General features: G+C 61.0%; 53 protein-coding genes and 1 pseudogene (1 of these 54 cut by a window edge). 24 read left to right on the forward strand and 30 right to left on the reverse strand.

Translation table 11 applies throughout. The features are described from left to right. A partial coding sequence (locus BFP92_RS15535; protein WP_139114076.1) for an acyl-CoA dehydrogenase family protein occupies positions 1–740 on the forward strand: 740 nt, incomplete at its 5' end. A 13-nt stretch (positions 741–753) separates the two neighbouring features. After that, complete coding sequence (locus tag BFP92_RS15540; RefSeq protein ID WP_065930206.1) at positions 754–1,701, forward strand: D-isomer specific 2-hydroxyacid dehydrogenase family protein; 948 nt, start codon at positions 754–756, stop codon at positions 1,699–1,701. A 67-nt stretch (positions 1,702–1,768) separates the two neighbouring features. On the opposite strand, the gene BFP92_RS15545 is transcribed toward BFP92_RS15540, so the two are convergent. The 4 genes from BFP92_RS15545 to BFP92_RS15560 form a co-directional block, all read right to left on the reverse strand. Beyond that, on the reverse strand, positions 1,769–2,650 hold the full coding sequence (locus tag BFP92_RS15545) for a LysR family transcriptional regulator (protein WP_065930207.1): 882 nt from the start codon (positions 2,648–2,650) through the stop codon (positions 1,769–1,771). A gap of 116 nt (positions 2,651–2,766) precedes the next feature. Beyond that, the gene (ycaC, locus tag BFP92_RS15550; protein ID WP_005787666.1) at positions 2,767–3,384 is read right to left on the reverse strand and encodes an isochorismate family cysteine hydrolase YcaC; all 618 of its coding nucleotides are present in this window, start codon (positions 3,382–3,384) and stop codon (positions 2,767–2,769) included. Between the two features lie 28 nt (positions 3,385–3,412). After that, positions 3,413–5,251: an amidohydrolase gene (locus BFP92_RS15555; RefSeq protein ID WP_065930208.1), complete on the reverse strand. Its 1,839-nt coding sequence runs from the start codon at positions 5,249–5,251 to the stop codon at positions 3,413–3,415. Further along, positions 5,248–5,838 carry an antibiotic biosynthesis monooxygenase gene (locus BFP92_RS15560; protein ID WP_065930209.1) on the reverse strand — a complete coding sequence of 197 codons (591 nt, stop codon included), beginning with the start codon at positions 5,836–5,838 and terminating at the stop codon, positions 5,248–5,250. The genes BFP92_RS15555 and BFP92_RS15560 overlap by 4 nt, the downstream gene beginning before the upstream one ends. Positions 5,839–6,128: 290 nt before the next feature. Here BFP92_RS15560 and tssI point away from each other — a divergent pair, with 290 nt between their 5' ends. The 7 genes and pseudogenes from tssI to BFP92_RS15595 all read left to right on the forward strand — a co-directional run. After that, the gene (gene tssI, locus BFP92_RS15565; RefSeq protein WP_065930210.1) at positions 6,129–8,141 is read left to right on the forward strand and encodes a type VI secretion system Vgr family protein; all 2,013 of its coding nucleotides are present in this window, start codon (positions 6,129–6,131) and stop codon (positions 8,139–8,141) included. Positions 8,142–8,150: 9 nt separating this feature from the next. After that, complete coding sequence (locus BFP92_RS15570) at positions 8,151–9,500, forward strand: DUF2169 family type VI secretion system accessory protein (protein ID WP_065930211.1); 1,350 nt, start codon at positions 8,151–8,153, stop codon at positions 9,498–9,500. A 1-nt stretch (position 9,501) separates the two neighbouring features. Continuing rightward, entirely contained in the window at positions 9,502–9,843 is a 342-nt protein-coding gene (locus BFP92_RS15575; protein WP_065930212.1) for a DUF4150 domain-containing protein, read from the forward strand. 18 nt (positions 9,844–9,861) lie between these two features. Next, positions 9,862–10,896, forward strand: a complete 1,035-nt coding sequence (locus tag BFP92_RS15580; RefSeq protein ID WP_065930213.1) for a hypothetical protein — start codon at positions 9,862–9,864, stop codon at positions 10,894–10,896. Beyond that, positions 10,896–11,351 (forward strand): hypothetical protein, encoded by a 456-nt coding sequence (locus BFP92_RS15585; RefSeq protein WP_065930214.1) that lies wholly within the window; start codon positions 10,896–10,898, stop codon positions 11,349–11,351. The genes BFP92_RS15580 and BFP92_RS15585 overlap by 1 nt, the downstream gene beginning before the upstream one ends. Before the next feature lie 9 nt (positions 11,352–11,360). Beyond that, on the forward strand, positions 11,361–11,810 hold the full coding sequence (locus BFP92_RS15590; protein WP_065930215.1) for a DUF7832 domain-containing protein: 450 nt from the start codon (positions 11,361–11,363) through the stop codon (positions 11,808–11,810). 262 nt (positions 11,811–12,072) lie between these two features. Next, a pseudogene (locus BFP92_RS15595) lies at positions 12,073–14,592 on the forward strand (DUF6531 domain-containing protein); the annotation flags it as partial. Positions 14,593–14,946: 354 nt separating this feature from the next. Here the strand turns inward: BFP92_RS15595 and BFP92_RS30460 are convergent. Beyond that, entirely contained in the window at positions 14,947–15,855 is a 909-nt protein-coding gene (locus tag BFP92_RS30460) for a LysR substrate-binding domain-containing protein (protein WP_056857896.1), read from the reverse strand. A 204-nt stretch (positions 15,856–16,059) separates the two neighbouring features. On the opposite strand from BFP92_RS30460, the gene BFP92_RS15600 reads away from it, so the two are divergent. Both BFP92_RS15600 and BFP92_RS15605 read left to right on the forward strand, forming a co-directional pair. Continuing rightward, a complete protein-coding gene (locus BFP92_RS15600) occupies positions 16,060–16,458 on the forward strand; it encodes a helix-turn-helix domain-containing protein (protein WP_065930217.1) in 399 nt (132 codons plus the stop codon). A gap of 58 nt (positions 16,459–16,516) precedes the next feature. Next, positions 16,517–19,279 (forward strand): ATP-binding protein, encoded by a 2,763-nt coding sequence (locus tag BFP92_RS15605; protein WP_065930218.1) that lies wholly within the window; start codon positions 16,517–16,519, stop codon positions 19,277–19,279. Here BFP92_RS15605 and BFP92_RS15610 read toward each other — a convergent pair. Next, positions 19,226–20,665 carry an ATP-binding protein gene (locus BFP92_RS15610; RefSeq protein WP_065930246.1) on the reverse strand — a complete coding sequence of 480 codons (1,440 nt, stop codon included), beginning with the start codon at positions 20,663–20,665 and terminating at the stop codon, positions 19,226–19,228. The genes BFP92_RS15605 and BFP92_RS15610 overlap by 54 nt on opposite strands. Positions 20,666–20,812: 147 nt before the next feature. Then, a complete protein-coding gene (locus BFP92_RS15615; protein WP_065930247.1) occupies positions 20,813–21,763 on the reverse strand; it encodes a GlxA family transcriptional regulator in 951 nt (316 codons plus the stop codon). Positions 21,764–21,944: 181 nt separating this feature from the next. Here BFP92_RS15615 and BFP92_RS15620 point away from each other — a divergent pair, with 181 nt between their 5' ends. Continuing rightward, positions 21,945–22,667 carry a pirin family protein gene (locus tag BFP92_RS15620; RefSeq protein ID WP_065930219.1) on the forward strand — a complete coding sequence of 241 codons (723 nt, stop codon included), beginning with the start codon at positions 21,945–21,947 and terminating at the stop codon, positions 22,665–22,667. A 145-nt stretch (positions 22,668–22,812) separates the two neighbouring features. Beyond that, the gene (locus BFP92_RS32340; RefSeq protein ID WP_083221751.1) at positions 22,813–23,199 is read left to right on the forward strand and encodes a hypothetical protein; all 387 of its coding nucleotides are present in this window, start codon (positions 22,813–22,815) and stop codon (positions 23,197–23,199) included. A 295-nt stretch (positions 23,200–23,494) separates the two neighbouring features. On the opposite strand, the gene BFP92_RS15630 is transcribed toward BFP92_RS32340, so the two are convergent. Next, a complete protein-coding gene (locus BFP92_RS15630; protein WP_065930220.1) occupies positions 23,495–24,493 on the reverse strand; it encodes a quinone oxidoreductase family protein in 999 nt (332 codons plus the stop codon). 102 nt (positions 24,494–24,595) lie between these two features. Here BFP92_RS15630 and BFP92_RS15635 point away from each other — a divergent pair, with 102 nt between their 5' ends. After that, complete coding sequence (locus BFP92_RS15635; RefSeq protein WP_065930221.1) at positions 24,596–25,459, forward strand: LysR family transcriptional regulator; 864 nt, start codon at positions 24,596–24,598, stop codon at positions 25,457–25,459. A 1-nt stretch (position 25,460) separates the two neighbouring features. On the opposite strand, the gene BFP92_RS15640 is transcribed toward BFP92_RS15635, so the two are convergent. After that, complete coding sequence (locus tag BFP92_RS15640) at positions 25,461–26,417, reverse strand: GlxA family transcriptional regulator (RefSeq protein WP_065930222.1); 957 nt, start codon at positions 26,415–26,417, stop codon at positions 25,461–25,463. A 106-nt stretch (positions 26,418–26,523) separates the two neighbouring features. Between BFP92_RS15640 and BFP92_RS15645 the strand changes: the two genes are divergently transcribed. Then, positions 26,524–27,066 carry an acyl-CoA thioesterase gene (locus tag BFP92_RS15645; RefSeq protein WP_065930223.1) on the forward strand — a complete coding sequence of 181 codons (543 nt, stop codon included), beginning with the start codon at positions 26,524–26,526 and terminating at the stop codon, positions 27,064–27,066. 6 nt (positions 27,067–27,072) lie between these two features. Here the strand turns inward: BFP92_RS15645 and BFP92_RS15650 are convergent, their stop codons facing one another. The 5 genes from BFP92_RS15650 to BFP92_RS15670 form a co-directional block, all read right to left on the reverse strand. Further along, entirely contained in the window at positions 27,073–28,425 is a 1,353-nt protein-coding gene (locus BFP92_RS15650; protein WP_065930224.1) for a Fic family protein, read from the reverse strand. A 150-nt stretch (positions 28,426–28,575) separates the two neighbouring features. Then, a complete protein-coding gene (locus BFP92_RS15655; protein WP_065930225.1) occupies positions 28,576–29,364 on the reverse strand; it encodes an ABC transporter ATP-binding protein in 789 nt (262 codons plus the stop codon). Continuing rightward, positions 29,358–30,347 carry an ABC transporter permease gene (locus BFP92_RS15660; RefSeq protein WP_065930226.1) on the reverse strand — a complete coding sequence of 330 codons (990 nt, stop codon included), beginning with the start codon at positions 30,345–30,347 and terminating at the stop codon, positions 29,358–29,360. The genes BFP92_RS15655 and BFP92_RS15660 overlap by 7 nt, the downstream gene beginning before the upstream one ends. Next, positions 30,334–31,392, reverse strand: coding sequence for an ABC transporter substrate-binding protein (locus BFP92_RS15665; RefSeq protein ID WP_065930227.1), 1,059 nt, complete (start codon positions 31,390–31,392; stop codon positions 30,334–30,336). The genes BFP92_RS15660 and BFP92_RS15665 overlap by 14 nt, the downstream gene beginning before the upstream one ends. A gap of 142 nt (positions 31,393–31,534) precedes the next feature. Beyond that, positions 31,535–32,854 (reverse strand): LLM class flavin-dependent oxidoreductase, encoded by a 1,320-nt coding sequence (locus BFP92_RS15670; protein ID WP_065930228.1) that lies wholly within the window; start codon positions 32,852–32,854, stop codon positions 31,535–31,537. Between the two features lie 347 nt (positions 32,855–33,201). Between BFP92_RS15670 and tal the strand changes: the two genes are divergently transcribed. Further along, a complete protein-coding gene (gene tal / locus BFP92_RS15675) occupies positions 33,202–34,125 on the forward strand; it encodes a transaldolase (protein WP_065930248.1) in 924 nt (307 codons plus the stop codon). A gap of 414 nt (positions 34,126–34,539) precedes the next feature. Beyond that, positions 34,540–34,788 carry a hypothetical protein gene (locus BFP92_RS15680; protein ID WP_056858072.1) on the forward strand — a complete coding sequence of 83 codons (249 nt, stop codon included), beginning with the start codon at positions 34,540–34,542 and terminating at the stop codon, positions 34,786–34,788. 60 nt (positions 34,789–34,848) lie between these two features. Here the strand turns inward: BFP92_RS15680 and BFP92_RS15685 are convergent, their stop codons facing one another. From BFP92_RS15685 to BFP92_RS15700, 4 genes are all read right to left on the reverse strand, one after another. Beyond that, entirely contained in the window at positions 34,849–35,205 is a 357-nt protein-coding gene (locus BFP92_RS15685; RefSeq protein ID WP_065930229.1) for a lysozyme inhibitor LprI family protein, read from the reverse strand. 13 nt (positions 35,206–35,218) lie between these two features. Beyond that, positions 35,219–36,403 carry a sugar transporter gene (locus tag BFP92_RS15690; protein ID WP_065930249.1) on the reverse strand — a complete coding sequence of 395 codons (1,185 nt, stop codon included), beginning with the start codon at positions 36,401–36,403 and terminating at the stop codon, positions 35,219–35,221. A 111-nt stretch (positions 36,404–36,514) separates the two neighbouring features. Then, a complete protein-coding gene (locus BFP92_RS15695) occupies positions 36,515–36,877 on the reverse strand; it encodes a hypothetical protein (protein WP_065930230.1) in 363 nt (120 codons plus the stop codon). Positions 36,878–36,963: 86 nt separating this feature from the next. Then, positions 36,964–37,962, reverse strand: a complete 999-nt coding sequence (locus BFP92_RS15700; RefSeq protein ID WP_065930231.1) for a bile acid:sodium symporter family protein — start codon at positions 37,960–37,962, stop codon at positions 36,964–36,966. Positions 37,963–38,047: 85 nt separating this feature from the next. On the opposite strand from BFP92_RS15700, the gene BFP92_RS15705 reads away from it, so the two are divergent. Continuing rightward, on the forward strand, positions 38,048–38,836 hold the full coding sequence (locus BFP92_RS15705; RefSeq protein WP_065930232.1) for an AraC family transcriptional regulator: 789 nt from the start codon (positions 38,048–38,050) through the stop codon (positions 38,834–38,836). 145 nt (positions 38,837–38,981) lie between these two features. On the opposite strand, the gene BFP92_RS15710 is transcribed toward BFP92_RS15705, so the two are convergent. Next, the gene (locus tag BFP92_RS15710) at positions 38,982–39,995 is read right to left on the reverse strand and encodes an ABC transporter substrate-binding protein (RefSeq protein ID WP_065930233.1); all 1,014 of its coding nucleotides are present in this window, start codon (positions 39,993–39,995) and stop codon (positions 38,982–38,984) included. A gap of 165 nt (positions 39,996–40,160) precedes the next feature. On the opposite strand from BFP92_RS15710, the gene BFP92_RS15715 reads away from it, so the two are divergent. Beyond that, positions 40,161–40,589, forward strand: coding sequence for a hypothetical protein (locus BFP92_RS15715; protein ID WP_065930234.1), 429 nt, complete (start codon positions 40,161–40,163; stop codon positions 40,587–40,589). Between the two features lie 95 nt (positions 40,590–40,684). On the opposite strand, the gene BFP92_RS15720 is transcribed toward BFP92_RS15715, so the two are convergent. From BFP92_RS15720 to BFP92_RS15745, 6 genes are read right to left on the reverse strand one after another with little or no spacing between them, the layout of a single operon-like run. Next, positions 40,685–42,427: an ABC transporter substrate-binding protein gene (locus tag BFP92_RS15720; protein WP_065930235.1), complete on the reverse strand. Its 1,743-nt coding sequence runs from the start codon at positions 42,425–42,427 to the stop codon at positions 40,685–40,687. A 32-nt stretch (positions 42,428–42,459) separates the two neighbouring features. Continuing rightward, on the reverse strand, positions 42,460–42,732 hold the full coding sequence (locus BFP92_RS15725; RefSeq protein WP_065930250.1) for a DUF2160 domain-containing protein: 273 nt from the start codon (positions 42,730–42,732) through the stop codon (positions 42,460–42,462). An 11-nt stretch (positions 42,733–42,743) separates the two neighbouring features. Beyond that, complete coding sequence (locus tag BFP92_RS15730; protein ID WP_003174634.1) at positions 42,744–43,544, reverse strand: carbohydrate ABC transporter permease; 801 nt, start codon at positions 43,542–43,544, stop codon at positions 42,744–42,746. Between the two features lie 10 nt (positions 43,545–43,554). Beyond that, the gene (locus BFP92_RS15735) at positions 43,555–44,421 is read right to left on the reverse strand and encodes a carbohydrate ABC transporter permease (protein ID WP_005789024.1); all 867 of its coding nucleotides are present in this window, start codon (positions 44,419–44,421) and stop codon (positions 43,555–43,557) included. Continuing rightward, a complete protein-coding gene (locus tag BFP92_RS15740) occupies positions 44,418–45,515 on the reverse strand; it encodes an ABC transporter ATP-binding protein (RefSeq protein WP_065930236.1) in 1,098 nt (365 codons plus the stop codon). The genes BFP92_RS15735 and BFP92_RS15740 overlap by 4 nt, the downstream gene beginning before the upstream one ends. Further along, positions 45,515–46,609 carry an ABC transporter ATP-binding protein gene (locus BFP92_RS15745; protein ID WP_058421312.1) on the reverse strand — a complete coding sequence of 365 codons (1,095 nt, stop codon included), beginning with the start codon at positions 46,607–46,609 and terminating at the stop codon, positions 45,515–45,517. The genes BFP92_RS15740 and BFP92_RS15745 overlap by 1 nt, the downstream gene beginning before the upstream one ends. 289 nt (positions 46,610–46,898) lie before the next feature. Here BFP92_RS15745 and BFP92_RS15750 point away from each other — a divergent pair, with 289 nt between their 5' ends. Next, positions 46,899–48,716 carry a sigma-54-dependent Fis family transcriptional regulator gene (locus BFP92_RS15750; RefSeq protein WP_065930237.1) on the forward strand — a complete coding sequence of 606 codons (1,818 nt, stop codon included), beginning with the start codon at positions 46,899–46,901 and terminating at the stop codon, positions 48,714–48,716. Between the two features lies 1 nt (position 48,717). On the opposite strand, the gene BFP92_RS15755 is transcribed toward BFP92_RS15750, so the two are convergent. From BFP92_RS15755 to BFP92_RS15765, 3 genes are all read right to left on the reverse strand, one after another. Next, on the reverse strand, positions 48,718–49,650 hold the full coding sequence (locus BFP92_RS15755) for a FecR family protein (RefSeq protein ID WP_065930238.1): 933 nt from the start codon (positions 49,648–49,650) through the stop codon (positions 48,718–48,720). After that, positions 49,647–50,189, reverse strand: a complete 543-nt coding sequence (locus BFP92_RS15760; protein WP_065930239.1) for a sigma-70 family RNA polymerase sigma factor — start codon at positions 50,187–50,189, stop codon at positions 49,647–49,649. Before BFP92_RS15760 ends, BFP92_RS15755 begins: the two co-directional genes overlap by 4 nt. A 188-nt stretch (positions 50,190–50,377) precedes the next feature. Beyond that, positions 50,378–52,492: a TonB-dependent receptor family protein gene (locus tag BFP92_RS15765; RefSeq protein ID WP_065930240.1), complete on the reverse strand. Its 2,115-nt coding sequence runs from the start codon at positions 52,490–52,492 to the stop codon at positions 50,378–50,380. 242 nt (positions 52,493–52,734) lie between these two features. On the opposite strand from BFP92_RS15765, the gene BFP92_RS31735 reads away from it, so the two are divergent. The 3 genes from BFP92_RS31735 to BFP92_RS31740 all read left to right on the forward strand — a co-directional run bounded on the left by BFP92_RS31735 (position 52,735) and on the right by BFP92_RS31740 (position 54,100). Further along, a complete protein-coding gene (locus BFP92_RS31735) occupies positions 52,735–52,893 on the forward strand; it encodes a hypothetical protein (protein WP_017137721.1) in 159 nt (52 codons plus the stop codon). Positions 52,894–52,898: 5 nt separating this feature from the next. Next, positions 52,899–53,525: a helix-turn-helix domain-containing protein gene (locus BFP92_RS15770; RefSeq protein WP_065930241.1), complete on the forward strand. Its 627-nt coding sequence runs from the start codon at positions 52,899–52,901 to the stop codon at positions 53,523–53,525. 65 nt (positions 53,526–53,590) lie between these two features. Beyond that, positions 53,591–54,100, forward strand: a complete 510-nt coding sequence (locus BFP92_RS31740) for a hypothetical protein (RefSeq protein ID WP_065930242.1) — start codon at positions 53,591–53,593, stop codon at positions 54,098–54,100. 240 nt (positions 54,101–54,340) lie between these two features. Here the strand turns inward: BFP92_RS31740 and BFP92_RS15780 are convergent, their stop codons facing one another. Together BFP92_RS15780 and BFP92_RS15785 are read right to left on the reverse strand one after the other, a co-directional pair. Beyond that, on the reverse strand, positions 54,341–54,640 hold the full coding sequence (locus BFP92_RS15780; RefSeq protein WP_065930243.1) for a hypothetical protein: 300 nt from the start codon (positions 54,638–54,640) through the stop codon (positions 54,341–54,343). A 117-nt stretch (positions 54,641–54,757) separates the two neighbouring features. Further along, positions 54,758–55,498, reverse strand: coding sequence for a hypothetical protein (locus BFP92_RS15785; RefSeq protein ID WP_065930244.1), 741 nt, complete (start codon positions 55,496–55,498; stop codon positions 54,758–54,760). Positions 55,499–55,923: 425 nt separating this feature from the next. Here BFP92_RS15785 and BFP92_RS15790 point away from each other — a divergent pair, with 425 nt between their 5' ends. Continuing rightward, on the forward strand, positions 55,924–56,293 hold the 5' portion of the coding sequence (locus BFP92_RS15790; RefSeq protein ID WP_065930245.1) for a (2Fe-2S)-binding protein. It continues 89 nt past the right edge of the window; only the first 370 of its 459 coding nucleotides appear in the window; its start codon is at positions 55,924–55,926; its stop codon lies beyond the right edge, outside the window.

A 56,293-nucleotide genomic window follows, 5' to 3' on the forward strand; every position in this document is an offset into this window, starting at 1 on the left:
CGACCACGGCGGTGCGCACCGCCGACGGCTGGCGCATCAGCGGCCGCAAGATTTACTCCACCGGCAGCCATGGCCTGAGCTGGTTCAGCGTGTGGGCACGCAGTGATGATGCCGACCCGCTGGTGGGCGCCTGGCTGGTGCCGAAAAACAGCCCCGGCGTGAGCATCATCGACACCTGGGACCACCTGGGCATGCGCGCCACCTGCAGCCACGAAGTGGTGCTCGATAACATCCTGGTGCCGCTGGACCATGCCGTCAGCGTCAGCCCCTGGAGCGCACCGCAGCCTGAGCTGGATGGCGACGGGTTCCTGTGGATGTCGGTGCTGCTGTCGTCGGTGTATGACGCCGTGGCCCAGGCTGCGCGGGACTGGCTGGTGAATTGGCTGGAGCAGCGCACGCCGTCCAACCTCGGCGCCGCGCTGGCGAGCCTGCCGCGCTTTCAGGAAACCGTCGGCCATATCGACACCCTGCTGTTCGCCAACCGCAGCCTGCTCGATGCCGCCGCCCAGGGCCACACGCCAGCCGCCAATGCGGCGCAGCTTAAATACCTGGTGACCGGCAACGCGATCCGCGCCGTGGAGCTTGCCATCGAAGCCTCGGGCAACCCTGGGCTGTCGCGCCATAGCCCGCTGCAACGGCATTACCGCGACGTGCTGTGCAGTCGCGTGCATACGCCGCAGAACGACGCGGTGCTGCAAGGTGTGGGTAAAGCGGTGTTCGCGCAACGTGCGCAACAATAAATAAGGAACGCTCATGAGTCAGGTGATTATCGCCAGCCAGCTGGACGAAGATTACAACCAGGTATTGCGCGAACGCCTTGCCTCGATCCACCCCCAGGCCCAGGTCATCGGCATACCTGTCGGCGTGCCCAGCGACCTGCCGCCCCAAGCCACTGTCCTGCTGCTGCGCCCGATCAACGTGCGCGGCTACACCGCGCCCAACACCCCGCCGCCGGGCTGGCCGTATGGCGCGCAATGGGTGCACCTGGTGTCGTCGGGCATCGACTTCTACCCGCAATGGCTGTTCAACGGCCCGCCGGTGACCACCTCACGGGGCAGCGCGGCCGATAACCTTGCCGAGTTCGCCCTGGCGGCGATCTTTGCGGCGGCCAAGCATTTGCCGGCTATTTGGGTGAAGGATGCCCAGTGGACATTCACCGCGTTGCGCCCGCTCAAGGGCAGCACATTGGGCATTCTCGGCTTTGGTGCGATCGGCAAAAGCCTGGCGCAAAAAGCCCTGGCCTTGGGGATCAACGTGATCGCGCTGCGCCAGAGCCAGGCGCCCTTTGAAGTGGACCATGTTGAGGCCGCCAAGGACATCCACGACCTGTTCGCCCGCGCCGACCACCTGGTGCTGGCGGCGCCGCTCACCGAGGCCACGCGGCATATTGTCGACCGTGATGTGCTCGGCAGCGCCAAGCCGGGATTGCATCTGATCAACATTGCACGCGGTGGTTTGCTGGATCAGGAGGCCCTGCTGGAAGCCCTGGATAACGGTCAGATCGGCCTGGCCTCGCTGGATGTGACCGAACCTGAGCCACTGCCGCCGGGGCACCCGTTGTACAGCCATGCGCGGGTGCGGTTGTCGCCGCATACCTCAGCGATTTCGACCAACAGCAAGGAGGAGATTGCCGATACGTTCCTGGCGAATCTGCAGCGGTATGTGCAGGGTTCGACGTTGGCCAATCTTGTCGCCCCTTGAATGTGAGCGCGCGTTTGTGTGGGAGCCAGCTCCCACATAAGCCAGTCTTCACAGGGATGAGTGTGAATCAGCAGCCGCTAGCCAGGCGTTCGCGCAAAAACTCCACCAGCGCCTGCACTGGCCGCGAACTTTGCCGGTGCTGTGGATAGACCGCCGAGAGCGTCAAGGCTTCGGGAGCAAAGTCGTCCAGCAGGGTCACCAAGCGCCCGTCTTTCAACGCCTCGGCAACAATAAAAGTCGGCAGGTAGGTCACGCCCAACCCGGCGATTGCGGTGTCGCGCAGCAACTCGCCATTGTTCACGCGCATGCGACCACTGACATTGAGCGCCTGCAACTTGCCTTTGAAGCGCCATTGCACTTGGCGGCCATGGCCATAGGGCAGGCAGTCATGATCAACCAGGTCTTCGGGCTTGAGCGGCGTACCCCGGGCGGCAAGGTAATCAGGGCTGGCGCAATACACCCGCTGTACGCTGGCGATGCGCCGGGCAATCAGGGTTGAGTCTTCCAGCGTACCGATGCGCAACACCAGGTCGTAGCCCTCGCCGATCAGGTCCACCGGGCGATCACTCAAGTCGACTTCCACCGACACCTGCGGGTGGCGTTGCAGGAACTGCGGCAGCAAGCAGCCCAAATGGGCCATGGCAAACGACAACGGCGCGCTGAGCCGAATCGTGCCACGCGGTTCGCTGTTCTGGCCGGCGATGCCCTGCTCTACTTGCTCGACTTCGCTGAGCAGGCGCAAGGCCGATTCGTAGTAGCTCTGGCCGAGCGGTGTGACGTCCAATCGACGTGTGGAGCGATTGAGCAGGCGCACGCCCAGGCGGTCTTCCAGTTGGATCAGGCGGCGGCTGACGAATTGTTTGGACACGCCCAATTGCTCGGCCGCGGCGGTGAAGCTGCCGGATTCCATGACCTGGCAGAACAGGCGCATGTCTTCGAAGGGGTTCATTGTCGCTTCTCGGTGGACAGTTGACAGGTTTATAGCCTGTCAGCCGCTACGACACAATCAAATGCAGGAGGGGCTTGCCCCCTCCTACAGGGTTAATCTACCCCTTCAAGCGCCGCTTACTTGGCCGTAAACGCCGAGTAGCTGTTCATCAGGTTACGGTAGTTGGGAATGCGCGGCGACAGCAGGTTAGCCAGGCCTTCCATATCGTTGCGCCAGTCAACTTGCAGTTCACAGGCGACAGAGAACCAGTTCACCAGTTGCGCGCCGGCGGCCGTCATGCGTGCCCAAGCGGCTTGTTGCACGGTTTCGTTGAAGGTGCCCGAGGCGTCGGTCACCACGAACACCTCGAAGCCTTCAGCGAGGGCGCACAGGGTCGGGAACGCGACGCACACATCCGTTACCACCCCGGCAATGATGATCTGCTTGCGGCCGGTGGCCTTCACAGCCTTGACGAACTCTTCGTTGTCCCAGGCATTGATCTGACCAGGGCGGGCGATGTAAGGCGCATCGGGGAACAGTGCCTTGAGTTCCGGAACCAACGGACCGTTAGGGCCGCTTTCAAAACTGGTGGTGAGGATGGTCGGCAGGTTGAAGAACTTGGCCACGTCGGCCAGGGCCAACACGTTGTTCTTGAACTCGTTGGGAGAGAAGTCTTGCACCAGCGAAATCAGGCCGGTCTGGTGATCGACCAGCAATACAACGGCGTCATCTTTGTTCAAGCGCTTGTAAGTCATGGGTAAACTCCTTTGGGTGTTTTTAAAATCAGAAGGCAAAGCACGAGCAACCAAACGCGCCCCAGAAACCCTGGAAATCGCTGACCGGCACGCTGGAAAGCCGCGCTTTTTCATGGCCGTGGGCATGCACGCCGCACGGCCCGCTGCAATGGTGCACTTGGGCTTGCAACGGTGAACCTGGACGCCAGTGCCCCGGCACCTTGACCACCGGCGACCAGTCCGGCAGCACCGGCACTTGGGGCGGTGCGAAATCTTCGAAGTCACCGGCGCCGTACACCACTTTGCCGCCGACCACGGTCAGGACCGATTCGATCCATTTGATGGCTTCTTCATCGACGCTGAAGAAGTCCGCCGAGAGTGCCGCCACATCCGCCAACTGGCCGACCTTGATCTGGCCCTTCTTGCCTTGCTCCGAGGAGAACCAGGCACTGCCGTGAGTGAATAATTCCAGCGCGGTGAGGCGCGGCAAGCCTTCGGCGTGCAGTTCCAGGCCGCCGACGGTGCGGCCGCTGACCATCCAGTACAACGAAGTCCAGGGGTTGTAGCTCGAGACCCGCGTGGCGTCGGTGCCCGCCCCTACCGGCACGCCTTCGGCCAGCATGCGCTTGATCGGCGGCGTGGCTTCGGCGGCCTTGGCGCCGTAGCGCTCAACAAAATATTCGCCCTGGAACGCCATGCGGTCCTGGATCGCGATACCCCCGCCCAGGGCCCGGACGCGCTCGATGTTTTTCGGCGTAATGGTTTCGGCGTGGTCGAAAAACCACGGCAGACCATTGAACGGAATGTCGCGGTTGACCTTCTCGAACACGTCGAGCATGCGCGAGATGGATTCGTCGTATGTGGCGTGCAGCCGGAACGGCCAGCGCTGCTCAACCAGATGGCGCACCACCGGTTCCAGTTCCTGTTCCATGGTCAACGGCAGGTCGGGGCGTGGCTCAAGGAAATCTTCGAAATCCGCCGCCGAAAACACCAGCATCTCGCCTGCGCCGTTGTGGCGCAGGTAATCGTCGCCCTGGTGCAGGGTCACACTGCCGGTCCAGTGCTTGAAGTCGCTGAGCTCTTCCTTGGGCTTTTGGGTGAACAGGTTGTAGGCGATGCGCACCGTCAACTGTTGGTCCTTGGCCAGTTGCTCGATCACCGCGTAGTCATCGGGGTAGTTCTGGAAACCACCGCCGGCGTCGATGGCGCTGGTGAGGCCCAGGCGATTGAGTTCACGCATGAACTGGCGGGTCGAATTGACCTGGTATTCGAGCGGCAGTTTCGGGCCCTTGGCCAGGGTTGCATACAAAATCATCGCGTTGGGACGCGCCACCAGCATGCCGGTAGGGTTGCCGTTGCTGTCGCGCACGATCTCGCCGCCCGGCGGGTTCGGCGTGTCCTTGGTGTAACCGGCCACGCGCAGGGCGGCGCGGTTGAGCAAGGCACGGTCATACAGGTGCAGCACGAACACCGGCGTATCCGGCGCGGCCTGGTTCAACTCTTCCAGGGTCGGCATACGTTTTTCGGCGAACTGGAATTCGTTCCAGCCCCCCACCACACGCACCCACTGCGGCGTCGGTGTGCGGTCGGCCTGGTCCTTGAGCATGCGCAACGCATCGGCCAAAGACGGCACGCCTTCCCAGCGCAGCTCGAGGTTGTAGTTCAGCCCGCCACGGATCAGGTGCAAGTGCGAGTCGTTGAGGCCGGGGATCACGGTGCGACCCTTGAGGTCGATGACCTGGGTGCCGCTGCCGCGCAGGGCCATGGCCTCACCGTCGGTGCCGACCGCGACAAAGCGGCCCTGGTGGATTGCGACCGCAGTGGCCCGTGGGTTTTCACGGTCCACGGTGTGGAACTGGCCATTGAACAGAATCAGATCGGCGTTCATAGGGTTTCCTTTACAGAGGCTTCAAGCCAGGGAGCGAACAGGCGGGTGGCGGCCGGCATCAGCAGGTACACCACCAGCAACACAATGGTCAGCGTCACCAGAAAAGTGGACACCACATAGTTGGACAGGAACGGGTGCAGGCGCAGGATCGGGCCCCAGATAAACGGCAACAACAGGGTTTGCGGCAGGATCACGCACAGGCTGACCACGGCCTGCTTCCAGCGCGGCGGTTTGGCGGCGCTGTCGGCCAGGGGCGCGAACCAGAACTCGTTGGCGGCACCGATTTCGGTTTTGTCGCCGTCAGCCAGCATCGGCGCCGCTTCAGCGACCAGCGCCTGGCGTTCAGGGGAGTCGAGCCAGCGTTGCAGCGCGTCGGTGGAGCGATAACGCAAGACGCAGGTAAACAGCGCCTGCCCACCCTGCTTGCCGCGCACCACATCCACACCGAGGTGGCCGGGGCGCTCACCGGCGATGCGCACAATGCGCCGCAGCCACGCCTCGTAATCGCCTTCACGGCCGGCCTTGATCAGGTGTTTGACGACCAGGGTGACGACTTCGTCGGGGCTGGTTTCAGGTGTCGGGTCCATATGGTGTGTTTCCCCCCTGGAGAGTTGAGCGATGGGGGGAGTCTGGCGGGGAACGGAGGGTGGGAATTGGATGTTTGTGCTGTTTAGACGGCCCCCTCAAGGCTACCGCTTTGGCGCAACCAGTAGCTGATGGGAAGCGTCCTTCTCCAAGCGGCGACTTTTCCTATTTAAATACGCCATCACACAAAGACATGATTCAGATAGTGCCTACATCAATTTATCGATGTAGATGCCCGCGCCGCCCCGTGATCAATGATCGACGGACTCGCAGTAGTTGCAGGAAGCATGTCATGGCCGCTCAATCAGACCTACGTTTTACCTTCGAACCGCTGCGGGGCGATCCCTTCGAAGTGGTCTCATTCACCCTCAAAGAAGGCCTGTCCCAGCCGTTCAAACTCGAGCTGGAGTTGGTCAGCCATCACCCGGCCATCGACTTCTACCGCATGCTCGACCTCGCCGCCGTGTTCACCATCTGGCGCGACGACATTCCGGTGCGTTACGTCCACGGCCTGGTCAGCCTGTTCCAACAGGGCGACACCGGCTTTCGCCGCACCCGCTACACCGCCGTGGTCGAACCCACCCTGAAGCGTTTCGACCTGCGCTCCAACTGGCGCATCTTCCAGGCCCAAACCGTGCCCGACATCATCACCAGCCTGCTGGCCGAGCAGAAGCTGACCGATATCCGCACTGAAATCTGCTTCGAACACCAACCCCGCGAATACTGCGTGCAGGCCGGTGAAACCGACCTCGATTTCATCGCCCGCCTCGCCGCCGAAGAAGGCCTGCTCTACACCTTCGAACACCGCGCCGACGGCCACACCCTGGTCCTCACTGACCACGTCGGAGGGCTGGGCACCATCGGCACGCACACCGATTGCCCGGTGATCTACCAGCCCATGGGCGGCGGCGACGCCACGGAGCCGGCATTGACCCGCTTCCACTACACCGAGCAAGTGCGCACGGCACGCCAGGTGCAGCGCGACTACACCTTCACCCATCCGCGCTACAACCAGCAACACACCGCCACCGGCGACCAGGACCTCAACAACCAACATAAGGACTACGAACGCTACGACTACCCTGGCCGCTACAAGCGCGATATCGCCGGCAAACCTTTCACCAAAACGCGCCTGGCCGCGCTGCGCAACGACGCCAAACTGGCCCATGTGGAAGGCGACGACGAACGCCTGCAACCGGGGTTGGCCTTCGACCTCAACGATCATCCCCGTGAAGACTTCAATGACCGCTGGCGCACCATCGCCATCGAGCACGAAGGCAAACAGCACACCAGCTTGCAGGAAGAATCGTTTGGCAGCGGCCTCGGTACCTCTTATACGTTGAAAGCCAGCGCCATCCGCTGGACCTCGGACTGGAAGGCGCCGCTGCGTCCCAAACCCTGCATCGACGGCCCGCAGATCGCCACGGTGGTTGGGCCTCCGGGGGAAGAGATTTATTGCGATGAGTGGGGCCGGGTGAAAGTGCAGTTTCCGTGGGATCGTTCGGACAAAAACAACGACCAGAGTTCGTGCTGGATTCGCGTGGCTCAGGGCTGGGCTGGCGCGACCTGGGGCGCCATGGCCGTGCCTCGGATAAATCAGGAACTGATCATCAGCTTTTTGGATGGCGATCCTGACCAGCCGATCGCCACGGGCCGTACCTACCGGCAAACCAATCTGCCGCCCTACGAACTGCCCAAACACAAAACACGAATGACCATCAAGAGCCGCACCCACAAGGGCTCTGGCTTCAATGAGCTGCGTTTTGAGGATGAGTTGGGTCACCAGGAAGTGTTCATCCATGCCGAAAAAGACAAGAACGTTCATATCAAAAACAACAACGGCATCTTCGTCGGCAACGACCGTAAGGAACGGGTTGAGCACAACGAAACCGTGTCCATCGGCGACCACCGCACCGAGGATGTCGGCCAGAACGAAACCATCAAGATTGGCGCCAACCGCAGCGTGACCATCGGCGGTAACAAAGCCGAGACCATTGCCCTCGCCAAAGCGGAAACCATCGGTTTGGCCAAGGCGTTGACCATTGGCGCGGCGTATCAGACCAGCGTTGGCGCGGCCATGAACACTACGGTTGGCCTGAGCCAGAGCGAGCAGGTCGGCATCCACAAATCGGTAGCGGTGGGCAAGAAATTCACCATCAACGCCGGGGACGAATTCAAGGTCACGGTAGGCAAATCCACCTTGGTGATGAAGTCCGACGGCACCGTGCTGATCAATGGCCGCACCTTCGATTTCAGTGCCAGCGGCGCGGTGCAGATCAACGGCAAAGACGTCGATATCAACTGAGGGGCGGACATGGAATTTCGCAATCTGACGCCCTTCGATGCGTTGCGCTTCAGCGCGCTGGGCATGGACGATCAAGAGTACCCGGTGCTGGTCATGAAAGTGGGCTATCGGTTGCTGCCCATTGACGGGCAGCCGGGTCAGTTTCGCGCCGAAGTGATGGATGAGGATCCGCTGGCGCTGTGCACCGCTGATCGCTACTACGGCGAGGAAGGGGCAAGCAGCGTCTGCGAGGAAAGTGACCTGGCGCCGTTCAAACCGCGCTGTGATGTGATCGTGGTGGGCAATGCTTATGCGCCACAAGGCCAACCAACAACACAGTGGACGGCCGGACTGCGCATCAGTGCGCCGGTGGCGCCACCGCCCAGAATCGACGTGCCGCTGCCGACGCCGTTGAGTCCCGGCGAACGGCTGACGGAGTATCAACTGGTAGCGTGGCAGGCCGCCCGCCAAGAAGCTTTTAAGCGTCGGGCCGAAGCGCCGACGCGCCATTATTTGTTGGACAAGCATCTGAAATTCACTGGCCCTCGCCAGTTTCGCCACAGCTTGTTCGGCGGCTGGCAATTGTCCGAACCGCAGCCCGCAACGTGTGTTCCGCTGCGCTGGGAATATGCCTTCGGTGGCAGCAGCGTAGTAATCAATCCTGAACATGCAGTTGATGAAAACACTGCGCCCTACCTGCTCAACGAAGTCTGCTACAGCAACCCACTGGGCCGAGGCTGGATCGAAAAGCGCCAGGAAGACATCGGTTTTCAACTGGACAAGCCTCTGCGCGAACTCCCGGCACCGCAGATCGAGCCCATCGACAAACCGGTGTGGCGTCTGGATCGGGTCAAACATCCAGAGGGTGAGCTCGATGCCAACGGCATGGCGCAGGTCGCGGCCAGCTACAAAAACCAACCTGTTGGATTTGGCGTGGTGGGCCGTGCCTGGGCACCGCGCCTGCCATTGGCCGGGCGCTATGACGAAACCTGGCAGCGTGAACGCTGGCCGGGCTTGCCAAGGGATTTCGACTTTGCCTACTGGAACGGCGCGCCCGTGGATCAGCAGATCGATTTTCCGCCGCCTGCGTTTCGTCTTGAACTGTTCAATCTGACCGATCCCAACCTCACACCGGAAGGCACGTTGTGCGTGGAACTGCCCGGCCATCGCCCCTTTGTGCTGATGCGCCTGCACAGCGGCGCCATGCTGCCACTGCCCATGCTCACCGACACCCTGCGTATCGACACCGAGGCCATGACCCTGGCGCTGACCCACCGCATCAGCCTGCCCAATCACCTGGGCATTCGCGTCTTGGAAGCGCGCTTTGAGATGGATCCAAATGCCCCGCTGATAAAGCGCGCAGCAAAGGAGGTGCTCTGACATGGCCGATAACGTCATCGCCCGTAAGCAAGGCAAATGGAAGGTCGTCAGCATCGTCCCCGATGTGTGTAAGACGCCGATGGGCAGCGCCATACCGCCGGTGCCCTACCCCGTCACGGCTGAACTGAAAACTGCCACCGGCGTGGCCAAATCGGTACGTGCCAACGGCAAGCCGGTGGTGGTGTTCGACAAGAGCCTGGTGCCGACCACCAAGGGTGATGGGGCTGGCGTCGCCAAAGGCATCAAGAGCAACACAGTGGGCGGCAAATGCTATCCGCTGGAGAAGAGCAGCAGCGTACGTGCTGAAGGCAAGTTGGTAGTGCGCCATGACGACAAGTTCTGAATGAATGGGGCTTAACGCATGGCTGAACCGATCAATCTAGCCCCGGTCCGGGTACACGCGATCAGCGTACCGATGCGTCCTGATCCGAAGCAGCTACACAAGCTCGACGAAATGATGTTGCAGGCCAACGGCGACGGTACCGTACAGGCTGACCTCTTCGGAACGGATCCTCAGGGCAAGCCTTACCATGAATCCCGCACCTTCAACGAGCAGGAATACGAGCAACTGCGCAAGCATTTCATGACCCGTGAATTGGCGACTCTGCCGCCGTTCAGTTCGTTCAAGAGTGGCAATACCATTGGGCGGGTTGTGGGTGAGACGGTGCCGGCTCAGGTGTCGGCCAGCGAGGCCAATCCACCGATTGAGGCTGAAACGGAAGAAGAAGGCATCACCGGCGAACAGATCCTGGATGGCATCCAACTGGGGCTGGATATCGTTGGACTGGTGCCGGTCTTCGGGGAGATCGCCGACATTGGCAATGCGGGACTCAGCGCCGTTCGAGGCGACTATGTAGGGGCTGGGCTATCACTGCTCTCAGCGATTCCGTTTGTCGGCTATGTGGGGACTGCTGGAAAGGCATCGCGATACGGTGCCAAGATTGTCACAAGCTCTGGTAAGAAGACTGGAGGTAAGACAAAAGGTAAAAAGAAGATAGATCCTTGTGCTGCACTCCAGGATGGCGTTCCTGGCGATAACTATCGAGGAGGCAAGCATGGAAAGATAAAACAAGGCGGAAGCTCTTACTCACCGCGCAGAGAGTCTCACCATATGCCCGCAGATTCTGCATACTCAAAAATCAATGGAAGGGCAGTAAGTTCGGACGCAAAACCCGCCATACAACTCGATATAAATGATCATTACGCCACAGCCAGCTGGGGTAGTAAAGGAAAGCAGTACAGCAAAATACAGGAAAAACTTATACAAGGAGGAAAGGCAGGATACCGAGCAGCAATGATGATGGATATCGAAGACATACGATCAAAATTCGGAGACAAATATGACCCAGCAATTGCTCAAATGCTCGCATGGGCCAAGTGCAAGGAGTACATATAATGATAGACAAAGCTCAATGGATCATTGAAATGTCAGAAGTCTTAAACGGACCTCGAAATAGAACAACCGAAAAAACATTTCATAAACTCATATATGAAACACAGCAAAATGTCGATAGCGAAATAGTGGATATTATAATGACGAGCTTCCTAAATCCCTTTGAGTCATCAGTAATGCAGGCTTGCATAACTACTCTAAGCGGGGTTGATTTCGAAAGATACTACAAATCCTATTTCAAAATATTCCCTCAGCTTCTACGCAAAGACCCCAACAACGCCCTATGCCTGTTAAACTATCCAGGCTTTGAATTGAAGCACCGTCACATCAAGAAAATAGGAAAAATGATAAAAGACATCGACCCTTCAGGCTCCCTTAAATCAGAGGTAGACTATCAAATAAGCTATTGGAACTTAAAAAACGATGAACCCTGGTCAAGCCTTTATCATTTCGCATAGGTAAATATAATGGACGACATACTAAAGCAATTCCTCATCGAAGCAAAAAAAGAACTTGAAGTACAGCCATTTGACTTTTTTCCATTGACAAATGCAACGACTGAGAGCAGCGGAATCTTGCCATTTTTTTATTTAAAATGGGCATCCACTCAACACCTACTCTTAAAAAATGATGAGATCTCAAAAGTCACAGCTAGTAAAAATGCGCTTACTTCAAAATTGATTAGCATCCGAGAAATCCTCGGCGAACAGCTACTTCCAGCACACTTCAATTCCAAAGGCAGCACATTTACGCAAAAATACTATCGTCCCGGCTGGACATATTTTTACCTAACCGATTTTAGCAACACATTCCCCGAGCATGATGATTTAGACTGGGTTACCGATACAGAAATCAACTATAAAAAAATAAGTATCATATTAGAGGACCGCTTTTTTAAATGGCAATCAAAAAGTTAGCCCCTCAGCTTTTGTTCTGAACAATAATACCCTAACCAGCTCACGACGACTCTGATCCAATATGTTTGCTGCGAGCACATCTCAAAGCGGCTCGCAAAATACCAACATCAACGGAAAGCCTGCGGCTCGGGCCGCAGGGCGCACCTCCGGAGGTGGCGGCGCGGACGCTGCCGAAGAGGAGTCAGAACCGTCATTCCTGGACAATGTAGGCGCAATGGCGATGTCCGCCGCGCCCATGCTCTTGCCTGTGCTTGGGCTGGGCATGGCGATCTACGACATCTTCAATCCTCCTGTCACAACTCCAGCAGCCCCAGGAACGGAGCCAACAGACCAGGATAAGGTCACTTGCGAACGCCATCCCCCCATGCCCGATACCTACATCGCGCAAGGGTCCAGCAAGGTATTCATCAACGGGCAGCCTGCCGCCCGAGCCGGCGATAAGACCACGTGCGATGCAACCATCGACAGCGATACCAATGTGTCTCCCAACGTGCGCATTGGGGGTGAACCACTGACCGTGCGGGATATCCGCAATGGCAAAAGCAAGATTGCGCAATTCACCGGCATGGTGGCCGGGATGTTGATCTCGCGCAAAATCAAGCTTCGGCCACGACCGAAGGGCAGTCCCAAACCGCAGCCGCGCATCCGTCCGTGCAAAGGCAGCCCGGTGATTGTTTCAACCGGAAGCAAGGTGCTGGGCGGCCCCGAAGATCTCGACTTTACCTTACCGGGCCTGCTCCCCATCGAATGGGCCAGAGGTTACGACAGCAATGACTTGCGCAGCGACGGCCTGTTCGGCATGGGCTGGAGCGTGCCCTACGAAGTGGAAATTCTGCGCGTGCCTCATCCCGAGGGCGGCGAGTTATGGATCTATGTCGACAAGGAAGGCACCCGCCTGGAACTGGGTCGGCTAAAGGCAGGCAATGCCTTTGTCAGCGTGTTCGATGGGTTGGCGTTCTTCCAATTGGAAGATGGGCAGACCGTGGTCGAGGATATCTACACCGGCCTCTACCAAGTCTTCCAGAACGACCCGCACAACCCGAAACGCTCACGCCTGATCAAGCTGGGTGATCGCAACCTGAATACGCTGGGGCTTCTCTACGATAAAACCGGCCGACTGCACTACGTGTGCGACGGGTTGAGCCAAACCACCCTCCGACTGAGCTATGGCACGCAACACCCGAAGCGAGTCAACCAAGTGGAGCGGCTCTATATCAAGCTTGGCGAGGCCCCGCAGATCGAACACACCGAAGTGCTGGCCAGCTATCGCTACACCCAAACCGGTCAGTTGCAGGAAGTGCTCGATGCCACCGGCCAAGTCCTGCGTCGCTTCACTTACACGGCGCATGGCTACCTCGATAGCCACACCCTACCCAGCGGCGCGACTCGACAGTATCAATGGCAACGTTTCGAAGTTCCCGCGCAACGTCCTCAATCAGTGCGCGCAGACGGCAGCCTCTACAAATTTCCGCCCCTGCTTGAACCTCAGCCCAGCCATGAGTGGCGCGTCATTCGCCATTGGGGCAGCGATGGCGAAGACTACCGCTTCGAATATGACCTGAAAAAAGGCGAAACCCGCGTCACCGACAGCCTCGGTCGCCAGGACCATTACCACTGGGGGCCATTCTATGAAATCTATAAACACATCGACCCCATGGGCCACTGTTGGCAGGAAGACGTCCTCAGCGGCCAACTGCTCAAGAGCATCGACCCGCAAGGCGGCGAATGGCAATACGGCTACGACGAACTCGGCCGCCTGATCGAAACCCGCGACCCACTGGGCCGCTGCGAACGGATCCGTTACACCCGCCACTGGGCGTTGCCACTGAGCATCACCGATGGCGCCGGGCGCACCCAACGCTTCGGTTATGACAGCCAGGGCAATCTGCTGTGGGAGCAAGATCCTCTCGGTCGAAGGACCCAGTATCGGTACGACAGCCAAGGCCAAGTCCAATGCATCACCGACCCGCTGGACAAGCACAAATACCTGCGCTGGAACGCCCACGGCCAGTTGCTCAACTACCGCGATTGCTCCAACAACGAGACCCACTACCGCTATGATCGGCGCGGCCAACTCAGCGACGCTATCAATGCCCGTGGCGAACACACCCACTATCGATATGACACCCGCGGCTACCTGATCGAAAGCCAGCGCCCCGATGGGCGCATCGACCGCTACGACATCGACGTCGCCGGCCAACTGACCGCTTATACCGACCCGGCTAAGCGCATCACCCGCCTGCGCTATGACCGCAGCGGGCGGCTGATTCAGCGGCTTGACGCCCGCGGTCACACGGTTGAGTTTGGCTACGACGCCTATGGCCGCCTGCTGCACCTGAGCAATGAAAACCGCGAACGCTACCGCTTTGAGTGGGACGTGCTGGACCGCCTGCTGGCCCAACAAGATCTGGATGGCAGCGGGCGCATCTACCAGTACGACCCGTTGGGTGATGTCACTGGTATCCGTCATATCCCCGCGCCGCTGGCCGAACCGGAGCTGGACGGCAAAGATAGCGCCGAACCCAACACGCTCATGGAACACCGCTTCGAGCGCGACGCCCTCGGCCGCTTGATCCGCAAGCACACCGACGATGGGGTCACCGAGTACAGCTACGATAATGCAGACAACCTGCTGGCGATCAGGTTTACCGATAACCAAGGCGACCAGCAGCGGCTCGACTACACCTACGATGCCCTCGGCCAACTGATCAGCGAGACCAACAGCGCCGGTCTGCTGCAATACCAATATGACGAGCTGGGCAATCTGCAAACCCTGACCCTGCCCGATCAGCGCCAGCTCAACCACCTGTATTACGGCAGCGGCCACCTGCATCAAATCAACCTGGGCGGACGGGTGATCAGCGATTTTGAGCGCGACGCGCTATACGACGAAGTGCTGCGCACCCAAGGCGCCCTGCATACCCGCACGCGCTACGACCGCAATGGCCGCCTCAGCCAAAAAGCCTTGCACTACCAGCAGGTGGCCCGCGAGGTACTGCCGCTGTTGCAGAAGGACTACCAGTACGACCCGGCCGGCAACCTGTTCGACGGCAACCAGGCCAACGGCCTGATCAAGCTCAATCGGCGCATGTGCATCAGGACAAGCCAACGCTTCGAGGATGAGGCTAAGCAGCGCTCACGCCATCCGCGCCATATGCTCACCGATGCGCGAGCGCAACCAGCGCTCCGCCGGGTCGTTGTCATGTACGCCGCTCCAGACCATCGACAATTCCGAGGCTTCAATCGCGAACGGCGGGTCCTCGGCGCGCAGCACGGTGCCTTCGGTCAAGGCACAGGCGGCGTAGTCGGGCACTGTCGCGATGATTTGCGTGCCCGCCAAGAGTGCGCGCAAGCCGCTGAATTGCGGCACTGCCAGCACCACCCTGCGCGCCCGGCCGATGCGGGCCAGGTCAAGGTCGATATTGCCGCTCAAGTCCCCCGAAAACGACACCATCGCGTGGGGCCGCGTGCAGTAGTCATCCAGTGTCAACGGCGCCGCGCCGTCGTCGCCGCGCAGTACCTTGCAGGGAATGTCCCGCAGCTTCTTGCGCTTGGCATTGGCCGGCAGTTCGGTGGTGTAGCTGACGCCCACGGAAATCTCGCCACTGGCCAGCAACGACGACATCAACAGGTAATTGGCGCGGCGCACCACCACGATGATCCCCGGTGCCTCTTCGCGCAGTTGGCTGAGCAACGGCGGGAACAGGCCGAACTCGGCATCGTCGGACAGGCCGATGCGAAACACTGCGCAACTGGTGGAAGGGTCGAAATCCTTGGCGCGGCTGACTGCGCCTGAAATGGTGTCCATCGCCGGTTGCAGCTCCTTGAGTATGGCCACCGCCCGTGGCGTGGGCTCCATGCCGCGCCCGTTGCGCAACAGCAATGGGTCGTCGAACAAGTCGCGCAGGCGCCCGAGCGCGGCACTCACGGCCGGCTGGCCCATGAAGAGCTTTTCGGCGACCCGGGTCAGGTTCTTCTCGAACATCAGCGCCTCGAAAATCACCAACAGGTTCATGTCGACGCGGCGCAGGTCGTTGCGATTCATGGCGGTATCCAAACGGTTATCAGGCCGTCAGGTAAGCATGTCGCACGGATCGACGATTGCATGCCTGTGCTGTCTTTTCCGGGCGCGCACCTGGCGAAATTAACAACGATTAACTCGCCAGCCAAACGGCCCGGCGCCAAAAATACAGCGGTCTACACTGCATCCATTCACCGGGAACGCTCCCATCGACTACGGATAATTGTCATGGCCCGACTTGATGACTGTGCCCCCCGCTTTGGCGTCATCGGTGGTTTATGCCCCCGGCGCGAGCGAATTGCCAAGCAGTTGATCCTCGCCAACCTCGGCGAAAGCCTGGCGATTGCCGAGCTGGCGCAAGCCTGTGCGCTGTCGCGCAGCCACTTTTCCCGTGCATTCAAGTGCACCACGGGGCTGTCGCCCCAGGAATGGATTCGCCAACAGCGCATTCAGCGGGCCAAGGAACTGATCACCGAGTCGTCCCTGAGCCTGACCCAGATCAGCCTGGAATGCGGCTTTTGCGACCAGGCGCACTTCTGCCATATGTTCACGCGCAGCGAGGGCGTGAACCCGATGACCTGGCGAAATCACCACATTCGTCAAAAATCACCGGGGGTTGCAGCCTAGTGGTCTGCACCTGCCTGGAATATGCTGGCCGGACTTTTTTTCAGAACAGAGGGCCAGCATGAGTGACCTCAGCGACCAGGCCGTGCATTTCGGTCCCTACCGGGTCCACCCGCGCCAGCGCCTGGTGCTGGAGGCTGGACGCCCTTTGCGGCTGGGCCGGCCCGCGATGGAAATCTTGCTGATCTTGCTGGAACACGCCGGCAATGTGGTGAGCAAGCAGGAACTGATCACGCGGGTATGGCCCAAAACGGTAGTCGAAGACGGCAACCTGCGTGTGCATGTGGCCGCATTGCGCAAGGCGCTGGGCGATGGTCAGGCCGGGCAGCGCTATATCGTCACCGTCGCCCAGCGCGGTTACAGTTTTGTCGCCCCCCTGAGCATCGAACCGATGACCACCGCCATCGACGGTATTGCCCACAACCAGGGCCATAACCTGCCGCTGCGCCGTACGCGGATGATCGGCCGCCAGGTATTGATCGACACGCTGGTGCAGCAACTGCCGCAGCAACGCTTCATCACCCTGACCGGGGCGGGCGGCATCGGCAAAACCACCGTGGCGCTGCGCGTGGCGGAATTATTGATCGGCCATTACCGCGACGGCATTCGCCTGCTGGATCTGGCGTCGCTCAGCACGCCGTCGATGATCCTGCCCAACCTGGCCGCCCTGCTCGACCTCGCCCCCAGCGAACCTGAGCCGTTGCTGAGCCTGGCCCGCAACCTGCACGCACGACAGTTGCTGCTGGTGATCGACAATTGCGAACACCTGCTGGACGACATCGCCCTGATCAGCGAAACCCTGCTGCGCCATGTGCCACAGCTGCACATTCTGGCCACCAGCCGCGAAGCCCTGCGCGCCGAGGGAGAGTACGTGCAGCGCCTGGAGCCGCTGGCCTGCCCACCCGCCACCGGCAACCGCGCCCAGGCCCTCGGCTACCCGGCGTTGCAACTGCTGATCGAACGCGCCATGTCGCACCAGGACAGTTTTGAACTCAGCGAGGCGGAACTGCCCCTGGCGATCGATATCTGCAAGCGCCTGGACGGCATTCCCCTGGCAATCGAATTGGTCGCCACGCAGATCGAGCGTTTCGGCTTGCCGGGCTTGCTGGTGCAAATGGAGGACAACCTGCGCCTGCTTAACCGCGGCCGGTGCAGCGACCTGCCCCGTCAGCAAACCTTGCGCGCCACGCTGGATTGGAGTTTTGACCTGCTCACCGCCTGCGAACAGATTTGCCTGCGCCGCCTCGCGGTGTTTCGCGGCGGGTTCAGCCTGGCGAGCGCGGCGGCGGTCATCGCCGGGGAGCAGATCGTACCGGCCGAAGTGCTGGGCGCGATCAGCCAACTGGTGGCCAAGTCACTGCTCAACGTCGAGGCCGGCGATGATGAAATGGTCTATCGTCTGCTGGATATCACCCGTAGCTATGCCCTGGAAAAGCTCGCCCTCGCGGCTGAGCTCGACAGCACACGCGAGCGCCATGGGGCGCGCTGTCTGGCGCTGATGGAGCAGGCGCGGGAGGACTGGGAACTCACCCCCACCGAGCTGTGGATCAACCGTTATGCACCGTTGCGTGAGGATATCCGCGCCGCCCTCGACTGGGGCTTGGGCGAACACGGCGCGCACCTGCTGGGCATTCGCCTGACGGTCAGCGCCATGCCCCTGTGGCAAGAGTTGTCGCTGCTGCGCGAACATGGGCTGTACGTAGACCAGGCCCTGGCGCTGATGCTGCAATCGGACGCGCCCTGCACGCAGCTGACCATGCAACTGCAACTGGCCCTGGGCAGCCTGTCCTATCACGCCCTGGGGGCCGCGCCGCAGACCATCGCTGCCTTCGTGGCGGCCCGGCGCCTGGCTGAGGCGCTCCAGGACAATGGCGGCCAGTTGCGCGCCATCTCCGGGCACATGGCCGTCAACCTGTGTGCCGGCCACTACCGTGAGGCGCTGCAGCAGAGCATACAGTTCGACCGCCTCGACCCGCGCACCGATCCGCTGCTGGACTTGAGTGCCCAACGCTTACGGGTACTGGCCCAGCATTTCGCGGGCGACCAGGTCCTGGCCCTGCACAATGCCGAACAAGTGCTGCAGCGCATGGCCCACAGCGGCCATCTCAACCGTTTCACCCATGGCTTTGGCGTGCAATACGACCAGAGTGTGGCGTCGCTGACGGTACTGGCGCGCATCCTGTGGCTGCGCGGGTTCCCAGAGCGGGCCGCGCGAACGGCCAACCAGGCGCTGGCGTTGGCGTTGCAGATCAACCACGGCACCTCGATCTGCTACACCCTGGCCCTGGCCGGCGTACCGATTGCCCACTACAACGGTGACAGCGACACGGCGCACTCGCTGCTGGCGCTGTTGCTGGAACACGCACAGAAACATTCGGCGCAGTTGTTCCATACCTGGGCGCGGCACTACGAGGGCACCGCGCCCCCTGAGGCATTGCAAGGCCTGGGGCTGGTTCAGGACATACGGGTGACCTTCAATGCCACGCAGGTAGATGACACAGTATTTGAGCGCGCCAGAAACGGCGCAGCCGGTTGGTGCACGGCCGAGATTCTCAGGGTGCGCGCCGAGGCCCTGCCCGATCTGCGCACGCGCGAATCGCTGCTGCTGGAAGCCTTGGGCATGGCGCACGAACAAGGCGCGCTGGCCTGGGCGCTGCGCTGCGCGACCTCACTGGCCCGTCTGTGGCAAAGCCAGGGCCGTGTGCGGGAGGCGCGTGAGCTGTTGAGCGCGGTCCATGGGCAATTTACCGAAGGCTTTGCCACCCAGGATCTAGTCCGCGTGCGCAGCCTGCTCGACCAGTTGCAGGACAAACGGCCGGCCTGAAAATGGCCCCAGGTAATGCCCATAGCCCTGCTGCAAACGCGCCACCTGCAACGGGTCACGCAGTTGCGCCAGGGCGTAGCTGCGCACACTGTTGAGCAGGCGATAGCGCCGCGGGCCGGGGCCGGGCTCGACCGCCAGGGCGGACGTCGCGGTCAGACGTGCCAGCAGGTAAGCCAGGTCGGCGTGCGCAAGTTCAGTACCGGCCACCAGTTCGGTCAAGGCCGGCAACGTCACCGCGCTTTTGAACAGCGCCAATTGCAGGAACAGCCAACGCTGCGGCAGGCTCAGGCGTTGATACGTCCAATCCAGCGCTGCCGTCAGCGATTGATGGCGCTCGACCGCCGTGCGTCGGCCACGCCTCAACACGTGCACGCCCTTGTGTAACTGCTTTTGCAACCCGCGTACTCCCAGGGCTTCAACCTGGGCCGCCGCCAGTTCAAGAGCCAGCGGGATGCCGTCCAGGCGCCGGCAGATATCGCGCAACGGCGCCAGGTCCTGAGACCGCACCACAAATCCCTGCTGACCGGCACGCGCCCGTGCCACGAACAATTGCAGGGCGGGATACCTCATGGCCTGCTCGACACTGCCCCACTCAGTCGGCGTCGGCAACGCCAGCCGGGGCACGTGTTGCACCCATTCGCCGGGCACCTGCAAGGCTTCGCGGCTGGTCAGCAGCACGCTCACCTGCGGCGCTCTGGCTTGCAGCGTATGCACCAGGTGGCGGCAGGCACCCAGCAACAGATCGGCACCGTCGAGCACCAGCAACAGTTGCCGGGCGGCCAGTTGCTCGCACAGCGCATGGGCGCTGTCACAGGGTTGCAGGTGCAGGGTTTCGGTCAGAGAGTCGAGCAACCGGGTCGGCGCCTGTACAGTTGCCAGGTCCAGCCACCACACGCCATCGCGGTAACGCGGCAACACCCGTTCGGCCAGGGCCAGCGCCACGCTGCTCTTGCCGATTCCGGCGCAGCCGGTGAGCATCATCAGCCGTTGGCCGCCCAGGCGTCGCACCAGGCTGCCCAGCAGTTCGTCGCGGCCGATCACCGGGCTGAGCCGTGCGGCCAGATTGTGCCGAGGCCGCGGTGCCGGTGACGGCGCCACGCAACAGTAGCCGCGTTGCGGTTCATTGAGGATATAGCGTTGTCCGTCCAGCGCACGACGCAGGGCGGCGATGTGCACGCGCAAATTGTTGTCTTCCACCACGCTGTTCGGCCAGACCCGGCCAATCAAGGTGTCCTTGCTGACAAATTGCCCCGGCGCCTCCAGCAGTACCGCGAGGATATCCAGCGCACGCCCACCCAATGGCACCGGCAAGCCGGTCTTGCTGACCAGGCGTTGATCGCGATGAAAGGTATAGGGGCCGAAGCTCACCGTGTGTGCATGGTTCATCTGCTGACAGCGCTGGAACACCCGGCCTTGGGCGTCTGCGCCTCCTTTCTAGGGGCCTGGAGCTATCTTGCCAGCTATGCGTGACAGGACAATGCTGGCACAGGGAGCGACACGGACAATCAGGGCAGCCAGACGGACATTCCGGCGTCAACTGAACTGTTGTCGGTACTGCGTGGGGTTAAGGCCGAGTTTTTCACTGAACAGAAAGCGCATATGCCGCACGCTGCCGAAGCCTGCGCGGAAAGCCACGGTCTTGAGAGGCAGGTCAGTGCTTTCCAGCAGGTGCCGGGCACGGTCGATGCGCGCGCCTTGCACAAAGGCCATGGGCGTCATCCCCACTTCTTTAGCGAACAGCCGCGCAAAATGGCGCGCGCTCATGCCCGCCAGCGCAGCCATGGACACGATGCTCAATGGCTGGTCCAACTGCGCCAGCACCTGGTTCTGCACGCGGGTGATCGGGGTTTCCAGCGGCGCGACGGCGGCAGTCATCGGGCTGAACTGCGCCTGACCGCCCTGGCGTTTCATCACCACCAGCAACACCTTGGCGACGTCGACCGCCACCTGTCGGCCGTGGTCCTGGGCGATGATCGACAGCGCCAGGTCGATGCCGGCAGTGACCCCGCCGGAGGTAATCAAGCGGCCATCCTGCAAGTAAATGCGGTCGGTCTCGACGATGGCCTTGGGAAAGCCTTTGATCAGGCGATCGGTGTAATGCCAGTGCGTGGTAACGCGGTGGCCGTCGAGCAGCCCGGCATGCCCCAGCACAAAGGCGCCAGTGCAGATCGAACCGAAGCGCCGTGCCCGTGGCGCTGCGGCCCCAAGCCAGGGCAGCAACGCCGGATGGCATTCGTTATAAGCGCCAGGCCCGCCGGGCACCAATAGCAGGTCGTAGGCCTCGTCGGCATGGTCCAGTGGCAGGTCGGCATGCACGTGCACGCCATTGGAGGCGCGCAGCGGGCCGGGCTCAGTGCCGATCGTCAGGATCCGATAATGCTCCGCCGCCGGCAGGTAGCGGTTGGCGATGGAAAATACCTCCAGCGGCCCGGCCATATCGAGCAGCAGGAAGTCTGGAAACAGCACCATGGCCACGGTTTTCATCAAGAGCAAGTCCATCATAACGGGGAGTCGGGGCGGCATTATGGCACGCCTGAAACTGTCAACTAAAATGAGACATTAATTCAATTTTCAGCTTATTAATGAATCCGCTGAAAACCATTAACCTTCTTCTCAACGCAAGCGCTCTGCATTTCGCAGCCTGCGCTCACTAGAGGACAAGACCATGCTGACCCTTCGCAAAGCCTCGGAACGCGGCGCCGCCAACCACGGTTGGTTGAAGTCGTTCCACACCTTCTCGTTCGCCAACTACTGGGATCCCAAGGAGCAGGGTTTTTCCGACCTGCTGGTGATCAACGATGACCGCGTCGCCGCCGGCAAAGGCTTCGGCCAGCACCCGCACCGCGACATGGAGATTTTCTCCTATGTGCTCGAAGGCGCCCTGGAACACAAGGACACCCTGGGCACCGGCTCGGTGATCCGCCCTGGCGACGTGCAATTGATGAGCGCCGGCAGCGGCGTGGCCCACAGCGAGTTCAACCACAGCCAGAGCCATGGCGTGCACTTTTTGCAGATCTGGATTGTGCCGAATGTGGTCGGCGCCGAACCGCGCTATCAGCAGGAGCACTTCAGCGCGGCGCAGAAACGTGGGCGCTTGCAGTTGATCATCTCGCCGGAAGGCACGGATGGCTCGCTGAACGTTCGCCAGGATGCACGGGTGTATGCCGGGCTGTTCAACGGCGACGAAGCCGCCACCCTGGACGTGCCGGCGGACCGCCATGTGTACGTGCATGTGGCCCGCGGCAGCGTCGAACTCAATGGCCAACGCTTGCAGGAAGGCGACGGCGCACGGCTGCGCAATGAACGGCAGATCCGCCTGAGCCAGGGCGAAGACGCCGAGGTGCTGGTGTTTGACCTGCGCCCTCAGGACCTGCCGCAGATGCCTTGAGCGCCGGCACGATGGCCCGCCAAAACGGGCCATCGCTGGCGTCGATAGTCACCATCAGCGCAATGAAGTTCTCTTAAAAAATCCAACGCGTACCATCAAACCCATACCCGGCAACACCCAACTACAACTCTCGGAGCACACCACCATGAAACGCCAACTCTTGCTTAGCCTCGCTTTCTCGGTACTGGCTGCCAACGCTTTTGCCCACCCGGTTGTCGCTGAAGGCGGCGCGGATCGCCTGCAAGGCAGCCACGTAGCCGAAAATGGTTCTGACCGCCTGCAGGAACGCCGTATAGCCGAAGGCGGTGCTGATCGCTTGCAGGAACGCGGTCTGGCTGAAGGTGGTGCTGACCGCCTGCAGGAACGTGGCCTGGCTGAAGGTGGTGCGGATCGCCTGCAGGAACGCGGCCTGGCTGAAGGTGGTGCGGATCGCCTGCAGGAACGCGGCCTGGCTGAAGGTGGTTCGGATCGCCTGCAGGAACGCGGCCTGGCTGAAGGTGGTTCGGATCGTCTGCAGAGCAACCACGTATAACCCTCGCTGTTGGCGAGGCACCCCAAACCGGCCTGATCAGCCGGTTTTTTTTCGCCTGCGATCTGGCCATGTACCCACCCAACGTCTGGTTAACGGGCTGTTGTGGCGAGCAGGCTTGCCCTGCGTTGGGGCGCGCAGCGGCCCTGAAACCTGAACACGCGGTTTAACTGAAAAATCGCATTAGCCGCACTGGGGCCGTTTCGCAGCCCAACGCAGGGCAAGCCTGCTCGCCACAACAAGCCCACTCCCCCCCCAACAAACCTACTCACACAATCAAGCCCACTCACCCCACCAATCAGCGCAGGTCGCGGTCCACCCACAACACCGCCTTGCCAATCTGCTGGCGCGCTTCGATGCGCGCGTGTACCTGTTGCACCGTCTCCAGGCGGTAATGGCCCTCGATCTCGACGCTCAACGCCCCTTCCAGCATCGCCGCGAACACCGCATTGGCACGCCGCTGCACGGTCGCCCCGTCGGCCATATGGTCGGCCAGCCGTGGTCGGGTCAACAACAGCGAGCCCGCCTCGCCCAATTCAATCGGGTCAAGGTCGCTCAGCGAGCCCGACACGTTGCCATAATTAACGATCAAACCCCGCGTGCGGCAAGCACGGAAACTCTCGCGCAAGGTGGTTTTGCCGACTGAGTCAAACACCACATCCACCCCGCGCCCATCGGTGGCTTGCAGCACCTGATCGGCAAAGCCGTCATAGGTCCAGGCCTGGTGGGCGCCGCGTTGCCGGGCAATCGCGCATTTTTCCGCACTGCTGCCGGTGGTGAACACGGTCGCACCCAACCGCCGCGCCATCTGCACCAGCAACTGGCCGATGCTGCCGGACGCCGCGTGAATCAGGCAGTTGCTGCCGGCCTGCAAGCGCGCCACGTCCTCAACCAGGTAGTGCGCGGTGCAGCCCTGAAACATCGCCGCTGCGGCCTGATCGAAGCGAATCGCCGTGGGGATCTGCGCAACCTTATCGGCGGGCACATTGGCATATTCGGCATAGGCGCCCCAGGCAATGCACCAGGCCACCCGGTCGCCCACGGCCAAATGCCTCACGCCGGGGCCGACCTCAACCACCACGCCGGCGCCTTCCATGCCCAAGGTGCAGGGCAAGCGCACCGGGTACGTCATCGACGCCGCGTATTTGCCCTGGCGCGTATGAATATCCATGAAATTGATCCCGGCGCAGGCCACCTTGACCAGCACATGCCCCGCGGTGACCTGGGGTTTGGCCACATCATGGCGCAGTTGGGCGACGTCGGGGCCGCCGTAGGCTTGCAGGGTGATGGCTTTCATCAGGGAACAACTCCGTTTGCACTGGGAAGCGGCCATGGTAAAAGGGTTTATTCGGTTGGAATATTCCCCAATCCCTCCCAGCCTCTGTGCGGAAATAACCCGATGTTCGATTGGCAGGACCTCTACTACTTCACCGTGTTGGCCCGCACCCAGTCGCTGTCGGCGGCCGCCCGCGAGCTGCAGGTGGAGCACGCCACCGTCGGGCGCCGGGTCGATGCACTGGAAAAGGCCCTGGGCGTAAAACTGGTGGACCGCCTGCCCCGCAGCCGCCCGCTCACGGCGCAAGGCCTGGCCTTGGCGCACGTGGCGGCGGGCATGGGCGACATGGCCACGCAGGTGATGCGCCTGTCGCGTGTTGCCTCCATCGAACTGGCCGGCACTGTGCGCGTCAGTTGCCCGCCGTCCATCGCCAACCATTGCATTGCGCCCCAGCTTGCGCGGTTGCGCAGCCAGTATCCGCAGTTAAACCTGGTGCTGATGCCGTCCACCCAATTGGCCGCGCTGGACAAAGGCGAAGCCGACATCGCCTTGCGCACCCTGCGCCCCGACGAAGACGCCCTGGTGCGGCGCAAGGTCGGCGTGGTGCGCTTCGGCTTATACGCCGCACCTGCGCTCGAGCACTTGCCGGCGGCGCAATGGACCTTCATCGCCTACGACCCCAGCCGCGATCACCTGCCCCAGCAAGCCTGGCTGCATCAACTGCGCGGCCCGCGCCCCGTGGTGTTTGCCGCCAGCGAGTTGATCACCCAGCAAATGGCCGCCCGTGCGCAGGTCGGCGCAGTGGTGCTGCCCACCCTGGTGGGCGATGCCGACCCGCTGTTGATGCGGTTGCCCACGCCCAGCGACGGCCCGGTGCGTGATATCTGGCTGACGGTCTACCCGGACATGCGCCGCTCACCGTCGGTGAAAGTGGTGATGGAATTTCTGGTGGAATGCATTGAAGCGCAGGCGCAGCTACGTCGCTGATTCAGGCCGTGGCGAGGAATTTCTTGCGATACGCCGCCGGCAGCATCCCCACGCGCTGCTGGAACAGGCGGCGAAACGAATTACTGTCTTCATACCCCACCGCGTAGGTGATGCTTTCGAGGGTCATGCGCGTGGACTCCAGCATCTGCTTGGCCCGTTCCAGGCGCAGGGTTTGCACATAGCCCACGGGCGTATAGCCAGTCGCCTCCTTGAAACGCCGCTTGAAATTGCGCACACCAAAGCCAAAGCGCCGCGCCACGTCGTCAATCACCAACGCCTGAGCAAAGTGCTGCTCCAGCCAATGCTGCACGCGCAGGATCTCGCCGTCGCCGTGGTTCTTGGGCAACGACCACAGGGCGTACACCGACTGCTCGGTACGCACGCCGTCGATCAGCAGGTATTTGCCACAGGTCTGCGCAAGCTCTGGTGAACCGAAGCGGCGGATCAGGTGCAGCATCAGGTCCATCGCCGCGCTGGCGCCACCGCTGGTGATCACGCGGTTTTCTTCACACAGGATCTGCGCGTCCTCCAGGGTCACGTCGGGGTAACGGCGCCGGAACAGCTCGGCAAACGCCCAGTGGGTGGTAGCGCGCAAGCCTTGCAACAGGCCGTTTTCGGCCAGCAAAAAAGCTGCGGTGCACATCGATGCCAACACCGCGCCCTGGGCATAGTGCTCGCGCAACCACGGGCCGTAGGCAGGAAAGGTGGGCAACGCCTGCTTGAGGGTAAACAGGAAACCGGGGATCAGGACCAGGTCGGTGCGGCGCACCTGCGCCGCCGCGCACGCCACCTGCATGCACTGCCCGCTCCAAGTGGTGACGGGCTGGCCGTCCAGGGAGACCACCACCACCTCAAAGGGTGGGCTGTCGGCAAACAGATTGGCGGCGCTGAGCATTTCCAGGACGAGGGTGGCGTTGGCGGCAGAACAATCATCGGCCAGGAGCAAGGTAATGTGCATAAAAAGCCTGCTTGCGTTTTTCGCATGTAATAAGTCATTTGCGCACCTACCTTAGCCGATTCCGGCTCCGTACAGTGCGGCTTCTGATCAACTGCCTGGCACGTGTATGAATCTCTGGTTTCGATTGCTGTTTATGTTGTTCCGTCGCCCCTGGCGCAAGCCCGTGCAGGCGTTGGACACCACGGTGGTGCGCATGCGCGTGTGGCCGCTGGACCTTGACCTCAACCGGCACGTCACCAATGGCCGGTATTTCACCCTGGCAGACGTTGCGCGGATGGATTTCGTGCTGCGTACCGGCGCTTTTCGCGTGGCCCTGCGCAACAAGGCAATGCCCATCGTGGGCGACACCTGGGGCAAGTTCCGCCGCGAGCTGAAGCTGTTTGAAGTGTTCGAGGTACACACCCGCATGCTCGGCTGGGACGACAAATGGAGCCTGATGGAGCACCGTTTTGTCAGCCGGGGCCGAGTGGTGGGCGTGGTGGTGATGCGCGGCCTGTTCCGCTGCGCCAAGGGCACCCTGCCCCCGGCCGACTTTGTGCGCGAACTCGGGCTGGCCGAAGCGTCACCGCCCATGCCGCAGTGGCTGAGCGACTGGGCAAACAGTTGTGATGAGATGAGCGTGCAGTTGCGGGCGCAGGAGCAGGTTTAAGCGCACCTAGGCCTTGGATGCGAGTTTCTTCAGGTTGGCTTCGGCGTCATCCCTGGCCAGATAAAGGAAGCTTTTGCCTTCCTGGACCTTGAACAACACCTTCATGCCGACCAACTTCTCCAGGTCCTTACGCGCGGTATTTTCCGAAACGTCATAGTCATGGGTGATCTCCTTGGGCGTGAAGGTACGCCCTGGGTGTTGCAGCACCTTTTTAAGGAAATGCCCCTGCCGATAATTGAGTGCATCTTTCAATTCAAGCGTATCCAGCCAGCCCATCAGCTCGGTGGCTTCTTTCCTTTTGGCCTCGAAATACGTCATGAACGCTTGCATTGCACGTTCAATGACGCGCAGTTGGTAAATCACGAAATAGGTCAGGTCGAAGGCGTCGGTTTCCGTGTAGACATAGGAACGCCCATAGTGCATTGGCGCCTCTTTAAGCAGCGTGCTGATAGAAATATATTCAAACGGCCAGTAACCACTTTTGAGCATGAACCAATAAAACAAAGCGCGTGCGGTGCGCCCGTTCCCGTCCCTGAACGGATGCTCATAGCCCAGCATGAAATGCAGGATGATGGCTTTCACCACTGGGTGGATAAAGTGCCTGCCCTCCTGCCCATCATGCCGCTCATTGGCAAACCGGCAGAGCGCTTCAAGCCTGGCTGGCAGCAAGGCGGCCTTGGGCGGCTGATGCACAATGTCATTGCCCGCACCGCCGACAAACACATCGTCTTCGTCCCTGATGGCCCCCGGATGAACATGCGCCTCATCAATGCCCGCCGTGGCAATGCCATGAAACTCGCAGATCAACCCGAGCGACAGACTTTCGTCCTTGTTGTATTTGGCATGCTTCATCAGTTGATAGTTGTTCAGGATCATCCGCTCATCATCATCTTGAGGCGGGCGTTCCTTGGCCAACATGTCCTTGGCGATTTTACGGGTCGTCGCGGCGCCTTCCAGTTGGGCGCTGGAGATGGCTTCCTCCATCATCAAGGCGTCAACCAGGTAGCGGGTGTTATCCCGGTATTGAGGAGATGACGCCGCCGCCCCGCCCAACCTGGACGTCAGCGACTCTACGGCGTGAACGACCGCATCACAGAAGTCCGTGGTGCACACAAAAAAAGGGCTGCCGCACTCGCTGCGCAGTTCGAGGGTCTTGCTTGCGCAGGCCCGCGACATTTTGATCGCGGCCCAAGCAGCGTCTTTATTGATGCCCGGCGCGGGATATCGACGAAATTCATCCCAATGCAAGTATCGACCTTTGCCATCGACCGCTTTGTAGACGCGCGCCAGCTCGAAAACCTCCAGGCCATATTGCTTTAACAAGTCGGCGAATTCGGTTGGCTTATGGATTCTCGCCATGGCTGAAACTCAATTTTCTAAAATTGAGTTGATCCTTGTGCGTTGGGGTTGCCAGTGTCAAGGACTATGCAGTCAGACTGTGGCGGTGCGGGACGCGGAGCGCCCCAAGCGGCATTCCCACGCAGAGCTTGGGAACGATCAGACCGACAACTACCAGCTCTCCCCCAACCCCAACAACCCCATAATCTGCCGGCGCAAATCCACCAGATAGGCATCATCGCGATGCCGGGGGTACGGCCGATCGATGGTCAACTGCGCCTGGATCTTCGCCGGGCGGTCGCTGAATACGATCACGCGGTTGGCCAGCAGCAGGGCTTCTTCCACGTCGTGGGTCACCAGCAGCGCCGTGTAACCCTGGCGCTGCCACAGGTCGATAAGCTCCTTTTGCAGGGTGATGCGCGTCAGCGAGTCCAGCTTGCCCAGGGGTTCATCCAGGATCAGCAACCGTGGCTGGTTGACCAACGCACGGGCCAGCGCCACGCGCTGGGCCATGCCGCCAGAGAGTTGCCGAGGATAAGCGCGCGCGAACGGGCCGAGGCCGACTTTTTCCAGGGCTTGATCGACCTTGGCCGAGTGGGTCTTGAGCAAGCCTTGAGCCTCCAGGCCCAGTGCGACGTTGTCCCACACGCGGCGCCACGGGTACAGGGTCGGGTCCTGGAACACCACCACGCGGCTCGGGTCGGGGCCTTTGATGGCGTGCCCGTCGGCCAGCAAACGCCCGGAGTCAGCCGGTTCCAACCCGGCCACCAGGCGCAGCAAAGTGGATTTGCCGCAGCCCGAAGGCCCGAGCAACGCCACGAACTCACCGGGCGCCACCTCCAGGGAAACCCGCTCCAATACCGGCAAACGCTGCCCGTCCAGTGCAAAGCCATGGCTGAGGTTTTCAATGCGCAGCGCCAGCCCCGACGAGGGTTGGACTGCCTGTGCCAGCGCTACCATTTCATCGCTCCTTTCTGCCAGGCCAACAACCGGTCACGCACCAGGAACAACCCGGTGATCAACCCCGAACACGCCAGCGCCATGATCAACAGGGCCGCGTACATATTCGCATAGGCGGCCCAACCCTGGGCCCACTGCAAGTACCAGCCGATACCGGATTTAACCCCCATCATTTCGGCGACCACCAAGGTCGAAAACGAGGCGCCCAAACCCATGAACAGGCCGACAAACACGTGGGGCAACGCGGCGGGAATCGCCACTTTGAAAATCAGGAAACCCGGTTTGGCACCCAAGGTGCGCGCCACGTCGTAATAAGCTTTATCGACACTCGCCACGCCGGACCAGGTCAGCACCGTGACCGGAAACCAGGTGGCCAGCGCAATCAGGAACACACTCGCGCTCCAACTGCTGGGAAACAGGAAAAAACACAGTGGCAGCAACGCCGTCGACGGCACCGGCCCGAGGATGCGCAGCACCGGGTGCAACCAATAGCCGATGCGCGTGGACCAGCCGATGGAGACGCCCGCGACAAACCCGGTAGCAGCGCCCAACGCCACGCCCGAACCCAGCAGCAAGGCCGAATGCAGCAGACTGTCGGCCAGGCGCGCATAGTCTTCGATATACACCGCGAGCAAGGCCTGGGGCGGCGCAAAAAACGGCACCGGCAGCAGCGCCAGCTTGGCGGTGAGCAGCTCCCAGATACCCAGCAACACGGGCAAGGCAATCAGCCACGGCCCGGCGTTTTTCAAGCGCTGGCCGAGCCGCGAAAAACGCCGCCCCAGCAGGCTCAAGACGATGAACAGCGCAGCCACCGCCACGCACACATTGGCCAGCCCCTGGGTCATCGGCCAGTTGCGCACGGCATTGGGCCAATAGCTGATCAACAGCGCCACGGCCCCCCAGGCAGCCACCACCGTTGCGCCCTGCCAGCCGGCCTTGAATACCAGGCTTGGGTTCAGGGTGGTTGCATCAACTGAAGACATCAGCGGTGATCTCCTTGGCAAACTCCACCGGGTCGGTGCCCTTGCTGATCACCTCGACGGTTTTCAGGTCGGTGACATAGGTGGTGATTTCCTGCGTCAATGCCGCGCCGACCGCATGGTGACCGTGGGTGTGATCGTGCAGGATCGCTTGCACTTCTTCTGTCGTAGTATTGAGCGCATAGGCCTGGAAGCCCTTGGCGACTTCTTCGGGGTGCTGCACGGAATAATCATGGGCCTCCAGAATCGCCTGGGTCAGCGCCGCGACCACGCGCTTGTCTTCACGGACCAGCTTGCCGGTGACGCCGACCACGCAGCAGCTGAGGTTGGCGTATTCCTCCACCAGGTTGGTGGACAACTCCCGCGCCACGCCGGACTTGATCAGGCGGTACATGAACGGGTCACTGCCGCTGACCGCCTGCACTTCGCCACGCTCCAGCGCGGTGCCCAGCAGGTCGGCCGGGTACAGGCGCCACTCCACATCGCGCACCGGGTCGACGCCGTGCTTTTTCAGCAGGATCGAGAAGAAATTGCGGTCGGGGCTGGCCATGTCGGTGACGCCGATGGCCTTGCCCTTGAGGTCCTCCAGCTTATTCACGCCACCGTTCGCGGCACTCAGCAAGCGCAAGCAACCGCCGTGGGTGCCGGCCGTGAGCTTGACGTCAAAGCCTTGTTCCAGCGCCTTGAGCCAACGCAGCGCCATGCCGATGCCGGCATCCGCCTTGCCGGTGGCGATGGCTTCGAGCAGCACTTCGGTGGAGTTGCCGAAGTTGACCAGCTCTACATCAAGGTTGTGTTTGCTGAAAAATCCCTGGCCGTGGGCGATCACCACGGGTGCCAGGCACACAGCGTTGAGGTTGACCGCCAGTTTGAGCTTGCGCGGCGAGTCGAGGCGGATGAACGCGCCGGTGCCTGCTGGTTCCGCAGGCGTGCCGTGCCCGGCGTGCTCGTCGGCCGCAAAGCCCAGGCTGGGCAGCGCCAGGCCGGCCATGGAAATGCCTGCCATGCCGAGCAAGCGGCGACGGGTCAAGTGATCGAAAGCAGCCATGCGCAATATCCCTTTAAATTGATGTACCCAATAAAAAACACCGCCACCCTAATGTGGGAGCTGGCTTGCCTGCGATAGCGCAGTGTCAGCCGACAACGATGCAAACTGACCGCAGGTAAGTCAGCTCCCACATAGAACGCATTCAGTCCAGCCCCAGGTGCTCACGCAGCGTCGAGCCTTCGTACGCGGTGCGGAACAGGCCCTTGCGCTGCAAGTGCGGAATCACGCTCTCGACAAATTCGGTGAACGAGCCCGGCAAGTACCCCGGCGAAATCACAAAGCCGTCGCAACCGCCTTGCTCGAACAGCTCGGCCAATTGGTCGGCGATCTGCGCGCCGGTACCCACCAGTTGCGGCACGCGCACGCTGCTGGCGAAGATCCGGCCAAGTTGTTCCAGGGTCAGCTCAGCGCCTTGCATCAGCAGCTTTTCAGCGGCCGCCGGGTGAATCAGCGGCGACTGCGCCACCTCGGCCAGGGTGGCCGACAACGGGAACGGCGACAGGTCCACATTCAATTGCGAAGCCAGTGTCACCAGCCCCAACTCCGGCCGCGCCAGAGCGTTGTGCTGGTCGCGCTTGGCGCGGGCTTCGGCTTCGCTGCCGCCAATGAACGGCATCACCGCCGTGAGTATTTTGCAGCTGTCGGCGGCGCGGCCTTGTTGCACCACCTGGGCGCGCACGTCATCGCGAAACGCCCGCATCGCCGCCAGGTGCGGGTGAATGGTAAAAATCGCCTCGGCCCACCGTGCGCCAAAGCGCCGACCACGCCCGGACGAACCGGCCTGGATCAGCACCGGCCGGCCCTGGGGCGAACGCGGGATATTCAGTGGGCCTTCGACCCGGAACCACTCGCCCTGGTGTTGCACCGAGGTAATCAATGCCGGGTCGGCAAGCACCCCGCTTTCGCGGTCGAGCTTCAGCGCGTCCTTGCCCCAGCTGTTCCAGAGTTTCAGCGCGACCTCGACAAACTCATCGGCGCGGTCATAGCGCAGGTCATGCTCCAGGTGCTTGGCCTTGCCGAACAGGCGCCCTTCGCTGTCGTTCATCGAGGTGACGATATTCCACGCCGCGCGGCCCTTGGACAGGTGGTCCAGGGTGGCGAATTCGCGGGCAATATGCGCCGGTTCGTAATAGGTGGTGGAGCGGGTCGCGCCCAGCCCAAGCCGGGTGGTCTGGCCGATCAGGTACGACAGGATCGGCAACGGGTCCAGGCGCGTGGCGTCCTGGGCGCCGTAGCGCAAGGCAAACTCACGGGAGCCGCCCATCTGGTCGCCCACGGCCAGGCGATCGGCGAAGAACAGGAAGTCGAACAGGCCTTCTTCCACGACCTTGGCGATACGCGTGTAGTACTCGGGGTCGAGGTAATTGCCGACGGTTTCGGGGTGGCGCCATACCGCGTGGCTGTGCACCACCGGGCCGCTTAACAGGAAGGCTGACAAATGGATCTGGCGGCGTGTGGTCATAAAGCGTCTTCGCGGGAAAATTCGCTTTTGATTATATTAATCACACACGATTATGAAAGAATCATATAACTCTATGGTTATGCCCGATTGGTCGGATGTTGCAAAAAGTGCCCTAAGCTCAGATCGAAAGAGTATTTATCGAATGCTTTTTCATAACTCTAAGCTTGGCGCTATTTCGCAAAAAAATCGCGGTGATGACGGGCACGCCTTACGCCAAGGCGGTGGGTGCGCAGGATGTGCAGACCTGGAAGCCTTATGGCCGCGACAGGTTTGCACGCGCGGTAAACAGGGCGCCCCGGAAATGGTACAACAGCTACCCTTCACTCTTTTCCTGGGGACCACCGCTCATGACGTCCAAGCTCGAACAACTCAAGCAATTTACCACCGTGGTCTGCGACACCGGCGACCTGGAAGCCATCAGCCGCCTGCGCCCGGTGGATGCCACCACCAACCCGTCGCTGCTGCTCAAGGCCGCCGCCATCCCGGAATACGCCGAGCTGCTGCGCAATGCGGTGAACCTGTCCAAAGGCGATGTGGACCTGGCCTGCGACCACTTTGCGGTGTCGGTGGGCGCGGGCATTCTCAAGGTGATTCCGGGGCGTATTTCCACGGAAGTCGACGCACGTTTGTCGTTCGACGAAGACGCGCTGTGGGCCAAGGCCAACCAGTTGATCGCCCTGTACGACCAGGCCGGTGTCGGCCGCGACCGCGTGCTGATCAAACTGGCCTCCACCTGGGAAGGCATCCGCACCGCCGAGCGCCTGGAAAAAGCCGGCATCCAGACCAACCTCACCCTGCTGTTTTCCTTCGCCCAGGCCCAGGCCTGCGCCGATGCCGGGGTGTTTTTGATCTCGCCGTTCGTGGGCCGCATCTACGACTGGTACCGCAAAAACACCGGCCTGGACTACACCGGTGCCGAAGACCCGGGCGTGCAGTCGGTGACGCGTATCTACAACTACTACAAGGCCAACACAATCGACACCGTGGTGATGGGCGCAAGCTTTCGCACCTTGAGCCAGATCGAAGAACTGGCCGGTTGCGACCGCCTGACCATCAGCCCTGACCTGCTGCAAAAACTGGCTGATGATAACGGCGTGCTGGAACGCAAATTGGCGCCGGGTGCCGAGGGTGAAGCGCGCCAGCCATTGACCGAAGCGCAGTTCCGCTGGGCGTCGAATGAAGATGCGATGGCGACTGAAAAACTGGCCGAAGGCATTCGCCAGTTTGCGCGGGACCAGGAGAAACTCGAGGCGGTACTGGCTGCACTGTAAGGGTCTAAAACCGCATGCGGTCAAATGTGGGAGCTGGCTTGTGGCGAGCAGGCTCCCACAGAAAAGCAGATTGCCGCACAGGCGAATGATCCAAATTTTAGATCCCGCCCATTTGCCTGTTGCCCCTGAGAACCTCGCACGTTAACCTTTCAACTCGCAGCAAACGCTGCGATTGGACTTGGCGGTCCGACCAGATATAGGCGCAACAGCGCCCCCAACACGATTGCAGGCGCTTTTTTGCGCCCGTGATTTTGTGCAATGGCGGGTTGCGCAGGGACTTCTTCGGAAGTGCCGGGTCCTATATCCCCGGTCCGCCAACCTTGCGTAATCCGCCACCCTAATTCTGCTTGGCGGCAGAAGGTGACGGCTCATTCAGATATAGGAGCAAGATCCATGACCGCACAAGATCGGTATATGCCCATCACAGGCCCCGATTGCACTATCCCTACCCTGCTTATCGACACTCAGGCACCACTGGACGCACTGCATGATGCCGCGGTGTTTCGCATACGGGCAGTCACTCAATTTCTGGAGAACCTGGCGCTTCGCGATGGGCTCAGCAGCGACGCTGTTGTGCTGCAGGACTTCGCGTTGCTGTTGAGTATTCCACTGCGTGACGGTTGCGATTTACTCGATGTGATTGGGCGAAGATTGCGAGCGTAGGGCTGTAAAGAAAAATGGGCGACCTCTTGGTCGCCCTCTAACTGCCGCATCGGGAATGACTCAAAACGGCCCTTTCGTCATCACCCGCTCATCAATAAACCCGCGCAACATGCCGATCCGCTGCGTATAAGCAGCGCTCAGGCAACTGACTTTTGCCCCGCAGGCATGGCGCTGCTTGAGCCACTCGGCCTGCCCGTCCATCAACGAACCGCGCCCGCCCATGGCCATAAAGTGCTTGTTCAGGTCGTAGAGCAACGCCATGGTCACGTCCTGATCGTTGAGGCTGACGTTTTTGCAGATGGTGATTTCGTCAGGTGCCCGAGCCTTGGCGCAGTCGAAGCTGGCGGCAACGCTCGAAGGGCTGAGCAACAGCGCAGACACGCTGGCAAACATCGCGAAAACAGCAGGTTTGATCATCAATCGTTACTCCTCAGTTACGCACCACACCCGTCCCAAACTTGCGAATCGCCAGGCAATACCCGATCAACGCCACTGCCGCCAACGCCCCGCCCGCCACGCCGATCCAGGCGAAGCCGAAGTGGCTGCCGACCCAGCTGCCCATCAGGGCGCCGCCGCCGATGCCGATGTTGTAGATGCCGGAGAACATTGCCATGGCCACGTCGGTGGCGTCCGGTGCCAGCACCAGTACCTTCGATTGCATCGCCAGGCCGAAGCCCATGATGGCCATGCCCCAGAAAATGCTCAGTACCACCAGGTATGACTCGGCGCCGCTCAGGGGCAGCATCAGCATCAAGCAGGCCGCGAGCAGGAACACCGCGCTGACCACGAAAATATGCGGGTTGAAACGGTGCACCAGGCTGAACAGCAGCGAACCGATGATGCCCGCGCCGCCGAACACCAGCAAAATCAGGGTCACGGCGCCGCCGCCCAAACCGGCCACGCCTTCGACGAAGGGTTCGATGTAGCTGTAGGCGGTAAATTGCGCGGTGACGGTCATGGCGGTGAGCACGTACAGCGCCACCAGTGCCGGGCGCTTGAACAGCAACGGCAGGCTGCGCAGCGAGCCGGAGTTCTGGCTCGGCAGCGGCGGCAAGGTGCGCGCCAGCCAGAACACCAGGGCGGCGGCAAACGCGGCGATCACCAGGAAGGTGGTGCGCCAGCCCATGGCTTCGCCGAGCAGACGGCCCAGGGGAATGCCCAACACCATCGCAAGGGACGTGCCGGTGGCCAGTAACCCAAGGGCTTGCACCTGCTTGCCTTCCGGCGCCAGGCGCACGGCCAGGGACGCGGTAATCGACCAGAACAGCGCGTGGGACAACGCAATGCCGATACGACTGACCATCAGCAGGCCGAAACTGTTGGCGACGCTGGAGAGGATATGGCTGGCGATAAACAGGCCGAACAGCACGATCAGCAATTTGCGCCGCTCGACGTTACGCGTCAGCAGCATCACCGGCAGCGAGGTCAGCGAGACGATCCAGGCATAGATGGTGAGCATCAGGCCGACGCTGGCGATGGGCATGTCGAAGCTCGCGCCGATGGCGCTGAGCAAACCGACGGGCACGAATTCGGTGGTATTGAACACAAAGGCGGCCAACGCCAAGGCGATGACCGGTTGCCAATTGGCTTGGGGGGTGGCGGCTGAAATGCTCATTGGCGGGCGAGATACTCTGGCGATGATCCAACGGCCGCGCAGAACAGCGCCGCCGCCGAGCATTCTATAGGTTTCTTGGCCCGCTGTTGACGCGGATCGTCGCCCGACGGCTTAGGGCGAGGTCATGGTAATCACGTAGTTGCCCGACTGGATCGGCTTGCCGCCAGCGTCCACCAGCAGGTAACGCTGGTTGTAATAACGCCCGTCGCCGCTGTCTGCCACCAGCTTTACATGGGCGGCGTTGACGCTGGCCACTGGCGCCATATTGCGCACCTCGAAGCGGCTGCCGCGATTGGAACTGGCGCACCCGGTCAACTCCATCACCGCGCCACTGCGCGCATTTGTCGCACAGCCGGGTTCGACAATGGCGCCGCGAAATTGAATGGTGCCCTGCCCGATGGTCTGCGCGGCACCACAGGCGCCCGCCCATAGGCAAAACAGGCCGGTAAACAGCGAAATACCTTTAACGTTCATGCCGACACTCCTTATTGGGCTCTCAATAAGGAAGTCGTCCGCTCGGGCGTTAACTTGAGGTCAATCGCGCCAAGGTGTGCGCTGGATCACGGATCGACCTGGCCCATCATCTCGGGGATGCTTTCCGGGCGCTTGGCGTAGCGCTGCGCCAACGCCGCACAGACCATCAACTGGATCTGGTGAAACAGCATCAACGGCAAAATCAGCACGCCCATGGTCGCCCCGGCGAACAGCACCTGGGCCATCGGCACGCCGGTGGCCAGGCTTTTCTTCGAGCCGCAGAACAGGATGGTGATGCGGTCTTCCTGGCTGAAGCCAAACGCCTTGCCCAGCACGGTGGACGCCACCAGCACCAAGGCCAGCAACACGCAGCAGGCGACGACCAGACCGCCCAGCTCCCACAGCGGGATCTGGTGCCAGATGCCTTCGTTGACCGCTTCGCTGAAGGCGCCATACACCACCAGCAGAATCGAGCCCTGGTCGACGAACTTCAGCCAGGACTTGTTACGCCCCACCCACTCGCCAATCCAGCGCCGGGCGATTTGGCCCGCCACAAAAGGCAGCAACAGTTGCACGCTGATTTTCAGGATGGCGTCGACCGTGGAGCCGCCATCGCCGTGCACGTTAAGCAGCAAGGTGACCAGCAACGGCGTCAGGAAGATGCCGAACAGGCTGGAAGCCGCCGCGCTGCAGATGGCTGCCGGGATGTTGCCGCGCGCCAGCGAGGTGAAGGCAATCGCCGATTGCACCGTGGCCGGCAGCGCGCACAGATACAGCATGCCCATGTACAGGTCATTGCCGATCAGCGGCGACAGCAGCGGCTTGAGCGCCAGGCCCAGCAACGGGAACAGCACAAAGGTCAGGCTGAACACCAGCAAATGCAGGCGCCAGTGCCCGGCACCGGCAACGATGGCCTGGCGTGACAGCTTGGCGCCGTGCAGGAAAAACAGCAGCGCGATGGCCAGGTTCGTCACCCAGCCGAAGGCCACGGCGGTCTGGCCGCTGGCGGGCAGCAGTGAGGCGAGGATCACCGTGGCGATCAGGGTCAGGGTGAAGTTGTCAGGTAGAAAACGCGGGCGGGTCATAAGCAAATCTTCCAGGGGTTGCCAAGAGCATCGCTGCGACTCTAACTTAACGGCTTGTTACCGACTAACGCCAATGAGCCAGTAAATGCCGCCTAAACGACATGACAAGACGGTTCGGCGCACTGTCCCCGGGCTTTCCAGCCTGCCGCGCCCGGTGTATGGGCGCACCGAATCACTGCCCAACCGCGCGCTGACCCGTCGGCACAGCCACCCGTGGGTGCAGCTGTCGTATGCGATTTCGGGGGTGCTGGAGATCCAGACCAGTGTCGGCCGCTTCGTCGCCCCGCCTCAGCGTGCCGTGTGGATTCCGGCGGGCGTGCCGCACCGGGTATTCAGTTCACCGCACACGGAAATGCGCAGCCTGTACCTCGATTGCAGCGTCACCGCCTGGGCGGCCGAGCGTTGCCAGGTGCTGGAGGTGAGCAGTTTGTTGCGCGAGTTGATCCGCAGTTTCAGCGAGTTGCCGGTGGAATATGCCGAGGATGGGCCAGACGGGCGGCTGGCTCAGGTGGTGCTCGACCAGCTTGCGGCCGCCCCCCAAGTGGATTTGATGCTGCCATTGCCCCATGACCCGCGGCTGCGGCAGATTTACCGCAGCCTGAACCTGCACCCGGAGCAGCAGACCACCCTGGGGGATTGGAGCCAGAAGCTTGGGGTCAGTGAAAAGACCCTGAGCCGGTTGTTTTTGAGTGACACCGGGCTGACCTTTCGCGCCTGGCGCCAGCGCCTGCGCTTGCTGAGCGCCCTGCCCGCGCTGGAGCAAGGCGAACGGGTGACGGATGTGGCGCTGGGGTGTGGGTATGAGTCGACGTCGGCGTTTATCAATGCGTTTCGGCAGCAGTTTGAGTCTACGCCCGGCGAATTCTTCCGCTGACATAACAGGTCTAGGAGATCCAATTGTGGGAGCGGGCTTGCTCGCGAATACGGTGGACCAGCCAATGAATCTGGCGACTGACACACCGCATTCGCGAGCAAGCCCGCTCCCACACCTTGACTGTATTTCACTTCAAAAAAGGCGCTTAGCTGCCATCTCCACCATGGGCCTCTTCAAAGAAGTAATCCTTCCAGCTCGCCGCCTTGTTCTTCAGCACGCCCAATTCCTGCAACTTCTGCGCATAGATAAACGTACGCTGCGGCACGATGGTGAAGTCGATTTCCGGGTCCTGGACGATTTTCTCCACCAGATCCAACGGCAGCTTGGACTCCTCTACGCGGATATACGTCTTGGCGGCCGCAGGTTTATCGGCCTTGATGATCTTCTCGGCCTCCGCCAGCGCGTCATAAAACGCCTTGTAGGTCTTGGGGTTGTCATCGTGAAATTTTTGCGTGGTATAGAGCACGTTGAACGACGCCTGCCCGCCAAGAATGTCGTAGGAACTGAGCACCTTGTGCACGTTGGGGTTCAACAACTCCTGATACTGAAACGGCGGGCTGGAGAAGTGTGAGTTGATCTCCGAACCACCGGCGATCAACGCCGCCGTGGCATCCGGGTGGGCCAGGCTGATGGAGATGTCGTCAAACTTCTTGAAATTGGCATCGCCAAACAGCTTGGCGGTCTCGATCTGCAAGGTCCGCGACTGGAAACCCACGCCGGCGGCCGGCACAGCGATGCGGTCTTTCTCGGTGAAGTCCTGCAGGGTCTTGACGTTGGGGTTATTGGTCAGCAGGTAATTGGGCATCGAACCCAGGGAGGCGATAGCCTTGACGTTCTGCTTGCCCTTGGTGCGGTCCCACAGGGTGAGCATCGGCGGCACACCGGCCGAGACCACATCCAGGGCGCCGGCCAGCAGCGATTCATTCATGGCGGTGGCGCCGGAAATGCTGTTCCATTCCACCTGGATATCCAGGCCCTGCTCCTTGCCATGTTTTTCGATCAGGTGCTGGTCGCGCACCACGTCGAGGATCAGGTAGCCGATACCGAATTGCTGGGCAATGCTGATCTTGCCTTCGGCCTGGGCGCCGGGGCTGAGCAAGGCGCTCGCGGCCGCCAGGGACGCGGCCAACAGGGTCAGGGAGGAACGCTTGAAAGTCATGGGAATCTGCCGCGTTTTCGGGAAGGTGATAGAGCCTAGCGACGAATTTTAAGACTGGAAAAGAATATCGGGATCTATTGTTATGCTAATCATCCCCAAAATGCCCTATGGCTGTTATTGTGCCGCGCTTTGAAATACACCTGCCAACCTGCGAGGAAATAGCCGTTGAACACTGACGATAAAATGACTGGGGATCTGTTCGAGGTCGATAAGCGCCTGTCACTCAAGCCCGTGGTGGACTTCAACGCTTACCTGCGCAGCGCGTTCGGCGATGGCCCGTGCACCTGCGTGCGCTGCACCGCCGCCAACGGCGACGAAACCGGCTACGCGTTCCAGCACACCTTCAGCTTTGACGGCAAACCTACGCACCGCCGCTTCGCCTCAACGGCGGGCAGTGATGTGTTGATGGTGTTGAAGAAAGCGTGGTTGTCCTACACCAAGGCCGAGCTGCCGCTCAGTGGTGCGTTGGTGCTGGAGACGGTGAAGGAGTTTGTCGAGCCGCAGTTGCACAAGCGTGTGGCGCCGCTGTTTTTGGCCAGTGGGTTGGTCAAGGATGTTGAAGGCGAACTGCAGATTCAGCCCCAGGCCGCCTGATTCCAGCAGCACCACAGGTGACCGAGTCGGTTTTGATATGTGTATTCCAAGCAAAAAAACGGCACCTGAGTGCCGTTTTGTCCGACCCAATGCGCTTACTTGCGCGCCGCCTCCCACTGCTTCAACAGGTCACCATAAGCCACGGTCTCACCTTTAGGCTTCTCATTCGCCAGCTTGGGCTTCGGCGCACCCGGCTGGTCAAACCAGTATTGCGCATCCCGCTCCGGGTTCATTTTCGGGCCGCACACCGGCTGCACCTTGGAGCGTTCCAGGCGCGTCATGATCGCGTCCTGCTCCTTGGCCAGGTTGTCCAGCGCCTGTTGCGGGGTTTTCTCGCCGCTGGCCGCTGCGGCGATGTTGCTCCACCACAACTGCGCCAGGCGTGGGTAGTCGGGCACGTTGGTGCCGGTCGGCGTCCACTCCACCCGCGCCGGGCTGCGGTAGAACTCCACCAGCCCGCCGAGTTTCGGCGCCATGTCGGTCATGGCCTGTGAGTTGATGTCGGACTCACGAATCGGCGTCAGGCCAACGATGGTTTTCTTCAGCGATACGGTTTTTGAGGTCACAAACTGCGCGTACAGCCAGGCCGCAAGCTTTTGCTTCTCGGGCGTGGACTTGAGGAAGGTCCAGGAACCCACGTCCTGATAACCCTTCTTCATGCCCTTTTCCCAATACGGCCCGACCGGCGACGGCGCCATGCGCCACTTCGGCGTGCCGTCGGCATTCACCACCGGCAGGCCCGGTTTGGTCATGTCGGCGGTAAACGCGGTATACCAGAAGATCTGCTGGGCGATATTGCCCTGAGACGGCACCGGCCCGGATTCGGAGAACGTCATGCCCGCCGCTTCCGGTGGCGCGTAGGCTTTCATCCAATCCACGTACTTTTGCGTGGCAAACACCGCGGCCGGGCCGTTGGTGTCGCCGCCACGGGTCACGCTGGAACCCACCGGGTGGCAGTCCTCCACGCGAATGCCCCACTCGTCCACCGGCAAGCCGTTGGGCAGGCCCTTGTCGCCGCCGCCGGCCATGGAGAACCAGGCATCGGTGAAACGCCAGCCCAGGGACGGGTCTTTTTTGCCGTAGTCCATGTGCCCATAGATGCGTTTGCCGTCGATCTCCTTGACGTCTTCGCTGAAGAATTTGGCAATGTCTTCATAGGCCGACCAGTTCACCGGCACACCCAGCTCGTAGCCGTACTTTTCCTTGAACTTGGCTTTGAGGTCCGCGCGTTCGAACCAGTCGGCGCGGAACCAGTAGAGGTTGGCGAACTGCTGGTCGGGCAGTTGGTAGATCTTGCCGTCCGGCGCCGTGGTGAAGGAGATGCCGATAAAATCCTTGATATCCAGGGTCGGCGAGGTGAAATCCTTGCCTTCGTTGGCCATCAGGTCGGTGATGGATTCGGTCTTGCCATAGCGAAAGTGCGTACCGATCAAGTCGGAATCGTTCACCCAGCCGTCATAGATATTCTTGTCGGACTGCATCTGGGTTTGCAGCTTCTCGACCACGTCGCCTTCCTGCAGCAGGTCGTGGGTCAGCTTGATGCCGGTGATTTCGCTGAAGGCCTTGGCCAGTACCTTGGATTCGTACTCGTGGGTGGTGAGGGTTTCCGACACCACGTTAATCTTCATCCCACGGAACGGTTCCGACGCCTTGATAAACCACTTCAACTCTTCGAGCTGCTGGGCTTCGGTGAGGGTGGACGGTTTGAACTCGCTGCCGATCCATTTTTTCGCGGCATCTTCGTACGCATCGGCCCAGGCCGTGGCGCTCAAACCGCTTAAGGCCAGTACGGCGGCCAATGAAATGCTATGTCGCAGCTTATTGTTTTTATTCAACATAGAGACCTCCTGGTGGTTTATTCATAAGGGCACTAGCCCCAACGCATCACACTCAACAGCCATACCAGGGATAGCGCAGACGCCACCCAGATGCTCCAGTCGGTAACGCCGATCACCAGCAAATGCAGGTAGGCGCTGCCGAGAAGACCGATAAACAAACGATCACCACGGGTGGTACTGATCGGCAACACACCGCGCCGAGGAATACTCGGCGAACGCAGTTCCCAGGTGGTCATGCCTGCCAACAGCAGGCCAATCGTCACAAAGAACAGTGCGGTCGGGGTGGTCCAGGCCATCCATTCCATCATCGAACCCTCTAGACCCGGCCCAGGGCAAAGCCCTTGGCCACATGGTTGCGAACAAACCAGATCACCAGCATGCCCGGCAGAATGGTCAACACCCCGGCCGCTGCCAGCACGCCCCAATCAATGCCGGAGGCCGAGACCGTGCGCGTCATCACCGCCGCGATGGGCTTGGCGTTGACCGAGGTCAAGGTGCGCGCCAGCAGCAGTTCGACCCAGGAAAACATGAAGCAGAAAAACGCGGTCACGCCGATACCGGAGCCAATCAACGGGATAAAAATCTTCACGAAAAACTTGGGAAAACTGTAGCCGTCGATGTAGGCGGTTTCGTCGATTTCCTTGGGTACGCCGGACATGAAACCTTCCAGGATCCACACCGCCAACGGCACGTTGAACAGGCAATGCGCCAGCGCCACGGCGATGTGCGTATCGAACAGCCCGATGGACGAATACAGCTGGAAAAACGGCAGCAAAAACACCGCCGGCGGCGCCATGCGGTTGGTCAGCAGCCAGAAGAACAGGTGCTTGTCGCCCAGGAAACGATAGCGCGAAAACGCATAGGCCGCCGGCAGCGCCACGCTCAGGGAGATCACCGTGTTGAGGCTCACGTAGTACAGCGAGTTGAGGTAGCCGGTGTACCAACTCGGGTCAGTGAAGATCACCTTGTAGTTGGCCAGGGTAAAGTCCTGCGGAAACAGGGTCAGCCCGCCGAGGATTTCGGTGTTGCTCTTGAAGGACATGTTCAGCAGCCAGTAGATCGGCACCAGCAGAAACAGGATGTAGATCAGCAGCGGGATAACCTTGCGCTTGCTCATGTTGGCGGCCTCAGCGGTTGGCGTCGGAGTGGGTCATGGCGGTGTAGAACAGCCAGGACACCAACAGGATGATCAGGAAGTACACCAGAGAAAACGCTGCCGCCGGGCCCAGGTCGAATTGGCCTACGGCCATTTGGGTCAAGGTCTGACTGAGGAAGGTGGTGGCGTTACCCGGCCCGCCGCCCGTCAGCACGAAAGGCTCGGTGTAGATCATGAAGCTGTCCATAAAGCGCAACATCACCGCGATCAGCAGCACGCTTTTCATCTTTGGCAACTGGATATGTCGGAACACCGCCCAAGCGGATGCGCGATCAATCCGCGCCGCCTGGTAGTACACGTCCGGAATCGCACGCAGCCCCGAGTAGCACAACAGCGCCACCAGTGACGTCCAGTGCCACACGTCCATCACCAGCACCGTCACCCAGGCGTCCATGGTGTTGGCCGCGTAGTTGTAGCTGATGCCCATGGCGTTAAGCGTCGAACCCAACAGGCCAATGTCGGCGCGGCCAAAAATCTGCCAGATGGTGCCGACCACGTTCCACGGGATCAGCAGCGGAATCGCCAGGATGATCAACACCAGTGACGACCAGCGGCCTTTGGTCGGCATGGTCAGGGCGATGGCGATGCCCAGCGGGATTTCGATCAGCAGCACGCAGGCCGAGTAGATGAACTGGCGCAGCAAGGAATCATGCAGGCGCGGGTCGAGCAGCACCTGTTTGTACCAGTCGGCACCGACAAAGTAGCGGCTGGACTGGTCGAAAATGTCCTGCACCGAATAGTTGACCACGGTCATCATCGGGATCACCGCGCTGAACGCCACCAGCAGGAACACCGGCAACACCAGCCACCAGGCCTTGTTGTTCTGCACCTTGTTCATGGCTGCACCTCCAGCAGGTAATCGTCGGCGTACACCATCAACCATTGCGCGGGAAAACTGATGGAGGCGTGGCCTTCGGGCACCGGTTTGTCTTCAGCCAGGCGCACTTTCAACGGCGCGCCGTCGAGGTTGAGGGTCATGATCTTGTAGGTACCGAGGTCTTCCACATGGACGACGTCGGCCTGCAGCGCGTCAGGGTTGTACTCGTCCCACACGTGGATAAATTCCGGGCGGATACCCACCTGCAGCTTTTTGTAGTCCGCCTCGCGCAGGCGCTGTTGCAAGGCCTCGGATAACGGCAGCAAGGTGCCGGCAAAGCGCACGCCACCGGCTTCGGCCTGCACCTCGATCAGATTCATCCCGGGGCTGCCGATGAAATAGCCGACGAAGGTGTGGCTGGGGCGCTCGAACAGCTCACGCGGCGTGCCGAACTGCACGATCTGCCCGCCGTACATCACCGCGATTTTGTCAGCGAAGGTCGACGCCTCAAGCTGGTCGTGGGTGACATAGACCATGGTGATATTGAACTGCTCATGAATCTGCTTGAGCTTGCGGCGCAGTTTCCATTTGAGGTGCGGGTCGATCACCGTCAGCGGTTCGTCGAACAGGATCGCCGACACGTCATCGCGCACCAGGCCACGGCCCATGGAAACTTTTTGTTTTTCATCGGCGGTGAGGTTGCGGGCTTTTTTGCTCAGCAGGGCTTGCAGGTCGAGGACTTCGGCAATTTCCTGCACCTTGCTGTGAATTTTCGCTTCGGCCATGCCCTGATTTCGCAGGGGAAACGCCAGGTTGTCGAACACCGTCATGGTGTCGTACACCACCGGGAACTGGAACACCTGAGCGATATTGCGTTTCTCGGGAGTGAGGTCGTTGACCACTTTGGCGTCAAACAACACCTGGCCTTCGGACGGGCTGAGCAACCCGGAGATGATATTGAGCAAGGTCGACTTGCCACAGCCCGACGGCCCGAGCAAGGCGTAGGCGCCGCCCTGCTCCCACACATGGTTCATGGCCCGAATGGCGTAGTCCTCAGGGCCATTGGGTGTAGGGCTGTAGCTGTGCGCGAGGTTCTGCAAATGGATCTCGGCCATCAGGCAACCCTCGCAACGCGGCGCCCGGGGGCCTGGACCAAACGGCCCTGGCCATCGAACACAAAGAGTTTATGGGTAGGGATATACACACGAATCGGCGCGTCGACGTCGTACTCATGGACGCCCGGTAAGTGCAGCACCAACAAAAAGTGCTCGCTGCGCACATGCAGGAAGGTTTCCGAGCCGCTGATCTCGGCCACTTCCACGGTCACCGCCAGTTCCAGGTCATCGTCGTTGCTCGGCACCAGGCTGATATGGCTGGGGCGCACACCAAAGCGGAACTCGCCTTCGCCGATCGGGCGCAGATCCACGTTCAACGGGAAGTGCACGACATTGGCAAAGCTCACTTCATTGCCACTGATCCGCCCCGGCATCAGGTTGATCGGCGGTTCGGAGAACAGTTCGGCGGCCAGCACCGTCTGTGGCTGGTGATACACCTCGGCAGCCTTGCCGCTCTGGATCACCCGGCCTTCGTGCAGGATGGTGGTGGTGCCACCAAGGGCCAGCGCCTCGTTGGGTTCGGTGGTGGCGTAGATGGCGATGGTGTGGCGCGCCTTGAACAGTTCGCGCATTTCCTGACGCAGCTCTTCGCGCAGTTTGTAGTCCAGGTTCACCAGCGGCTCATCGAACAGGATCAGCTCGGCGTCTTTGACCAAGGCCCGGGCCATGGCCGTGCGTTGCTGCTGGCCGCCGGACAGCTCCAGCGGATGGCGCTGCAGGAATTTCTCGATGCGCAGCATCTGCGCGGTTTCCAGCACCTTGCTGTGGATCAGCTCGTTGGACACACCGGCCTGACGCAACGGCGAGGCGATGTTTTCGAACACGGTCATGGTCGGGTAGTTGATGAACTGCTGGTAGACCATCGACACGTTGCGCAGGCGCACCGGCTTGTGGGTGACGTCGACGCCGTTCATCAGGATGCGGCCGCTGTCGGGCTTGTCCAGCCCGGCCATCAGGCGCATCAGGCTGGTCTTGCCGGACAGCGTGCGGCCGAGCAATACGTTGAAGGAACCGGCTTCGAAACGCAGGTTGGCGTCGTCGATCCAGGTTTGGCCTTCGACAACGCGGGAGACATGTTCCAGGGTCAATGACATGACACGCCCTTTTTATTATTGGAATGATTCTGGCCATTCGTAGCAGCGAGTTTCGTGCCAGAAGTGGCAGGTGGCTGATCTGTAAGGAAATGCGCCGAACAAGACGTTCAGGCATGAACACAAATGAACAATCAGCGCTGAACAACTGAACAGCGGGCGGGTTGACATTGAACAATTCTGAACAACAATCGATGGGCGCCACAGATTTAATGTGGGAGCAGGCAAGCCAGCTCCCACAGTTGGACGGCGCAAGGCTTGATAACAATAAAAATAAAAGAAGGTCGCCCCCATGGCCGAACCCCTGGCACACGACACCCTTATCCAGGAATCCTGGCGCCGTTGCCGCGCCTTCGGCCTGGACCACCAGAGCACGCCCAGCTTCGATCAGCTGCCCGCCGAAGGCATCAGCCAGTTGCTCGAAAGCCAGCATTCCCTGGTGCAGACCACCCATCAGGAAGTGCTGCCCTACTACGAAAACATCCTCAGCAATTCCAACTGCCTGATCATGCTGGCCGACAATCAGGGCCAGGTGCTGACCTCGTGGGGCACCCAGCGTTTTATCGAGCCGAAGCTGGCGCGCGGCTTCAGTGCCGGCGCCAGTTGGATGGAGCGCTCCAGCGGCACCAATGCCATCGGCACCGCGCTGGCCTGTGCCCAGGCGGTGCATATCGAGCACGATGAACACTTCCTCAAGGCCAACCGCTTCATGACCGGCTCGGCGGCGCCTATCTTTGATGCCCAGCGCGAAATCATTGCCGTGCTGGATGTGTCCAGCGACAGCTACCTGCCGCCCTCCCACACTTTGGGCATGGTCAAGATGATGAGCCAGACCGTCGAGAACCGGCTGATCCTTAACTTGTTTCGCGGCGAGCATTTTCAACTGACCTTCAACACCGGCCTGAACAACCTCGACAGCCAGTGGGCGGGCCTGATCATTTTTGATGACAGCGGCCAGGTGCTATCGGCCAACCGCCGCGCCGATAACTTGCTGGGCATCAGCCTGTCGCGGGTGCTGATCGACAGCTTGTTCAAGGTCTCGTTGTTGGAGTTGCTGAATCAACCGGAGGGCTTGCCGTTCTCGTTGCAGGCGGCGGGCCGCAATCGGTTCCAGTGTTTATTGAAGCGGCCGCAGAAGATGCAGGTGCAGGCGCGGGTCTTTGCTGAGCCCAAACCCGGCAAACCTGCGCCGATGAGCATCCAGACCCTGCATTTTGGCGATGTGCGCGTGGAAAAGGCCGTGCGCCAGGCCGAGCGATTGCTGGAAAAGGACATTCCGTTGTTGATTCACGGCGAGACCGGCGTCGGCAAAGAGGTATTCGTCAAAGCCCTGCACCAGGCCAGCTCGCGCAGCAAACAGGCGTTCATTGCGGTGAACTGTGCAGCGATCCCCGCCGAACTGGTCGAGTCCGAGCTGTTTGGCTATGAAAAAGGCGCTTTCACCGGTGCCAACCAGAAAGGCAGCATCGGCCTGATCCGCAAGGCGGACAAGGGCACGCTGTTTCTGGATGAAATTGGCGATATGCCCCTGCCGACCCAGGCCCGCTTGCTGCGCGTGCTACAGGAGCGCTGCGTGCAGCCGGTGGGCAGCAGCGAGCTGTTCCCGGTGGATTTGCGCATTATCTCGGCCACCAACCGCGTGTTGCGCGACTGGGTGCAGGCCGGGCACTTTCGTGAGGATTTGTACTACCGCATCGGTGGCCTGACCCTGGAACTGCCGCCCTTGCGCGAGCGCACCGACAAACAGGCGCTGTTCCAGCAGTTGTGGCAGCAGCACCGTGAGCCGACCCAATGGGCCGGGCTGAGTGCCGAGGTGCTGGCCTTGTTCGAGCAGCACCCGTGGCCGGGCAACCTGCGCCAGGTCAGCAGCGTGTTGCAGGTGGCGCTGGCAATGGCCGAGGAGCAACCGGTGCGACCGGAGCATCTGCCGGATGATTTTTTCGTCGATTTGAACGTGGCGGCGCCCTTGCCCACCCGGCAAAGCCTGGAAGACAGCAGCGACCTGGCCCAACGCCTGAAAGCGGCGGGCGGCAACATCTCGCACCTGGCGCGGGAGCTGGGCGTAAGCCGCAACACCCTGTACAAGCGCCTGCGCCAGCACGAAGGTTGAGCTAGCGCGGTTTGACCACCACCATCAGGTCGGTGAAGTACTCCACTCGGATCGGCAGGTTATCGGCCAGCGCCGAGAGCGCAGCCGCCGTGTCGTCGAGTTTGAACACCCCGGAAACGCGCAGGTTTTTCAACGCCTGGGCATCGAAGCGCACCAGGCCGTGGCGGTAGCTGGCCAGGGTTTGCAGCACCTCACTCAGCGGTTGGTCGTTGACCTTGAGCAAGCCACGGGTCCAGGCATCCGGGTCGGCGCTGCCGCTCGCCTGTGCAGGCCCCGCGTGGCCATGATCAAGAATCGCGCGCTGCCCGGCCCTGACCTTGACGCCCTCGCCCGTGTCCCCTTGGACCGCCACGGCGGACTCGATCACCGTGACCACCGTGCTGCCGTCCGCCGCACGCTTGACCAGATAACGCGTGCCCAAGGCCGTGGCCGTGCCTTGATCGGTGCGTACCACGAACGGCCGTTGCGCGTCCCTGGCCACGTCAACCCATAGTTCGCCTTGCAGCAGTTCGATCACGCGCTGGTGGCCGTCGAATTTCACGTCCACCGCCGAATTGCTGTTGAGCTGCAACTGGCTGCCGTCTTCAAGGGCGACCTGGCGACGCTCGCCGATGCCGGTGCGCTGATCGGCCATCCACACCGGCATGTGCTGCACACCGAACCAGCCGCACAGCACTACGCCGAGCACACCCAAGGCCTGCACCCTGCGCGAACGTTGGGGTGCAAAGGCGCGATTCAGGGCGATGCGTGCCGGTTGCGCGGGCAACGTATCGAAGTCACCCCAGAGCGAGCGCATGCGCTCGATGGCCACGGCATGGCGCGGGTCGGCCTGGCACCAGGTGTTGAAGGCTTGGCGTTCGGCCTCGCTGACGTCTTCATCGTGCAGCCGCGTCAGCCAATTCGCCGCTTGTTGAATGATGTGTTCGGAGTTCACGGCAACGGGTCCGCCCCGTACAGGCTGTGGTAGCAATGCACCAGTGCGGTGGACAGGTAGTTTTTGACCGTGCTGGATGACACCTCAAGGCGCGTGGCGATCTCACTGTAGGTGAGCCCGTCCAGGCGGCTTAACAGAAAGGCTTCACGGGTTTTCGCCGGCAGGCCGGCGAGCATCTCGGCGATGCGCTCCAGGGCTTGCAGCGCCACATGGATGGCGGCCGGGTCGGGCATGCCGGCATCTTCACACTGCACCAGCAGGGCTTGCAGGTAGGCCTTTTCGATCCGGCGGCGGCGCGCGCCATCGATCAACAGGCGCCCGGCAGTGGTGGCGAGAAAGGCGCGAGGTTCCTTGATGGCCTGCGGATCGGCCAGCATCAACACGCGGATAAACGCATCGTGGGCCAGGTCGGCGGCGTAGTGGGAACAGCCGAGTTTTTTGCGCAGCCAGCCGTGCAACCAGGCATGGTGCTCGCGGTACATCGCCGTAAGGGTCTGCTGACGGGCGCAATCGCCCGGCGCGGCCGGAATGTCATGCATGCGCAAAAACTTCTCAAATGGGAAAGATTACCAATTGAGCGAACAATGCCAGTAAAACTGTGGCGGGGCAAGGGCCACTCGGGTGGGCTGGATGCCGTGGGCGGGCTTGTGTGGGAGCTGGTCTGTGTGGGAGCTGGCCTCCCACACAAGCCCTCCCAGAGTTTGACCTCGGTGACAGTTAAATCAGCTTAACGCCAGCTCCAGGACACACCGGTATAGACGCCGCGACCATCAGCCGGTGTGGAACGCGCCACATCCACGCCCTTGTCGTCATACCCCGGCGTGACGGTATTGGCATAACGCCGATTGGTGAGGTTGCGCAGATCAACCCAGGCTTGCCAGTCCTGCTTCGGCGCGTCGTAGCCGAAGGTGGCGCCCAGGGTTGTGTACGCTGCGGCGTAGTAAGAGTTGGCGTAATCCACCGCCACCCGTGAAGCGTGCTCGGTGTTGAGGCTGGTGTAGAAACCGGTCGGGTGGCTGTAGCGCACCTGCGCCTGGTAGTAATGCTTGGGGATGCCCGGCAAGGTGTTGGCGCCGAAGCGGTCGTCGTCGCGGTAGTGGAAATCGCTGTAGGTGTAGGCCTGGCGCAAGGCCACCTGGCCATTGCGACCGCCGTCCCACAACGGGCTGAGCAGGCTCAGTTCCACGCCCTGGTGCACGGTGGGGCTGGCGTTGGCCTCGGCGACCACGGCGCTGCTGGTCTGGGTCTGCGCCTGGGTTTCCACAGCGAGCAGTTCGTGACGCACTTCGGAGCGGTACAGCGCCAGGTCCCACTGGCCGAACCATTGCTCACCGCGCCCGCCTATCTCCAGGGTGGTGGCGGTCTGATTGCGCAAGCTCACGCCTTCGCGCGCCAGTCCGTTAGCGGGGCCGCCCGAAAAGTACTTGTTGGAACCCCAGATCATCGACCACGCATGCGGCGGCTCGACCGAACGGCTGAGGTTGCCGTACACCTGCAACTGCGGGGTGAAGTCATAGCGCAGGCCAATGCGCGGCGCGTAGTCCCAATCATGCTGACTGAGCGGCGCCTGCCCTTCGGGGTAGCTCACCTGGGTTTCGCGGCGGGTGTAGATCGCCGCCAGGCCGGTGGTCAGCCACAGGTCTTGCGCCAGTTCCAGTTCGTTGCCGATATGCAGCACCGTGTCGGAACCCAGATAGCTGTAGTCGCGGGTTTTGGTGCCCGGGGCGTAATAGGTGGCCGGGTTGCTCGAAGGCACGCGCACATATTCCGAGGCGCCGTTGTTCGGCATCGCCTGGGTGGTGCGCAGGCCAACGGTGGTTTTACTGGCGTGGCCGAACCAACTGTCCTGGCGGATGTAGTTCAGGGTGCCGCTCACATCCGTGTAGGCGACTTTCAGGCGGTTAAGCCCTTCGCGCAAATCCATCGGGTAGTCGTGATAGGCCAGCCCCACCTCGACGCGAGCATTGTCATCGAGCTGCAAGGTGGTCTTGTTGGCGATCCAGGTCGAGCCCGGCTGCAGGCGTTTGGAGTCGCGGGCGGCATTGAGGCGGTTCGCGGCGCTGGGGTCATGGCTGATCTGATAGCGCGTCAGCTTGCCGGGGCTGTCGTTGGTGGTCTCGCGGTAGCGAAAATAGAAGCGCGTTTCCAGGTCCGGGTTGAAGCGGTAGCCGAAGTTGGCCGCGATGCCCTTGCCGGTGCCGGCGCTCTGATGCTGGTAGCCGTCGGATTCGGAGTCGGTGAGGCTGATGTAATAGTCGGCGTCGCCCAGCACCTGGCCGGAGCTGATTTCGCGCTGGGCATAACCGCGACTGCCCACTTCGTAGCGTACCTGCAACTTCGGCGCGTCATAGCCGGTGTGCGTGACATAGTTGACCGAGCCCCCCAGGGCCAGGGCGCCCTGGTCAAAACCGTTGGCGCCGCGCAGCACCTCGACGCGGCTCTGCCACAGCGGGTCCTTGAGTTCATAGGGCGTGCCGCCGGGGCCGGTGAGCGGCAAACCGTCGAGCATTTCATACAGGCCCGAGGCGTGGGAGCCGGGGCTGCGGTTCAGGCCCGAACCGCGGATCGACAGCTTCACCCCTTCATTATTCGCCGCCTTGGCGTAGACGCCGGCCTGGTACTTGAACACGTCTTCGTTGGTGCTGACGCGCCCCTGCTGCACGCTGCTCATATCGATGAAGTTGGTGCCGCCGGGCACGCTCTTGAGCTGCGCCTGGGCCATTTCGGCGTCGCTGGCTTCGCTGCCGGAGACCTCGACCGGGGCCAGTTGCAGGGTGTCGGCGTGCGCCAGTGAACTGAGGGTCAGGGCGGCAAACAGCAGTGGGGGTTGGCGCAACAGCATGGGTCAAATCCTTGGCATTCGGGGGCGTGAAAAAGCCTGGGCCATCACGCGAACAGTGATGGGAAGCCAGGCAGGCTCACCAGGTCACGCTTAATTAACGGACCGGACCCTTCCCACAACAGCCTCGGACCGGGATTATTTTCTAAGTCCAAAATCGCATTAACACATGCAAACTCAGTATTTAAAGAAATAACCAGCACGCATTACTGTGGAGCCATTGAGTCGCCCACGAGATTTCCCCCATGCAAACATCCGCCAGCGTTATTGACTTCACCCTCCACCGTAAACGCCGTCAGGCGCGTGCCGCGGCCGAGCTGATGTGGGCCATGTACGCGGCACGCGCGGGGCTTGCGGTGTTCTCCGCCCACACCGCAACCGCCAGTGATACGCGCCGGGCGTAACGCCGATGAATTTTTTACAGGTACTGCCCGAATCAGCCGAACCCCTGCCAAAACCTGCGATTGAGGATGACGACACCAGCCTGTGCGTGGCGCAGAACCTGCAACGGTTGCGCAGTAAACGCCACCTTTCGCTGGACGGGCTGGAACGCGCGTGCGGCGTGAGCCGTGCGATGCTGGCGCAGATCGAGTCAGGGCGCAGCGTGCCGTCGATCAAGGTGCTGTGCAAAATCGCCAAGGGCTTGAAGGTGTCGGTCGCGGCGTTTTTGGAGGACCGTGGGTTTGAAGGCGTCGAGGTGTTGCCGGCGCAACAGAGCAAACGCCTGGTGAGTGCCGACGGGGCATTCGTCAGCCGTGCGTTGTTTCCCTTTGATACCGCACGCCAATCGGAATTTTACGAAATCCGCCTGCGGGCACTCGGCGAGGAAGTTTCAGCCGGTCACGGCCCCGGCATTCAGGAAAACCTGGTGGTGGCCCAGGGCGTACTGGAAGTCAGCGTCAACGATGAGCGCTACTTGCTCTCCACCGGCGACTCGATCCTGTTCTACGCCGACCAGCCCCACCGCTACCGCAACCCGGCGGACAGCGAGGCGGTGGCATTTTTGGTGATCACCTACCCGGAACGCCTGGACTGAATGCAAAAAGCCCCGACAAGTCGGGGCTTTTTTTTGCACATGTTTTACGCAGCAGGGGTCAGCAAGTGCAGCACATCATCGGCATGCCGTTGCAGCTCATCATCATTGGCATGGCGCAGTCGTTCATCAGCTTGTTCATGAGCATGCAGCAGTTATCCATCATGGCCATGCTCATGCCTGGCATCGGCATCATTTTGCACATCATGCTGTCGCCCATGAGGGTGCATTCCATCATGCACTTGATCATCGGCATCGACATGCCCATGGTCATCATCGGCATGTTCATGTCAGCCATCATCTTCATGGCATCGGCCGACATGCACAGCATCGACATGTTTGCGCACTGCATCATCATCGGCATGCCGCAGTTCATCATCATCGCCATCATCTCGGCGTTGGTCTTGAACTGCGCCATGTCCATACCGGCCGCCGGCTTCATGGTGCACATCATGGCATCGCCCGCCATTTCGCACTTCATGGTCGCCATCATCATCGGCATGCCCATCATCGGCATCATTGGCATGGACGTGTTCATCGGCATCTGCATTGCGTTCATCATGTTCGAAACTCCGTAATCGACAGGAAATGGCTAAGTTCTGGCGCCGATTCTAGAGACACCGGGCGACGGTGCAAGACGACGGCAGAGCAGCACAAACGGCTGTTCGGGAGCTTGCTTGGGTGATCAACACAGCGACGTTTTACGTGATAACAGACGAATTGCTGCAAAGACGTTTAAAGCCGCTACTGGCACCGCATAAACGTCAGCATGGATATGCGATTAAAGCCTTGCGACCTCACTTAAGGAAATAAACGATCTAACCCGAGGGCAAAACCCGGTAATCGGTCTCGTCCGTCAGCGGTTCGATCGAGCGCATGAAATCATCCGCCTCAGACCCCCTGGGGAAACTGAACCCCGCCATTTCATCGCATGCCAGAATCCCGGTCAGGGCTTTGCGTAACTGAGACTCCGCCGGCGAGTCGCGCAGCAGTTTATGTGCGGTCAATAACACCTCGGCAGGAACGCCTTGGGCGCTTGCCACATCGATTACCGCAAAGAGAATAAATCGCAGGCGAACTTCGCGATCCGTAGGCCAAACCGTTTTTCGCTTACCCAAGGTAGGCACTCATCCGTTGAGAAAAGCCCGAGGCTATTGCCCACCGAAGGGTGTTTCAAGCACAGGGGATTAAGATAGGCCATTTCCTACATTTGAAAGGGAAATACCGTACCTACATCACTGCACCGGCAAGAAATTCATCAGCAGCAAACTCTGCGCATAGTTGAGCGCCACACGTCGGTAGCGTTCATCGAGCATCTGGGCGAGCAGGTCCAGGCGCGCAACCACTTTGCCGAACTCGACGGCAAAGCTGAGGTTGCTGCCCTCCTCCGATATCTCGTTGGAAAACAGCAGCAACACCCCGTTGGCGTCCTGGCGCTGGCTGAGCAGCCAGGTGGCTGTCTCGATATTACGTGCGGCGTTGCTGACAAACTGCGGGTTGATCGAGTCGGTCATATAAAACTGGGTGCGGCCGCCGTGGGCGGTCACCAGCATGCTGCCGATCGCGTAGATAAACGCGCCGACCCGGTCGCCTTTGAAGTCGGGGCTCAACGAGTAACTCAAGGCCGCGAGATCGCGCCGCTCGCCCAGGGCCGGCAGCGGTTGCTGCTGCTCGATGGCCTGGCGGATTTCCCGCGCGGCGCTCACCGCATCCGGGTAACCGGATTGGCGCCACTGGTTGGGGTTGCGCAGATAAAGCTTGCTCATCAGCAGATACAGGCTTTGCAGGTTGTCACGCATGCTCAAGGTTGCCATGCGGTCGACACTGGTCTGAAAGAACTCATCGGGCCTGCCATTGCTGAACTGGCTGGCGATATCGCGGCCCTGCTGCTGGCTGCAACCGCTGGCAAACAGTGCCAATAGAGCCGCTGACAACAACGGCCAGCGCGTGAAAAAAGTATGTGAAGTTCGATCCATCGGCACCGGGTCTGATTGTGCTGCCCACACTCTGAATGAGTGGGGTCATGACAGGGGTAGATCAGGAGAATCAAAAAAAGTGCGGCGAGCCGGGTCGGTTCAGAGGTTGCCTACGCACAAAAGAGTGCCTATAGGACGTTCCCACGCGCCGCAAAGGAATGCCGCCCTGGACGCTCCGCGTCCCGCTTCTGACGCCGTGACGCAGAGCGTCAGAGGATGCGTTACCACGCGGAGCGTGGGAACGATCAAGCCGCCAGTAGTGCATTCCTGCGAAATACTTGCCTGATCCTCCGACTTATCGACTGGTGGATAGATAGCTTTTGCGCCGTGGTCTAGAGTGCAACGATGGGCCACGAGTCCAACATTCTTATAAGAGCTCAAAAGGGCTCAGCACCACCAACCGATGATCAGCAGGTAAACCCGCCATGGAATTACGTATCAACCAAAAGACCTACCAGGTCGATGCCGACGCCGACACGCCGCTGCTGTGGGTGATCCGCGACGACCTCGGCATGACCGGCACCAAGTATGGCTGTGGCCTGGCCCAGTGCGGCGCGTGTTCGGTGCTGGTGGACGGCAACGTGGTGCGCTCTTGCGTCACGCCGGTGGCGGGCGTGGTCGGCCGCGAGGTCACGACCATCGAGGCCATTGAGGACGATGCGGTGGGCAAGCATGTAGTCGCTGCCTGGGTCGAACATCAGGTGGCGCAATGCGGTTATTGCCAGTCCGGGCAGGTGATGGCGGCCACGGCGCTGCTCAAGCACACCCCCGCGCCGACGGTCGCGCAAATCGATG

This window comes from Pseudomonas sp. 58 R 3 (genome assembly GCF_900006605.1).
In the GTDB taxonomy this organism is placed as follows: Bacteria; Pseudomonadota; Gammaproteobacteria; order Pseudomonadales; family Pseudomonadaceae; genus Aquipseudomonas; species Aquipseudomonas salomonii.

What these genes read in the sequence shown, in the direction of transcription:
- tssI (WP_065930210.1), top strand. Translation starts at nt 6,129, where the DNA reads ATGGCCGCTCAATCAGACCTACGTTTTACCTTCGAACCGCTGCGGGGC.
- BFP92_RS15690 (WP_065930249.1), bottom strand. Translation starts at nt 36,403, where the DNA reads ATGAGCATTTCAGCCGCCACCCCCCAAGCCAATTGGCAACCGGTCATC.
- BFP92_RS15555 (WP_065930208.1), bottom strand. Translation starts at nt 5,251, where the DNA reads ATGAACGCCGATCTGATTCTGTTCAATGGCCAGTTCCACACCGTGGAC.
- BFP92_RS15695 (WP_065930230.1), bottom strand. Translation starts at nt 36,877, where the DNA reads ATGAACGTTAAAGGTATTTCGCTGTTTACCGGCCTGTTTTGCCTATGG.
- BFP92_RS15650 (WP_065930224.1), bottom strand. Translation starts at nt 28,425, where the DNA reads ATGGCGAGAATCCATAAGCCAACCGAATTCGCCGACTTGTTAAAGCAA.
- BFP92_RS15645 (WP_065930223.1), top strand. Translation starts at nt 26,524, where the DNA reads ATGAATCTCTGGTTTCGATTGCTGTTTATGTTGTTCCGTCGCCCCTGG.
- BFP92_RS15760 (WP_065930239.1), bottom strand. Translation starts at nt 50,189, where the DNA reads ATGCATGACATTCCGGCCGCGCCGGGCGATTGCGCCCGTCAGCAGACC.
- BFP92_RS15590 (WP_065930215.1), top strand. Translation starts at nt 11,361, where the DNA reads ATGGACGACATACTAAAGCAATTCCTCATCGAAGCAAAAAAAGAACTT.
- BFP92_RS15615 (WP_065930247.1), bottom strand. Translation starts at nt 21,763, where the DNA reads ATGAAAACCGTGGCCATGGTGCTGTTTCCAGACTTCCTGCTGCTCGAT.
- BFP92_RS32340 (WP_083221751.1), top strand. Translation starts at nt 22,813, where the DNA reads ATGAAACGCCAACTCTTGCTTAGCCTCGCTTTCTCGGTACTGGCTGCC.
- BFP92_RS15580 (WP_065930213.1), top strand. Translation starts at nt 9,862, where the DNA reads ATGGCTGAACCGATCAATCTAGCCCCGGTCCGGGTACACGCGATCAGC.
- BFP92_RS15785 (WP_065930244.1), bottom strand. Translation starts at nt 55,498, where the DNA reads ATGGATCGAACTTCACATACTTTTTTCACGCGCTGGCCGTTGTTGTCA.
- BFP92_RS15765 (WP_065930240.1), bottom strand. Translation starts at nt 52,492, where the DNA reads ATGCTGTTGCGCCAACCCCCACTGCTGTTTGCCGCCCTGACCCTCAGT.
- BFP92_RS30460 (WP_056857896.1), bottom strand. Translation starts at nt 15,855, where the DNA reads ATGAATCGCAACGACCTGCGCCGCGTCGACATGAACCTGTTGGTGATT.
- BFP92_RS15605 (WP_065930218.1), top strand. Translation starts at nt 16,517, where the DNA reads ATGAGTGACCTCAGCGACCAGGCCGTGCATTTCGGTCCCTACCGGGTC.
- BFP92_RS15670 (WP_065930228.1), bottom strand. Translation starts at nt 32,854, where the DNA reads ATGACCACACGCCGCCAGATCCATTTGTCAGCCTTCCTGTTAAGCGGC.
- BFP92_RS15610 (WP_065930246.1), bottom strand. Translation starts at nt 20,665, where the DNA reads ATGAACCATGCACACACGGTGAGCTTCGGCCCCTATACCTTTCATCGC.
- BFP92_RS15640 (WP_065930222.1), bottom strand. Translation starts at nt 26,417, where the DNA reads ATGCACATTACCTTGCTCCTGGCCGATGATTGTTCTGCCGCCAACGCC.
- BFP92_RS15725 (WP_065930250.1), bottom strand. Translation starts at nt 42,732, where the DNA reads ATGGAATGGATGGCCTGGACCACCCCGACCGCACTGTTCTTTGTGACG.
- BFP92_RS15620 (WP_065930219.1), top strand. Translation starts at nt 21,945, where the DNA reads ATGCTGACCCTTCGCAAAGCCTCGGAACGCGGCGCCGCCAACCACGGT.
- BFP92_RS15575 (WP_065930212.1), top strand. Translation starts at nt 9,502, where the DNA reads ATGGCCGATAACGTCATCGCCCGTAAGCAAGGCAAATGGAAGGTCGTC.
- BFP92_RS15745 (WP_058421312.1), bottom strand. Translation starts at nt 46,609, where the DNA reads ATGTCATTGACCCTGGAACATGTCTCCCGCGTTGTCGAAGGCCAAACC.
- BFP92_RS15600 (WP_065930217.1), top strand. Translation starts at nt 16,060, where the DNA reads ATGGCCCGACTTGATGACTGTGCCCCCCGCTTTGGCGTCATCGGTGGT.
- BFP92_RS15700 (WP_065930231.1), bottom strand. Translation starts at nt 37,962, where the DNA reads ATGACCCGCCCGCGTTTTCTACCTGACAACTTCACCCTGACCCTGATC.
- BFP92_RS15680 (WP_056858072.1), top strand. Translation starts at nt 34,540, where the DNA reads ATGCCCATCACAGGCCCCGATTGCACTATCCCTACCCTGCTTATCGAC.
- BFP92_RS15665 (WP_065930227.1), bottom strand. Translation starts at nt 31,392, where the DNA reads ATGGCTGCTTTCGATCACTTGACCCGTCGCCGCTTGCTCGGCATGGCA.
- BFP92_RS15730 (WP_003174634.1), bottom strand. Translation starts at nt 43,544, where the DNA reads ATGAGCAAGCGCAAGGTTATCCCGCTGCTGATCTACATCCTGTTTCTG.
- BFP92_RS15770 (WP_065930241.1), top strand. Translation starts at nt 52,899, where the DNA reads ATGAATTTTTTACAGGTACTGCCCGAATCAGCCGAACCCCTGCCAAAA.
- BFP92_RS15735 (WP_005789024.1), bottom strand. Translation starts at nt 44,421, where the DNA reads ATGAACAAGGTGCAGAACAACAAGGCCTGGTGGCTGGTGTTGCCGGTG.
- ycaC (WP_005787666.1), bottom strand. Translation starts at nt 3,384, where the DNA reads ATGACTTACAAGCGCTTGAACAAAGATGACGCCGTTGTATTGCTGGTC.
- BFP92_RS15710 (WP_065930233.1), bottom strand. Translation starts at nt 39,995, where the DNA reads ATGACTTTCAAGCGTTCCTCCCTGACCCTGTTGGCCGCGTCCCTGGCG.
- BFP92_RS15560 (WP_065930209.1), bottom strand. Translation starts at nt 5,838, where the DNA reads ATGGACCCGACACCTGAAACCAGCCCCGACGAAGTCGTCACCCTGGTC.
- BFP92_RS15750 (WP_065930237.1), top strand. Translation starts at nt 46,899, where the DNA reads ATGGCCGAACCCCTGGCACACGACACCCTTATCCAGGAATCCTGGCGC.
- BFP92_RS15655 (WP_065930225.1), bottom strand. Translation starts at nt 29,364, where the DNA reads ATGGTAGCGCTGGCACAGGCAGTCCAACCCTCGTCGGGGCTGGCGCTG.
- BFP92_RS15630 (WP_065930220.1), bottom strand. Translation starts at nt 24,493, where the DNA reads ATGAAAGCCATCACCCTGCAAGCCTACGGCGGCCCCGACGTCGCCCAA.
- BFP92_RS15740 (WP_065930236.1), bottom strand. Translation starts at nt 45,515, where the DNA reads ATGGCCGAGATCCATTTGCAGAACCTCGCGCACAGCTACAGCCCTACA.
- BFP92_RS15660 (WP_065930226.1), bottom strand. Translation starts at nt 30,347, where the DNA reads ATGTCTTCAGTTGATGCAACCACCCTGAACCCAAGCCTGGTATTCAAG.
- BFP92_RS15570 (WP_065930211.1), top strand. Translation starts at nt 8,151, where the DNA reads ATGGAATTTCGCAATCTGACGCCCTTCGATGCGTTGCGCTTCAGCGCG.
- BFP92_RS15635 (WP_065930221.1), top strand. Translation starts at nt 24,596, where the DNA reads ATGTTCGATTGGCAGGACCTCTACTACTTCACCGTGTTGGCCCGCACC.
- BFP92_RS15685 (WP_065930229.1), bottom strand. Translation starts at nt 35,205, where the DNA reads ATGATCAAACCTGCTGTTTTCGCGATGTTTGCCAGCGTGTCTGCGCTG.
- BFP92_RS31735 (WP_017137721.1), top strand. Translation starts at nt 52,735, where the DNA reads ATGCAAACATCCGCCAGCGTTATTGACTTCACCCTCCACCGTAAACGC.
- BFP92_RS15585 (WP_065930214.1), top strand. Translation starts at nt 10,896, where the DNA reads ATGATAGACAAAGCTCAATGGATCATTGAAATGTCAGAAGTCTTAAAC.
- BFP92_RS15720 (WP_065930235.1), bottom strand. Translation starts at nt 42,427, where the DNA reads ATGTTGAATAAAAACAATAAGCTGCGACATAGCATTTCATTGGCCGCC.
- tal (WP_065930248.1), top strand. Translation starts at nt 33,202, where the DNA reads ATGACGTCCAAGCTCGAACAACTCAAGCAATTTACCACCGTGGTCTGC.
- BFP92_RS15540 (WP_065930206.1), top strand. Translation starts at nt 754, where the DNA reads ATGAGTCAGGTGATTATCGCCAGCCAGCTGGACGAAGATTACAACCAG.
- BFP92_RS15705 (WP_065930232.1), top strand. Translation starts at nt 38,048, where the DNA reads ATGCCGCCTAAACGACATGACAAGACGGTTCGGCGCACTGTCCCCGGG.
- BFP92_RS15545 (WP_065930207.1), bottom strand. Translation starts at nt 2,650, where the DNA reads ATGAACCCCTTCGAAGACATGCGCCTGTTCTGCCAGGTCATGGAATCC.